The sequence below is a fragment of the Niabella yanshanensis genome (genome assembly GCF_034424215.1).
Taxonomy (GTDB): Bacteria; Bacteroidota; Bacteroidia; order Chitinophagales; family Chitinophagaceae; genus Niabella; species Niabella yanshanensis.
In genome coordinates, this window is record NZ_CP139960.1 from 4,498,373 (window position 1) to 4,556,043 (window position 57,671).

Below are 57,671 nucleotides of genomic sequence, written 5' to 3' on the forward strand. Positions count from 1 at the left end.
AGGAGGCCTATGCTTTGATAAAAACTGATGAGCAGAATGTAAAAAGCTACCTGGTAAGCAAGGGGGTGAAGCCTAATGAGATGATCTTCTCTTCGGTTAAAATTGATAAGCAGTTTGATACTAAATATAATGAGGAGGGGCGTATGACCGGCTCTGAGTTTACGGGTTATAATCTCACCCAAAATGTAAAAGTAGAGTCGAAGGATATACCTAAAGTAGAAGGCCTGGCCCGCGAAATTACCGGGCTGATTGAAACCGGTATTGAACTGAACTCGCCTGAACCATTATATTTTTATACCAAGCTGGCTGACCTGAAACTGGATCTCCTGGATAAGGCAGCAGAGGATGCAAGAAAACGAGCTGATATCATTGCTGAAAAAACAGGTGGTAAAATTGTCAGTGTGAGTAAGGCCAATATGGGTATTTTTCAGATTACCGGTCAGAATAGTAATGAGGACTACAGCTACGGTGGAGCATTTAACACTTCCTCTAAAAATAAAACGGCCAGTATCACTGTTAATCTCGAATGTACGGTTAAATAGGTGGCTTATTAACTATACCTGTGAAACTAATTAATGATCTTACTTCTTATAAAATGCAAAGCCGGCTCCAATCGGGCCGGCTTTTAGTATTGACATAGGATAAAAATCGTTGGTTATTTACGGGTCATGTCGTCTCTCAGGGATTTAATTTTTGATGTAGGTAAATAGATCTGGAAGCCAAGACCTAAATTAGGTTTAAACGCTACGCCATTGTTGCCTGCACCGGTTGTGATATTGCCTTTAGCTAATAATTCCAATGCAATGTTTTCATTTACAAAAAAAGCTAAACCTGGTCCGATACCTGCCTCAAAGCCATTAGTGGATCTGCCGCCTCCATTGGTACCACCAATACCAGCATTAGCCTCCGCAAAAAGACGGGTTTGTTTAGGCGTATTCACCTGTTGGTCTCCGAAATAATAACGGGCCATCGGGCCTACGAAATAATTGAATGCCGGTCCGCGCCCGCGCCCTGCATCAAGCCCCAGGCTTACCTGTCCGCCAATGGCTAGGTCATCCTGTATAAACCATGCCGCTTTTGGTTCTATTTGGAGGTTGAAACTTTTTTCGTTCGTATTACCTCCCATGCTGGCAATATTACCACCAATTAAATAATAACCTTTCTGTGTTTGTGCTTTTGAAACAATGCCGGTCAGGCAAAAAGCTGTTGCCAAGAAGAATATTTTTTTCATAATTACGGTTTTAACCTCACGGTTTGCAATAACTGTGCCGCAAATAAAAACCCGGTTCGTTAAAACCGGGTCTATACTTAAAAATGTCTCTTAAACACTACGCAAGCTGAGCAACTCTTTTTCTTTCTGTGGGTGCTGCTGCACTCCTTTCTTCAACACTACGCTCAAATCTTGTCGCCGTCCACACGTGATCTAACTCAACGCTGTCCATGCTGGCATACCCATCCTTGGTTAATTTATTCCAGCTTCGGTCACGATTAAGATCGGTAACGATCTTAGAAGTAGTTTTAGGGTACGCAATCCAAAACTTTGTGTTCTCTTTTAATGAAGGCATCACATCCGTTAAAATACCATTCAGTTGATTTTCATTTACGGCAAATACCAAAGCGAAGTCAAGTTTCCTTGATCTTAATAATGGTGTCATGTTTTTTGCGAATGAAAGCTTGCTGAACTGTTTTTCGATAGAAGATGGTAAGCCCTGAATTAAAAGATTCTTTTCGTCTGCGTACTGTAGTTTTTCAAAAACTGTTTGAATCATACAACTTGTGGGATTTATTAAAAAATACCAGGTCTTTTACAACCCGATTAAATATTTACAAAGCCTCGAAAAGGTTTTGCAAAGGTAACCCAAAAAGTTTGACTATCTTGTATATTTAACAAAAAACTCGCTAATATTTTACTATCAACGAGTTTTGTATATTTAAAAATAATAACTTGTTATTTGCCGATGGGCTTGTAGTACTTCAGGGCCTCCGGCATATATTTCTGAAGCTGTTCGATCCTTCTTTCTGGTCCGGGGTGGGTGCTTAAAAACTCAGGAGTGCCTCCGCTTCCCGCCTTTGCCTGCATTCGTTGCCAAAGACCAATAGCTTCCTGCGGATTGTAACCCGCCATAGCTGCCCATATCATTCCATAACGGTCAGCCTCTAATTCCTGCTTTCTTCCAAAAGCCATAATACCTACCTGTGAGCCTACACCTACAGCAGCTCCGAAGATATTACGCATTGCCGCTGAGCTTTTGTTGGCCATGAATGCATCCAGGATGCTTCCGCCGTATTGTGCGGCAATGGTTTGACTCATACGCTCATTAGTATGTCCAAATAAAGCGTGGGATACCTCGTGCCCCATCACATTAGCCAGGGCGGCTTCATTTTGGGTAATTGGCAATAAACCAGTGTACACTACAATTTTTCCACCGGGCATACACCAGGCATTAGCCTCATTGCTTTGCACGAGCTTGGTCTCCCACTGGTAGCCCTGCAGATCCTGGCTCATATTGTTTTGTTTAAAAAACTGGGTAACCGCCGCTACAATACGCTGGCCCACCCGGTTCACCATTTCTGCATCTCTGTTATTGGAGTTGGATGGCACTACTTTGGCCCCCGACAAAAATGACTGGTATTCGCCTACAGCCATTTGCTGTAACTGCGACTCAGGTAATAATTTAAACTGGCTTCTGCCGGTAACTGCATTCGTTGAGCAGGACACCGCTATAGCAGCCACGGCAAAAAGACTTAATACTTTCTTTATCATTGGTTTTGGATTTAAAATTAATCTTCATAGTATTATACGCAATCATTATACCAAATCAGTTTGGCAGAAGCGTATAATGGGGTATTGGTGGAATAGAAGTACTAAGAGTCCTGGTCCTTTCGACGTCTGCGATCCCTCTTTTTAAAAATAGGCACTTTGCTTTCGCCGCCTTTTATTATGCGTCCGATATTCTTTTGATGCGTAAGAATGACGAGCAGGGCTACTGTTACAGCAAACCCCCGATAAATATGATTATCTACATTAAAGATGACCAATATAAACACCGGGAAAGCAACACTAGCCAATATAGAGCTCAGCGAAACAAATCTGGTAAGATATAAAACAAGCAGGAATACACCTGAACAAGCCAGCGCAGTCCATGGAGAAATGCCAATCACCAGTCCGAATAAAGTAGCAACGCCTTTTCCCCCTTTAAAATCAGCCCATACCGGGAAAATATGACCAATTACTGCTGCAATGCCCAGAATCAGCTGCATGTTCAATAAAGCTATTTCAGAACTAAATTCGGGTAGTAAAGCCGCCAGCTTTACCGAAAAAAAGCCTTTTAGCACATCGCAGATCATAACAAATGAGCCCCAGCGTGGACCCAATATGCGAAATGTGTTGGTTGCTCCCGCATTTCCACTCCCGTAATCCCGGATGTCAATACCGAAAAAACCCTTACTCACCCAAACCGATGTCGGAATGCTGCCCAGGCAGTAAGCACATAAAACTAGTAAGATTTCCTGCATTTATTTAACCGTTATATGGAGCAATGAATCTCAAATATAGTGTATATATTAATTAAATCCCTGTTCTTATGATATCCAATAATTCACAGTAAGGAACGTTTTTTTCCTGCATTCTCTGTAAAACTGTGTTGCAAATATACACCACTTTGGCCAGAATCAGCGTTTGATAACAGGCCGCTATAGCGCCCGTTACCGTTCCCGGGTTTGCGATAGTGAGCTTTTAAATATTGACTATCATTTTTTTACATTTTATTCCTGCCGGTTGCTGTCTGACTTATTCCTGTAAATTCCGGATGTTTTAGCATATCGCTAACGATGCCGGAGCATTTACTGCTTTACAAAATGCAGGCAAAGCCAGTTGTTGCTTCCATTTTTGTCAACCAGGGACAGCTGGTTACTTTCGGCTGCTTCCTTAATGACCGCCAGGTCCTCCTCCAATATGCCACTCAGCAATAGCTGTCCGTTTGCATTGAGTTGTATGGAGAGATCTTTCATGTTCTCCAACAATACATTCCTGTTGATATTGGCCAGTATAATATCAAAACTTTCACCCATAATTGCTGAATCTGATTGCACCAGGCGGATGCCGGCAGTATTATTTCGTTCAAAATTTTCCCGGGCATTCAGAATACTCCACTCGTCGATGTCATTTGCATATATGCTTTTGGCACCCAGCTGATATGCCAGGATGGCCAGAACGCCGGTTCCGGTTCCAAAGTCAAAAACCGATTTTTCGGGGAAGGAGATCTTCCGCATTTGCTGCATCATGAGGTGGGTAGTAGCATGATGGCCGGTGCCAAAACTCATTTTTGGGGTGATCACAATCTCGTGCTGTACCTGCTGCAGCGGCTCGTGAAAAGAGGCCCGTATGCCTACAAAATCGTCCACAATTACCGGACTGAAATTAGACTCCCATAATGCATTCCAGTTTTGAGGGGCTATTTCTTCGATGTCGTATTGTAGCTGATAGGTTGACGCGAGCTCTGTGATCTCGTCTGTGCTATAACTTTCCTTCAGAAAAATCACTTTCAGCCCGTTATCTGTTTCTTCAAATCCCTCGGCAGTGTTTTGGAGTTCTGCGATGATGATGTCCGTGATGTCTGACGGTACATTCCTGAAATTAATTACGATATGCATTTTATGTTTTGATTATTAACTGTTTTCGATCAACCGGGTAATTGTGTAGATCAACAGGCCTACCAACCCGCCTACCAGTGTTCCGTTAATGCGGATGAATTGAAGATCTTTGCCTACTTCCAGCTCCAGTTTATTACTGAGCTCTTTGCCCTGCCAGTTGCCTACGGTATTGCTAATGAGATCACCCACTTTGCATGTGTTTTTCAGGATATATTTATAAGCGGTCTTTTGTACCCATTTGTTCATTTTTTGCTGAAAAGCCGGGTCATGCTTCAGGTTGGCTATCATTTCCCTGATCGTTTTCTGAAGGTAAAGCAGGATGGCAGATTCCCGTCCTTCCAGATCACTGATGATAGCAGTTTGCAGATGCTTCCAGACTGAAGCAGCATATTGATGGATTTTCTCTCCGCTCAACAGGCTGTTTTTAATGTCTTCCAGTTCCGCCTGCCAGGCAGGGCTGGTCCTGATATCCTCAATAAAACCGGCCAGCTGCTGATTAACCTCCTGTCTTACTTTGTGGTTAGGATCCTGGTCTATTTCCGACAGGTAATTGGCCAGTCCTTTGGTGATCTTGGTAGCAATCAGGTTGTCTACAAAGCCAGGTATGAGAAAATGACTTTCTTTTTTTACCCTTTCACGCACCATTGTTTCATTCTCTATTATATAGCCGCGCAGTTTGTTTACCAGGTAGCTTAAAATACGTGCCTGATCTCCCCGCTCCATAATGATCTCCAGCCCCGATGCCACGGCGTTATTGAGCCTGATCTCTTTGAGTAATTTTTGCGATTGATCGGATATGAATTGGGTCACCATCCGGTCATCGGCTTTCCTTACCACATTTTTTAAAATGCCGGAGATTTCTGTAACTAAAAGCGTAAGATTTTTGGGCTGATCCAGCCATTGTACCAGCAAATTGCTGACCTGCAGTTTTTCGATATAAGGCCTTATAGTAGGGGCGTTCAGGAAATTGGTAACCACAAATCCGCCCAGGTTGTCGCCAATATTCTTTTTTTTGTTTTCTATCAGGTTGGTGTGCGGGATGCGAATCCCCAATGGGTGGTGAAATAAAGCTGTCACTGCAAACCAATCGGCCAGGGCGCCTACCATGGCGGCTTCTGCAAAAGCTTTGATATAGCCCAGCCATATATCATCCCTGGTTTTCAATAGCCAGGTAGATAATACATATACCAGGGTCATCAGCACAAAAAGCCCTGTGGCAATGGCCTTATGTTTCCTGAGCTGTTGTGCTTTAATAATATCGTTGAGTGGTTCAGGCATGCTGTGCTTTCTGCCTGATATCCTTAAAGATCATCACGGCATGTTCCCTTGAGTTTTCAATAAACAGGCGGTGGGTATTCATGCCGCCACATATAACACCAGCAAGATAAATGCCGGGAATATTTGTTTCGTGTGTATCAGGATTGAGCACTGGGCAGCGTACCTCATCCTTGCTTAGCTCAATGCCCGTTTTTTCCAGGAAATCGAGGTTGGGTTGATAGCCAGTAGCGGCAATAACCCAGTCGTTTTTCAACGTTACCGGGCCTTCAGGCGTATCAATATCTACTTCATGTTCGCGAATGGCTTTCAATGATGCGTTAAAATAGGCCTTAATGGCGCCTTCTTTGATCCTGTTCTCAATATCCGGCTTCACCCAGTACTTTACTCTTGAGCCAATAGCGTCTCCTTTCACCACCATGGTTACCCGGGCGCCTTTGCGGAAGGTTTCCAGAGCGGCATCTACAGCCGAGTTCATAGCGCCTACCACCACTACGTCCTGGAAGGCATAAAAATGCGGATCGCTATAATAATGGGTTACTTTAGATAGCTCTTCTCCCGGTACCTGCAACAGGTAGGGGATATCGTAAAAACCTGTAGCAATAATTACATGGTCGCAGGTATAATTGGCCTTGCTGCTTTGAATATGAAAGTAACTTCTGCCATCTGTCACCTGTGCTATGTCGACTTGGATTACTTTCTCAAAAAGATGAATGTTTACATTGAAGTTCTGCGTTACCCTGCGGTAATACTCCAGGCTTTCGTTGCGGGTAGGCTTGGCATTATTTGACACAAACGGCACATTTCCAATCTCGAGACGATCGGAAGTGGAAAAAAAAGTCATGTTCACCGGGTAGTGATACAACGAATTAACCAGGCATCCCTTTTCAAGAACCAGGTAAGAAATATTGTTTTTTTGGGCTTCCAAAGCGCAGGCCAGTCCTATAGGCCCACCCCCAACGATGATCACCGAAAAATGAGATTGCATTTAACAAAGATAACGGCTGCGATTATCGAATATTTTATATTTTATATTGCTTATTCTAGCATTTTACGTTTAAATTTGCCGCACTTTAAAAGTATTAACAAAAATAATATGGCAAGAATTATTGCATTTAGAGAGGCTTTAAGAGAAGCTATGAATGAGGAGATGAGAAGGGATGACAGGGTGTTTCTAATGGGTGAAGAAGTTGCCGAATATAACGGCGCGTATAAAGTAAGCCAGGGTATGCTGGCAGAATTTGGTCCTAAAAGAATTTTAGATACACCTATCGCAGAGCTGGGTTTTACTGCAGTGGGTGTAGGTGCGGCACAGCGAGGGTTAAGGCCTATTGTTGAATTTATGACCTGGAACTTTGCCGTTCTGGCATTGGATCAGATTTTGAATACTGCCTCTAAAATGCTGGCAATGAGTGGTGGACAGATCTCTTGTCCCATCGTTTTCAGGGGAGGAAATGGTTCTGCCGGCCAATTGGGTGCGCAGCACAGTACTGCTTTTGAGTCGTTGTATGCAAATATTCCGGGAATCAAAGTGGTTTCTCCAAGCAACCCTTACGATGCGAAAGGTTTGTTGAAGCAAGCCATCCGTTACGAAGAAGACCCCGTAATTTACATGGAGAGCGAGCAGATGTACGGTGATAAAATGGAAGTGCCTGAAGAAGAATATTATATCGAACTGGGAAAAGCCGATGTGAAAAGAGAGGGAACTGATGTAACCATCGTTTCTTTTAATAAAATGATGAAAGTGGCTTTGGGTGCTGCGGCAGAGCTGGAAAAAGAAGGTATCAGCGCTGAAGTGATCGATTTGCGCACCATTCGTCCTTTGGATGTGCCTACTATTGTTAAAAGTATCCAGAAAACAAACCGCCTGGTAATTGTAGAAGAGCAGTGGCCATTTGCTTCTGTTTCTTCTGAAATTGCTTACAATGTTCAGAAAGATGCTTTTGATTACCTGGATGCGCCTATCCGCCGTATTACTGCGGCTGATGCGCCTTTACACTATGCGGCCAACCTGGTAGCTGCTGCTTTACCGGATGTGGCCCGTACGGTGAAACTGGTAAAAGAAGTGATGTACCAGAAAAAATAATTTCCATCATATTATCATTTTTAAAAGTCCATGAGCTATATTTATTCGCTCGTGGACTTTTAAGTTTACGATCTAAACAAAAAAATCTGTTATAAAGTGCCCCATAGAAATAAGACAAACGACAATGCACCTCTCATACTCGTAGTTGACGACGAGGTGTCTATCCGTAAAACTTTAATAGAAATACTATCATTTGAAGGCTATAAAACACATGAGGCTTCAGATGGCGAACAGGGAATTAAAATATTCTCCGAGCATAAATTTGATGCGGTTTTGTGCGATATTAAAATGCCCAAAATGGACGGGATGGAGTTCCTCAACAAGGCGTTGGAAATTGCACCCGATGTTCCGGTTATTATGATATCGGGTCATGGTACCATTGAAACAGCGGTAGAAGCGGTAAAAAAAGGCGCCTATGATTTTATTTCAAAGCCGCCGGATCTGAACCGGTTACTGATCACCATTAAAAATGCACTGGATAAGGGTACGCTTGTTACAGAAACCAAAGTGCTGCGTAAAAAAATATCCAGGGTGCAGGAAATTGTAGGAGACTCTGAACCTATTAAGCGTATTAAAGAAACAATTGATAAAGTAGCGCCTACCGAAGCCAGGGTGCTGGTAACCGGTGAAAATGGCGTGGGTAAAGAACTGGTGGCCCGCTGGCTGCATGAAAAAAGTACCCGTAATGCCAGCCCGTTGGTAGAAGTAAATTGTGCCGCTATTCCAACAGAATTGATCGAGTCTGAATTGTTCGGTCATGAAAAAGGATCTTTTACATCGGCCGTTAAACAAAGAATCGGAAAATTTGAGCAGGCAAACGGGGGAACCCTTTTCCTGGATGAGATAGGTGACATGAGCCTGAGCGCGCAGGCCAAAGTGCTTCGTGCCTTGCAGGAGGGGAAAATAACAAGGGTAGGGGCAGATAAGGATATTAGTGTTGATGTGCGTGTAATAGCGGCTACCAATAAAGATCTGCTGGAAGAAGTGGAGCAAAAAAATTTCAGGCTCGATTTATACCACCGCCTCAGTGTAATATTAATTCATGTGCCTTCTTTAAATGACCGCAGGGATGATATCCCTCAGTTAATTGACCGGTTTCTGGAAAGCATTTGTGCGGACTATGGTATCGCCAAGAAAGGCATTGACGACAGTGCCATTAAATTATTGCAACAGCATAACTGGACGGGAAATATAAGGGAACTGCGTAACGTAGTAGAACGGCTGGTTATTTTGAGCGGCAAAACAATTATTGCAGATGATGTAAAGAATTATGCAAATCCGTAAGTAAACACATCTTATTATTAAGCGTTTTTTGACTGCTGTGCGCATGTTTTGATCATGCACACAGCAGTTGTGATTTAAGGAACAATTAAGAGTCAACTATTTATTACCTCGAATGCACCACTTATCTTTATAGCATATGACTACAGCAACCCGCGCTTTACTGCTAATGGGCTCCATTTTACTTTTTGCCAATGCCTATGCCCAGGACCGGCTTTCGGGCGTTTTGAAGAACGAACTACAGCGTGAGTTTACGCAGCTAAAGGCGGCCGATAAAAATGTGTACTACATGAGCTACCGGGTGGACGATATTGTATCCTACCGGGTAACAGCCAGTTTCGGCGTTATCAATTCTATTGACTCTAACCGGGTAAGAATTTTTACACCAACCGTACGGGTAGGCAGTTATCAGTTCGATAATACGCATAATATGCAATCTGGAGGAGCTCCGGGAACTTTACCGATTGTAGAGAACGAGGATATACTAAAGTTATCTATCTGGAAAAGTACGGATATGGCTTATAAGAACGCAGCACAGATATATGAACAATTGCTGACTAACAAAAAAGTACGGGTAGCTGAAGAAGATACCGCCGCAGACTTTTCCAATGCCAGGCGGGAGGTTTATTTTGATGCCCCTTTAAATTATAAAGCGCTGAAACCCGACCTGGACAAGGTTGCTGCTGCGCTAAAAAAAATCACACAGGTATTTAAGCAAAATCCTGACCTGTTACAGGGAGGGGCCAATTTTGAATTTAAGATCACCCGTAAATATTTTGTCGATACCGACGGATCGGACATCGTTGAAAATGGAACCGAAACCTGGCAGAGTATTTTTGGCAATACCAAAGCAGCCGACGGAATGGAGCTGCCGCTTTACAAACTGTATTTTGCTTATATGCCGTCCGGTTTGCCGGCCGGCGATAGTGTCCTGGCCGATGTATCCGGTATGAGTGTCAAGTTGAGCGCACTGAAAAACTCACCATTGGCAGATCCTTTTGTGGGTCCTGCAATTCTTTCAGGCAGGGCTGCCGGTGTGTTCTTCCACGAAATTTTCGGGCACCGGCTTGAAGGCAAGCGAATGAAAAATGAATTTGACGGACAAACCTTTAAAAATAAAATAGGCACCGAAGTATTACCGGCTTTTTTAAGTATTGCGATGGATCCGACCACAAAAAATGTTTCGGGTTCCCAGGTGAACGGGTACTATAAATTCGATGATGAAGGAGTAGCCGCACAAAAGGTAGCGGTAGTAGAGGAGGGGATACTGCGCAATTTTTTAATGACGCGTACACCTATTAACGGCGTGAGCGGCAGTAACGGCCATGCACGTACTGCGCCTGGTGGTATTCCGGAGAGCAGGCAAAGTAACCTGGTAGTAACCGGCAAAAGCGAAAAAACATTCAGTGAATTAAGGGATATGCTGATTGCAGAATGCAAGAAACAAGGTAAACAGTACGGGTATCTCTTCCAGGATGTGCAGGGAGGGTTTACCAATGTAGGTCGTACTACACCAAACGCTTTTAATGTATTGCCTACAGAAGTGTATAAGATTTATACAGATGATAAGCCAGACGAATTGGTACGGGGAGTGGACTTGATTGGCACACCGCTTTCAATGTTCAAACATATTACAGCTTGCAGTAACACAACAGAAACCTTTAACGGTATGTGTGGCTCCGGCTCAGGCTGGGTGCCGGTTTCGGCTTCATCGCCTGCCATTTTTGTTGATGTAATTGAAACGCAGAAAAAAAGTAAATCGTCTGAGCGCTTGCCGGTATTGCCGAGGCCGGACCTGGACAAGCAGTAATAACTTATATCCATTTATTCAGCAGGTCGCCTAAATAAGCTATTAAAATGAGAATTAGAATTTTCTTCCTTGTATTAATCTTGGGTTTTACGGGCTTTGTAGTAAAAGCACAGGATCTGAAAGATAATTTTTATGTAAAAGTGCTGAATGATGAGTTGCAGCGAAATATTCAGCGCCTGCATTTACCCGACCTGGAAAAGCCATTTTACATAGCCTATAACCTGCAAAACGTAAACAGTTATCATTTAAGCAGCGAACGTGGTGAAATAACAACGGTAGTTAAAACGCCGGTTAACAATAAATCGGTATCCGTTAAGCTAAGGGTGGGAGACTATCATCGCAATTTCGATTATATGATGTATGACGGGTATTTTGCGAACCTCCCGGATGAAGCCAGTGCAGATGAATACCGCCGTCTTTTATGGCTGGAAACAGACCGGGCCTATAAAAATAATGCCCGCCAGTTCAGTGGCTTTATGTCGTCGTTAAAAAGAGTAAGTGTGGATGAAAAAGAGCTGGCCCTGGATGATCTCGCCCGTATCACGCCGGTGGTAAAGGATTTTGGCGCTATTCAGCCTATTCAATTAGATACAAAAAAATGGGAACAGCAGCTTAAAGTTTTATCGGCCCTGTTTATCGCGTATCCTAAAATTACCACTTCTTATTGTCGTTTGTTGGTCAACAGTTCCGAAAACTACATAGTGAGCAGCGAAGGCTCGGTGATACGCAAACCGGGCGGTGCCGTTACCTTTATGGCCTATGGCGCTACTTCTGATGAGGAAGGCAACAATTATAATAGTAACTATTCTATCACGGTAAAAAGTATGGAAGAGTTGCCTGCATGGGATCAGTTACATACCAAGGTAAAAGAACTCATTAGTAAAATACAACAAAAAGAACTGGCTAAAGCATTTGAAGGGTCTTATATGGGACCGGTATTATTTATGGGTAATGCTGTAACCGATATCGTCAATCAGTGTTTTTCCAATACCCTGCAAACCCGGCGTAAACCAATTATAGGATATAATTCAGGCGGAACCAGCTATGAAGAAAAGCTGGGACAAAAGCTGGTAGCCTCTGATCTTACAGTAACAGCAATACCTTCATTGAAAATGGTGAATGGTAAACATACTACCGGTCATTACGAAATAGATGACGAAGGCGTTGTGCCGGCTGATTCCCTGGTATTGATAGAAGCCGGTATTTTAAAGAGCTTGCTGAATGGGAGGACGCCTACCAGAAAATTCCTGAAGTCACAGGGATTTGCGCAATCTTTCATGGGTAGAAATTACAATGCGGGTGTTTTGAGACTCACTTCTTCCAAAATCGCCTCTGCCGATTCGATGCAGGTCCGGTTATTGCGTTTGGCGAAGGAAGAAGGACTCACTGCTGCCTACATGGTAAAAGATATGTCCTCCAATAGTCCGGAAATATACAAAATCGATGTGGCGACCGGGAAAACAGAAATGGTGAATGAATGCAGGATTACTCCATTGGCCATGAAATCTTTAAGACGATTTATACTAGCGTCCGATAAGCAACAGTTAGAGAACAGTTCAGACTATAGTATTATTTCACCTGAAAGTTTGATCGTTAACGAAATAGAAATAGAGCAAAGTGAAACAACAACGAAGCCTAAACCCATCATTGTTTCGAATCCGCTTTTAGATAAGTCCGCAGCCGGTACCCGGGGGAAAACAACAGGGAAAATAAAAAAGGCTGTTAAGAAATAACAGCCCAGAGGGTGTGTAAAAAATCATAGATGTGGGTGCCCAAAAAACGAAGCTCCCCTTAACGGCCTGGTTTGGCGGCTTTCACGGCTTGGCTCCGGGTTCTCCATTTAAAGTTTATCAGTACCCCTCGACTCTTTATCCATCCTCTGAATATCTTTTAAGCGGTCTGCTGAAATGGGATTTACATAGTCCCAGAATGCAGCTACACAAACTATTTTCCACTGCCCGTTCTCTTTTTCCATCACTCTTACTTCCTTACTGTGGTGGAAATTATCGCCTTCCTTATTACTGTTGAACTGGTCCCAGGTAAGGTAGCAGGCATCGGGGCCATAAAATTTATATTTGATGTTTTTGCGCTCAACAACCGGGTGGCTGCTTGACTGCGGCTCAGGATTATCGTTTATATATTTCCCTACGGTGTTATCAATCCCATTCCAGCCTACACTGGCGTCAAAAGTACCGTCCCGGTTGCTCCATGCCTGGAAAGCATAGTCCGTTTGGGCGTACGTTGACTTCCATGCATTGTAATCTCTCGCAAAAAAAGAAGCAGTCTCCTTTTCTATAGTAGCCAGAATAGCATCCTTTTCTGCCTGGAGCTTTTTCTCATCGGGTGTATTGGCACTGCTCTGCTTACATCCGGGTAAAACAAAAAAGGATAATCCCAATAGCAACGAGCATAGATGGCACCATTTTTTACCTGTTATTAATATTGTTGAAATCAGGGACAGGGTTGCCTGTGAAAGAAGTGTGTGGGCATTCTGGCAAGGAGATGCGGGGCGAAAAGCTAACTGGTTCATAATGTTAAGTTTTAATGGGTGAACAATAAACTTTCCATTCCTTCTCAGTATCGTTGTAATAAAAGAGATCGCCACGATTAGTGATCTGGTAACTACAGCTCTAATTTACTCATTTTTTAGCTATTTTCCAATTCAGATTTTTATAAGGTTGTTGTACAGGCATACCCAATGCTTTCGTTTACCGATATAGCTTACAGGTTTACCGAAAGGAATCAGCCTGCAATACCTAATTGTATTAAATTTGTTAGATAAACACTTAAAATCAAAAACTATGAAAGGAATAGCTTTAATTGTAATCATTTTATTAGTGGTGGTGGGCTTTATGGGTTGTAAAGGCTATAACGGACTGGTAAAAGAAGATGAAGTAGTAAAGAATGCCTGGGCGAATGTACAAAGCGACTACCAGCGACGTAATGATCTGGTAGGAAACCTGGTAAACACCGTTAAGGGTGCCGCTAAATTTGAGCAGGAAACATTAACTAAAGTTATTGAAGCAAGGTCTAAAGCTACTTCTGTCAATATTTCTGCCGATCAGCTGACGCCGGAAAATATGCAGCAGTTCCAGGCAGCGCAGGGGCAGGTTAGCAGCGCATTAAGCCGTTTATTGGCGGTTGTTGAAAGCTATCCTGAATTAAAAGCGAATCAGAACTTCCTGCAGTTACAGGGGCAGCTGGAAAGCATCGAAAACGAAATTCGTGCATCACGCAATACTTTTAACGGTGCCGTAAACAGCTATAATACAAAAGTGAGGTCTTTCCCTATGAATATTTTAGGTGGTATGTTTGGCTTCAAAGCTAAAGAACCGTTTAAAGCTGATCCGGGTGCAGAAACAGCTCCAAAAGTTGAATTTTAATTAAAGAGCATGCCGCAAAAGCGTTTTTCAGGATATCTTATTGGTGCGTTCATTATTTTATTGGGTCTCTATGTTATAGTGGCTTACAATTCTTTAGTGCGCAAGGAAGAAAAAATGGAACAAACCTGGGCAGATGTGCAAAACACTTATCAGCGAAGGCTTGATCTGACACCCAACCTGGTTAACACCGTAAAGGGTATGGCCAGCTTTGAGCAGGAAACCCTGGTTCAGGTAGCAGAAGCAAGGAGCAATGCGCTATCGGCTTCCGGTGCTGGCTTATCAGCCGATAGTTATAACCGGCAGACCGGACTTCAGGATACACTGGCTGCCGCTTCCAACCGTTTAATAGCCGTAATAGAGAAGTACCCGGTATTAAGAGGTACGGAGGCTTACAGAGGGCTGCAGGTGCAACTGGAGGGTAACGAGCGCCGAATAAAAGTGGCCAGGGCCGATTTTAACGCAGCTGTCAGGGATTATAATGAAGCGGCCCGCTCTTTTCCTAAAAGCCTGGTGGCAAAAATGTTTGGGTTTGAAGTAAAGGAAGGCTTTAAAGCAGTTGAAGGAGCACAAAATAATGTAGATATTAAATTTTAAGCCAGTGGGATTTTCATTATTTAAAAGCAAGTCGCCCGGGTTTCTGACACCAGCCGAAAAGGAGCAGGTAGTGGAAGCAATCAGGAATGCCGAAAGCCGCACCAGCGGGGAGATACGTATTTATATGGAAAGTCATTGTAAATATGTGGATCCGGTTGAACGCGCTTCTGAGATCTTTTTCCAGTTGAAGATGGAGCAGACTGTAGAGCGTAACGCAGTGCTGCTTTATATAGCGGTTAAAGACCACCAGCTGGCTATTTATGGTGATGAAGGAATCTATACCAAAACCGGGGTTCAATACTGGCGTGAACTGGTAAGCCATATTTTACAGGAGTTTAACCAGGAGCATTTTGTGGAGGGCATCTGCCAGTATGTATATGAAATAGGCGAGGGCTTACACAGTTATTTCCCTTACGACCGGGCCAGTGACCATAATGAATTACCAGACGATATTGTATTTGGCAAATAGTAAAAAAAGATGCTCATCCAAGCGAAGCAACAAATATCCATTTCTTTTTTGTCCTTAGCCGGCAGCTTACATCAGCGTATCCTGAAGGTGCTCTTCCTGGGGCTCTTCAGCATTCTTGTATTTACAGCACAGGGACAAATAGAGAATGATATTCCCCCTATACCCAATCCACCCAGGTTAGTGAACGACTTTTCGGGAAGCTTTTTGACCCCCGAGCAAAGAGAGGCGCTGGAGCGCAAGCTGGTAGCTTATGACGATAGTACTTCTAACCAGATCGCGGTGGTAGTAGTGGACGACCTGAAAGGGTATTCAAGAGATGAGTTTGCCATTGCGCTGGGTAGAAAATGGGGTGTTGGCGGACAAAAACAATTTAGTAATGGTATTGTCATATTAGTTAATACAGGAACCAAAGGTGGTCAGCGCGGGGTTTTCATTGCGCCTGGCTACGGCCTCGAAGGTTCGGTTACTGATTTGATCGCGGATCAGATCGTACAAAATGTTCTGATTCCTTACTTCCGTCAAGGGAGTAATTACAGAGGGCTCGATGAGGCTACCACAGATATAATGGATGCTGCGGCTGGTAAATACCAGGCGCCGGATGGTTATAATCAGCGGGGTAAAAGTGGCCGGGGTTCTGGTCTCTTAATGGCGGCCATTATTCTTCTTATCATTATTGTTATTATCAGCCGCAGGGGCGGCGGTGGCGGTGGCGGTTATGTATCGCGCCGTGGTTATCGTGATAACTGGGGTGGCCCGGTAATATTCCCCGGTGGCTGGTCAGGAGGAGGTAATAGTGGCGGTGGCGGCTGGTCGGGCGGAGGAGGTTTCGGTGGTTTCGGTGGCGGTGGTTTTGGCGGCGGCGGCGCGGGTGGCAGCTGGTAAGTGATGAAGTGAATACTTACGATTATGCTTAATAAATTAAAATTCATGCTGCTTGCCGGTTTGCTGCCCCTGCAGCTGTGGGCGCAGCAAACCGCAGAAAAACTGGTTCAGGAGACCCAATACCTGCTTTATTTACCAGAAAATTATAAAAACGATACTGCCCGCAAATGGCCATTGGTGATATTTCTACACGGATCGGGCGAAAGCGGCGATGATTTGAATAAGGTTAAATATCATGGTCCCCCCAAACTGGTAGAAGCCGGTCGCAAATTCCCTTTTATCCTGGTTTCGCCCCAGGCTCCGCCCCGTATGGGCTGGCAGGTAGACGTGTTGAAAGCCCTGCTAAATGATCTGAAGAAAAAATATAAAGTAGATGAAGACCGGGTATATATGACGGGGTTAAGCATGGGTGGTTTTGGTACCTGGAACTATGCGGAAAAATATCCCTCTGATCTGGCAGCTATTGCACCGGTGTGCGGTGGCGGAGATACCGAAAAAGCCTGGACGCTGCGCTACATGCCCATTTGGTGCTTTCACGGAGCTAAAGATGATGTAGTATTACCCGCAGCTTCCATCAGTATGATCGATGCGGTTCGTAAGTACAATAAGAAGGCTGAAGTGAAGTTTACACTATATCCGGATGCGAATCATAATAGTTGGGACGGGACTTATAATAACGACAGTCTGTACCAATGGCTGCTTTCCAAGAAACGGTTCCGTTTTAGCCCGGTTACAGTGCCCGATGCCACTTTGAAGTCTTATGTCGGCAAATATACTGATGCAAAAAAAGATACGGTGTCTGTGATCATGGAAGAAGGACGGCTCCTGGTGAAAGATGTCAACAACAAAATTTTACTAAAGGGTTCGTCCCTTACTAATTTCTACTGGCAGGATGATGCTGTAGATGAAATAGAGTTTACCAAAGGCTCTGATGGCGCCGTCCGGGGCTTTTCTTTATTAATGGGCGAGCGTAAATTTTTCCGGCGTATAGAAAAATGATATTTTAATGGAAATATTAAACAAAACCTAAAAGTTTTCAATTTGCCCGGGACAAACGTCAAACCGATTATTTCAGTTAAATTTGCCTGCAAGAAAAATTATTTTATTTAATGAACAGGCATTTTCTTTTCTCGGCTTTATTGATGCTCCTTTCTTTTGTCGGCTTCGGGCAGGGTTACCAGGTACAGTCAAAGTACTTCGTTTATCTTCAAACAGAACCCGCACAGCCGTTTTACATAAAGATCAACGGGCAGCAAATCAGCGCCAATGCCTCAGGATATTTAATTCTCCCCCAGTTAAAGGATGGTGATTATAAATTAACGGTCGGTTTCCCCGATAGCAAGACAGCCGAGCAACGTTTCGATTTCAAAATTGATTCAAAAGATAAAGGTTACCTGATAAAGGATTACGGAAATGACGGTTGGGGCTTATTTGACCTGCAAACCATGGCAGTTCAAAAAGCGTTGAAGGGAAATGAAGAAGTGGTAACAGCAAAGGCAACGCCTCCTGCACCCAGGGCTGAACCCAAAAAAGAAACTACCCCTTCGGAAAATGTATCAGATTTTACAAAAGTATTGTCGCAGGCAGCTAACGACCCGAGTTTGTTGGAAAAACCTAAACCTCAGCCAGTGGAGGAAAAACCGGTTGCAGTAGTAACACCACCACCAGGCGAAAACAAACAACCTGCTAGTGTGCAGGAGCGGCCGGTTGTCAGAGTGCCTGATAACAGCTCAGCAGCAGAGCCTGTTCAAACAAAAACATCAAAAGGTGTTACGGTGGTTTACGACGACAGGAACGAATCAGGGCAGGTAGATCCTATCACTATTTTTATTCCGGAACCCCAAAACAGCGGACCTAAAGAGCCTGTATCCACTCCCGCTCCACCTGCAGTAACAGAGAAAAAAGAAACAGTGGCGGCAAATGAAGGCGGACAGTCAGGTGGTTTTAAGGTAGAAGAGAAAGCTGCTATTTCCCAGCCGGCAGCTTCGGAAAATACAGTGGCAAAAACAACGAATGCAGCTTGTAAAGCTATAGCGGCGGAAGATGACTTTTTAAAATTGCGCCGTGCAATGGCGTCAGAAAGTAATGATGATAGCATGATCGCGCAGGCTTCAAAAGCATTTAAAGCTAAATGCTATACAACGGCTCATATCAAATACCTGAGCAGTATGTTTCTTTCAAATGCGGGGAAGTATAATTTTTATGCTGCAGCATATCCTTTTATAGCGGATAGGGAGAACTTTGCATCGCTCGCATCTGAAATTAAAGATGGCGCTTACCGCGATAAATTTAATGCACTGGTTCAATAAGCTCAGGTCATTTTCCATCATTTTAAAATTGTAAACAGTATTGCGTTATTTCCTGGAAGTAGCTTATAAAGGTACCCGGTACAAAGGATTTCAGATCCAGAAAAATGCATTGACCATCCAGGGCGAGATTGAAAAGGCTTTTGAAGTGCTTTTCAAACAACCCGTTGAACTTACAGGGTCTTCCAGGACGGATGCCGGCGTTCATGCCCGGCAAAACTTTTTCCATTTCGACTGGCCGGAAACCTTTGAGCAGAAATGGATCTACAATTTGAATGCGATTCTTCCCGGGGACATATCCATCAATAGTATTAATGAAAAAAATAGTGATGCGCATTGCCGTTTTGATGCATTAAGCAGAACTTACCATTATCACGTCTATCAGTATAAAAATCCCTTTATAGCAGACCGCGCTTATTTTTATCCCTACTCGGTAAACATAGCATTACTGAACAGCGCTGCTGCCCTGTTAAAAGAGTATACCGACTTTACATCCTTCTCAAAAAAAAATACACAGGTAAAAACGTTCAACTGTACGATACTGCAGAGTGAATGGGTCCTGAAAGATGATCAATTGATTTATATTGTATCGGCCAACCGCTTTTTGCGTGGTATGGTTCGGGCGCTTACGGCCACTATGCTCAAGGTAGGAAGGGGTACTGTGTCCCTGGATACATTTAGAAACATTATTGAATCTAAAGATTGCAGCAACACTTATTTTGATACCCCTGCGCATGGGTTGACACTGATGCAGGTGAGTTATGAGTAAGCAACCATAACCCGATTCCAGACCGAGAAACCCTATCGATATCACCACTACCTCTCTTAAATAATTTTGGCCGGAATAATTGTTAAAGTAAATTTAATACGACACTGCTATTTAAAAAGTCACCTTTGCACAAATTCCGATGCTAATGGAGCTTCAAACCCTGCAGAAACTTAAGGACGGAAATCATCGTGTATTTACTGATTTGTACGAGCGCTTTTATCAAAAAGTGTTTGGTTATTTTATGCAAAAAGCACGGCTCGAAGATGTGGCGCAAGACCTTACCCAACAAACTTTCATCAAGTTATGGCAGTACCGGTCTTCAATAGATCTTGATCTTTCGATAGATCAGCAGCTGTTTCAAAAAGCAAGGCAAGTGCATATCGACTGGTTGAGGAAAGAAGCCGTTTACCGGAAGCATATTGTTGAAACGCACACCGAAACGGAACGTGAGTATCGGCTCAACTCATCGATCGAACCTGTTGTAGGATTAAAGCAAAGCTTAACTGTTGCCATCAATAGTCTTCCCGAAAAACGTAAAGAAGCTTTTGAACTCAAACATGTCTATGGCTTGTCGTACAAGGAAATCGCAGCCATAATGGATGTTTCCGTAAAGACAGTTGATAATCACTTGTTAAAGGCAACCTCTCAACTGCGTAAGTATTTCGGACTGCTCATATGGTTTATTGCTAGCGAGATTTAATAAACACAATTTTCATTTTATTTTTATTCAGGATAGGGGAAACTCTAAACTAACACGTACTACTTATTAGTTAAGGAACTCAATGCACCGAAAACAGCTTATAAAAAAATTTTTGAGGAACGAGTGTTCTGCGGAAGAAGCTGAGCTGGTGATGCGGTATCTGCAAGAGGAGCCCTCCTTACTGGATGAAATGGCGGGACAGCATGAGTGGGATAAAGTGCCTGAACACCGGTTGATAAATCCTGATGTAGACAATGCCATGCGTCGTAAGGTGAAGGCAGAAACATCAGTCACGCCGGTTCGTCGAATAATGGCCATAGTTGCAGCAGCCTGTTTGGCCGGAATTATTTTATTAGGCTACTTCATGAGATTGAACAATCATGAAAAGCGGCCGGTTGCAGTTGCCGGGGATAAACTGGAAGAGCTGGTAAATACAACATCCGCCATTCAAAAGTATTTGCTTTCCGATGGGTCAGTGGTTGATTTGTATCCGGGGGCGGCTATCAATTTCGAAAAAGAATTTAAGAGCAATCGGCATATCTATCTGAAAGGCAAAGCCGGTTTTGATGTGATGAAAAATAAGCAAAAGCCTTTTGTGGTGTATGCTTCTGATATTACCACTACGGCCTTAGGTACTTATTTTACAGTATCTGAATTGGATAACAGAACTGTTGAAGTGCAATTGTTCGAAGGGAAAGTTGCCGTCAAATCCGTATCACCTGATATTAAAATGGATGATGTGTATCTGACGCCGGGAAATCAATGCCGCATCAACCTTCAAACATCAGTTGTATCAGTGACACTCATTCCGGTCCTGAAATCCACTCAGCCCACTTTACCTATAACACCCACCTTAAAGCCGGAGATTACAGTAAAGGAAAAAGCTGTACCGACAATGGATTTTGTGAAAGCCCCGGTGAGTGAGGTTTTCAGCCAACTGGAGCAAATATATGGGGTTGCAATTGACTATAACGATACCGGGATAGAGGGGGCTTATTTTACAGGCCTATTCAAGCCAGGCAGTTCAATAAATACTGTGTTGGATATTGTATGCGCCATGAACGGCCTTAGCTGGCAAAGAATAAATGATACCATACGGGTTGAGAAAAGTAAAGCGGGAGAAACTGTAGAAGTAGATGCAAAGCGGCAATTGACCAGAAGTACTTTAACCCAGATCGCAAAGAATGATAATAGTATATTGCTACCACAGGCCAGGGACATTGAGGTAACTGCAATGGCTCCGGAAATAATAAAGCCGACAACCTATTACGTACAGGAAGATGGAACAATCCTGTTTAATAAGACACGGTTGGCAGATGCATTAGAAATACTACAGAAAATAAAGTCTTCTAAAATATATTTCTTCAACAACGAAATTGAGCATGTCTACATTACAGGTTCGGTAGATCATAATAGCTCTTTAGAACAAGCCTTAACTGCAATATGCGCTATGAATGGCCTTCGTTTGGATATCGAGAAAGAGCAGTTTATAATTCGCAGGAACTAATTCCACCGATTAAAAATAAAATAGAATGAGTCAACGAAAACGTATTTGCCGTTTAGGCATAGCTGTTTTATCTTTTCTTTTCTCGCTAAAGGCTGTTGCGCAGGAGCCGGTAATAGTAACCGGTACTGTTTATGACGAACAGTCGAAGCCAGTAGAACTTGCTACGGTAATTGCTATCAATAAGGTTGATACAACTGTCCGTTATATCACATCCACTAATGAAGCAGGCATCTTTCGCTTCAATCAACTGATGCCAAACAGTACCTATCATTTCAGGGTGTCGCATGTAGGGTTTCAACAGCATGCTATTAATGATTTTGAAATCAAAGCAGGCGAGAGCAACTCGCTTTTTATCAAACTTGTATCTTCTGTAAATGCACCACTGGACGAAGTAATTGTAGTGGGTTATGGTACGCAAAAAAAGGTAACGCTCACAGGTGCTGTAACCCAGGTAAACGGAGATGATTTCAGGGACAGGCCCGCTACCAATATCTCTTCCATGTTGCAAGGAGCAATTCCCAACTTAAATATCAGGTTTGGTGGTGGCGCGCCAGGTACCATGGGCACCCTTAATGTTCGGGGAGCCACATCTTTCAGTGGCAATAATCCAACGAACGGAGGACCTTTGGTTTTGATTGATGGAACACCAGGAACCCTTGATCGCTTATCGCCTGAAGAAGTACAAAGCATTACAGTGTTAAAGGATGCTGCCTCTGCGGCGGTATATGGCGCCCGGGGAGGCTTTGGAGTGATCCTGGTTACAACTAAATCAGGTGCCTCGGGTAAGTTTTCTATGCGCTACAATAATATTTTCGGGAACGCTACCCCTACTGTAAGAACCGATTTTATGACCAGTGGCTACGAGTGGATGAAGTTGAATGATGCAGCTTTGGCCCATGTGGGCGGGTACTCAGGTTACACCGAGCAGGATTATGCGGAATTGTATGCCAGAAGAAACGATGTAACCGAAGATCCGTCACGCCCCTGGGTAACGGTTCAAAACCGTAACGGGAAAGATCAGTATGTGTACTATGGTAATTACGATTGGTGGGATGCTATGTTCACCAAATGGCAACCCTACCAGAACCATAATCTCAACATCACCGGGGGCTCAGATAAAGTGACTTTCATGATCAACGGTAATGCCAAATTTATGGACGGCATCATGCGCCTCAATACTGACAAGTATAATACCTATGGACTGAGAACAAAAGTAGCTGCCAAACTGAATGACTGGATCAAAATATCGCAGAATACCAATTTCTATCACATGAAGTATGATTATTACGGAAGGAACGGCGGCGCCAATGCCAATTTCGTACATATTAATGTGCATGCCTCCCCGGCTTATGCGCCCTGGAATCCTGATGGAACCGCAACTTACAGAACCGGTTTAAATAATTATGATATCGCCGATGGATTGTATAGCATTTTAATTAATGGTAAGTCCCGTGGCGTAGACCGTAAGTATGAATTAACCAGCATATCGGAGGCGGTTATCACACCTTTCAAAGGGATGACAATTACCGGTAATTTTTCATACAATTTATACACCGATCCAAGCTTTTACAGAGAAGCGCCCTCTACTTATTCGTTGTACCCCGGGGTGGAAGAGCCGGTACCACGTTTTATTACGGACAGGTTATCAGAAAGCCAGCAATTCAACCAGGTATTGGTGACCAATGTATTTGCGGAATACAACAAGTCTTTTGCGCGTACCCATAATTTTAAAGTAATGGCCGGCTACAACCAGGAGCATCATAGATCGAAGAGGATTGGTGCTGCCCGTTTTAACCTGACATCACAGGAGTTAAACGATCTTGATCTTGCAACAGGTGATATGACTACCTCCGGCGGTTCCAGTGCTTTTGCTTTAAAAGGTGCTTTTTACAGGGTTAACTACGATTACAAAGGAAAATATCTTTTGGAAACGAGCGGACGCTACGATGGTTCATCCAGGTTTCCGAAAAATGATCGCTGGGGCTTCTTCCCGTCTGCTTCAGCAGGATGGCGGGTAAGCGAAGAAGGTTTCTGGACTGGCTTAAAGCAGGCTGTGAGTGACTTTAAGATCAGGGCCTCTGTTGGCCAACTGGGCAACCAGGCGGTAAGCAGCCCATATCCCTATGTGTCTACTCTAAACCCTTTTGTGCCTGGTAGCAATGGCTATGTTAATTACATTTTAGATGGTGAACGTATGGTGTATTATAAAGCGCCGCAACCAGTATCTGCAAGTCTTACCTGGGAGCGCATTACCACCTATAACGGAGGGATTGATCTCGGTTTTTTGCGGAACAGGTTGTTAGTTACTTATGATCAGTATGTGAGATATACTTCCGGAATACTGGCTGCAGGCATAAAAATTCCTAACGTGTATGGTGCTACGCAACCTTTAGAGAATGTAGCGGATATCCGTACGCAGGGCTTTGAGCTATCGTTAGCCTGGAAGGATCAGTTTGCTGTGGGTGGTAAACCTCTGATGTATACTCTGGGCGCTATGTTAAGTGACAATTATGCCACGGTTACAAAAGTCAATAATCCTACACGCCAGACTTTTACCATGTATGAGGGGAAACGCATGGGGGAAATATGGGGATACGTTACGGATGGCTATTTCAGAACGGATGCGGAGGCAAGAACTTACCCTGTTGATCAGCGATGGTTGAATGGGGTGCGTAATGATAATAATATTCCACTTCGTGCAGGAGATCTCAGGTGGGTTGACCTGAATGGTGATGGTATTATAAACGCAGGAGCCAACACAGTAGACGACCCGGGCGACCAGCGCAGACTAGGTAACTCAACGCCCCGCTATTCTTATGCATTCAATGGCGGTATCAACTGGAACGGTTTTGACGTTGCAGCTTTTTTTCAAGGCATAGGCAAACTGGATTGGTATCCGGGTAACAATGCAGATCGGTTCTGGGGGCCTTACTCGCGTCCTTACTTCAGCTTTATTCCCAAAGATTTTGCGAATGATGTCTATAGCGCCGAAAACCCCAATGCTTATTTTCCCAATCTGCTGGCTTATGTAGCTTTGAACGCGAACAATGAATTGCGGGCCACCAATAATAAATACCTGCAGGATCTGGCTTACCTGCGCTTAAGGAATCTGACCATCGGGTACCGTATTCCTGAAACCTTTACTAAAAGATACAAGATCCAGTCATTCCGTGTTTTTGCGAGCGGCGAGAACCTGGTTACCTGGACCAAGCTCCGTACAAAGTATATAGACCCCGAACAGGCAATGGCGAATATCGACGGACGGGTATATCCTTTCACCAAAATTTATTCCTTTGGTATTGATATCACTTTTTAATCTATCTGATGATGCAAACAAATACCATGTTCAAAGAACATTTTAAAATTGGAACAATGAGATTTATAAATACTTTAATTGTTGCAGTCGCAATGCTATTAATCGCATCTTGCAATAAAGACATCCTGGAGCAATATCCTACAGATTCTGTTTCGCCACAAACCTTCTTTAAAACAGAAAATGACTTAAAAGCCTATACCAATTCTTTTTATACCTATATGCCGGGCGCGGATTATATCTATGGAGAGGACTGCGACAATATCGTGAAATCATCGGTAGGCAGGGAGATCAGTGGCACACGTCTCGTTCCAACCACCGATACCAGGTGGGGTTGGGAGCCTTTGAGAAATTTTAATTTTTTCCTTAACAATCAAAATGTGATCAATTTTCCCGATCAGGTGATCAGGGATAAGTATGTTGGTCTGGCAAGATTTGCAAGAGCTTCTTTTTACTTTGATAAAGTGAAGTCTTACGGCGATGTTCCCTGGTATAGCATGGTCATTGAAAATACCGATATTAACAGTCTTCAAAAAGCAAGGGATCCAAGGGCTTTGGTAATGGACTCTGTACTGGCTGATATCGATTTTGCTATTGCTCATTTAGACCAAACGAAGAGTGTAGAGCGCATTACCAAGTGGACAGCATTGGCCTTAAAATCACGCATCTGCCTGTATGAAGGAACCTGGAGGAAATACCATACGGAGTTTAATATTGCAGGTGCCGATAAATTCCTTAATGAATGCGTAAGTGCTTCACAGGAACTAATGAGCTCTGGCATTTACACCCTTTATACCAAAACAGATGGTCCATCAGGGAAAGCCTACCAGGATTTGTTCGCGCACTTAAAGTTGGACCCAGTGTCTGACGAGGTGATTATGGGGCGCCGCTTCGATAACACCCTGGGTATTCGTCATAACCTACAGTTTTATATCACAGCCAGAACGCAGGGTAAACCCGGTTTGGAAAAGCGATTAGTAAATAGCTACCTGATGGCTGATGGTTCAAGGTTTACTGACAAGGCCGGCTACGATACCATGCAGTATTTTACCGAGGTACAGGACCGTGATCCCCGGTTGGCCCAAACGATACGCACTACCGGGTATCGAAGGGTGGGGGCTACCGCCAATAGCTCTGTAGATTTCAATGCTACCATGACCGGCTACCAACCTATCAAATGGATGAATATTGCGGCTATGGATGGGAGTGGTCAATCTTACCAGGATCTTTTATTATACCGCTTCGGCGAAGTGTTACTGAATTATGCGGAGGCGAAAGCCGAATTAAATATCCTCACCCAGGCCGATATAGATATGTCCATCGGGAGATTGAGAGAGCGTGTGGGCATGCCCGACATGGATATGGCAGCAGCAAATGCGAATCCGGATCCTTACCAGGCCGCTTTATATAAGAATGTAAGCGGAGCTAACAGGGGAGTGATACTGGAAATACGAAGAGAGCGTCGGATTGAACTGGTCATGGAAAATAATAACCGGTGGGATGATCTCATGCGTTGGAAAGAAGGACATTTACTGGCTACACCTTTTAAAGGTATGTATTTCCCCGGAGCGGGCAGGTATGACCTGGATAGGAACGGAACTGCAGAACTGGAGATTTATACAGGATCCAGACCTCCTGAAACCGGGCCTTACCAGTTAGCGGTAAGCGAATTGGATAATGCTTCCAGGGGTAATATTATTACGAATGTGAACATAACAAAAACCTTCAACGAGAGTAGAGATTATTTATGGCCACTACCTGTTGAAGACCTGACACTGAACACTAATTTGAAACAAAACCCGGGATGGGAATAGCAAGCTTTAAAATAAATGATATGCGTACAAACAGATGGACAATTTCCGGCGGCATCCTGCTATTGTTAAGTACTTTGCTGATTTTGGTAATGGGATGTAATAAAGATCCCTATATGCCTGATGGCGAAGCCACTTATTATGGACAGGGTGACGGCAGGTTTGGTGGTAATAACGAGGAGCAGCCCTTGCTGGGCTCCATAAAGATAATGACCTATAATATTCATGCGGGTTCGCCTCCTGCTTATCCGGATTCGGTAGATATGCCTGCTATTGCGAAAGCGATTGCCACGGCAAACCCTGATGTGGTTTTCCTCCAGGAAGTAGATAGAGGCACCAACCGTAACGGGTATACGGGTGATCAGGCCAAAGTGCTGGCTGATTCACTGAAGATGAATTTTATTTACTATTCAGCAAGGGAATACCTGCGCGGCTTCTACGGCGTTGCTATTCTGAGCAAGTATCCGCTCTACACGGTTCGAAAATACTTACTTAAGCTGGAGAATGAATCTACTGAACAAAGAGTATTGGGTACCGCTTACATTGATTTGCCTGGCCGGGATTCTGTAATGGCTGCAGTTACCCATTTGCAGCACAATAGCGCTACTAATCGCCTGCAACAGGCCAATGATATAGCGGGTATTCTTGCTCTAAGCGATGCAAAAGTAGTTTTTGGCGCGGATCTGAATGAGCAGGAGAGTGCAACCGGATTCTTTAATGTATTTGACCAGATGCTTACACGTACCTGCATTGGCGGTAACTGTCCGCGAACATTTAATGCGCAGAATCCTACCTCGGTAATCGATTACCTGGCTTATAGGCCGGCTACTGCCTTTAGCGTTATTACACATAGTGTGGTGGCAGAGCATTATGCTTCTGATCATCTTCCTGTAATAGCTGAATTGAAATTTCACCGATAAAAAAATATTGACATGAACTATTTACACCTGATCAGATATGCTCTTTTCTTTTGCACAATATTGGGCTTTGCAACAGGCTGCGGTAAGAAAGAGTGGGTAGAAAAAACGGGCAATGGTCCCGATATAAAAATTGATGCACAATACGCGAATATAGCCCGTGTCAATGTGGGCGATGTGGTTACGATACCAATTACCGTATCTTCTACAGTGGGCGTTAAACGTTTGTCTTATTACTTTATTAATCAAACCGCTAATGGAACTACTTCTGAGGCACCGGTTCATGCCGATAATACGGATTATCCGTCTACCTTAACAAAAGAGATACAGTTCACCATACGACCAGCAATGGTTGAACTGGTGGTGGTTTCTTTTGATAAAAACAATAATAGCTCAGAAGTGCATATTAGAATGTCTGAAATACGCGCGTTACCGGTAATGACATTCAAGGACGGTATTAAATTCCAGGAGACGGTTTTTGAGAAAAAGAGGCTGAACGTACAGGGACAAATAACATCCACACATGATCTTTCAAAGATTTCTTACCGGACCATCATTAACGGAGTGCTTTCTGCCGAGACCGCTATACCATTTACGGATAAGAAATCAACGGCATTTGTCGCAGCACTCGTAGTGCCTAAAGGACTTACTGATGTAATTATTACTGCTGCCAATATCTATGACGGAAATGTGGTGGATACTTTTAAAGTAGGCCGTGTTGCCGATGACGCGGTAAGCATTGCTCTGGCGGGTATTTCAGGAACTATTCCTTATCTCTATGCAGATAGTTTGAATGTATTTAGTGGGCAGGTAAGCTCCGGATCTGATTTAAGCAGTCTTAGTTATGCAATTAAGACCGGTGGGGTATATGGTGCTGAACAGTCTATCAACTTGGGAACACCTCCGGATGAGTTCAGTTTCACTGTTCCTGTTCAGGGGGCTGTGGGGATGGAAGCCATTCGTATTAGCGGGCGTAACGCAGGGGGCAAAGAGCAGGTATTGGAATACCCAATAGGGAAGGTCAACCGACGTTTATTGCGGTTTACCAATATCGTGTTGACGACGGAAATAGGTCCGGGAAAGAATAACTGGTTCTCAGCTTATAAAGCGCCACATGTATTTGATGTGACCAATGCAGCGGCGGCCCAGGAGATGATTGATTTCGGTACCATTATATATAACAATGCGTTTAGGTTTGTGCCACCTTTTATATACACTGCCGGTGCAGCTTATCAAACAGCGGCTGCTCCTTATATGGAAGGTTTTACGAAAGCTACTTATACATTGGTTACTGCCAATCGAAGGAGTGTAACGCCTGCGGCTATGGACAGCCTGCTTTGGGATTCTAACCTGGACAACTTTATTAATGTAAATATTAAAGGTCCAGGCCCGGTAGGAGAAAACTATAATGTAAGTACTACCAACAGGCGTGTGAGTGCAGATCCGGTAACCAATACGGGTGTGATCATTGGTTGGGGCTCCTGGAACCTGGCCACCGGTGCCGTAAATAACCAGGCATTTGGTGTGGTGCTGGTAAAAAGCTATACTACAACCGGGTCGGGCAGGGGTGCGGTTACTATCGATGTTGTAGTGCCGGCAGAAAACCAGCGGGCAAGGTTTAACCTGGTTTCTATGCTCGGGTATCCAAGTCCGTAAGGGCTACTTATATATAGTATACTCAGGGCTGCACTATAGTGCAGCCCTTTTTGTATGTAGCTGGTTGGTATTTGACAGCCAGTGTCTAATATCCAGCATCCAATATACAGGCATCCAGTATCTGGTATTCGAATTTTAATATTCTAATTAGTTGATAATTAGATAGTAACGGTATATTATCGTATTTTTCGAATATTTTTTTAAATAAATTTGGTAAAAAGTTTTGTGTTGTGATAAAGAGTTCTATATTTGCACCCCGTTAGTGAGTAACGCAGTTCTTAAAGTGTTTGTAGGAGTTTGGTAATGAGTAGGTTGGGAAGATTTATTAAAAATAAATTTGGTGAATTAAAATAAAGCTTTTACATTTGCATCCCGTTTTTGAGTAGAGTAACGGGAAATAGTTCTTAGAAAAGCCCTTAGGGTATTGAATAACAAATTAATAATGAATGTCTTAAGTTTTAAGCATTCCGCTTATTTCCCACCTTGCAGTTGAGTCTGCGTCTTGAAAAAAAAGATTGAAAAAAGTTGGTTAAGTTTCGAAAAGATTTCCTTATCTTTGCCGTCCGAAAATACTGAATCGGTTAGTTCTTAGAGAGGTTTTGAGTGATGTTTTTTGAGTGTAGTTCTTCAAAAATAAATTCAAAAAAGTTTCGAAAAAATTTGGCAGATTGAAATAAAGATACTAGCTTTGCAATCCCAATTAAAAACAACGGTTACGGAAGTTGTTTAGCTCTTCAGAAAGTTTATAGTAATTTGAGTGATTGGCCCGCGGATGATGAGAGATCGGGATGGTATTTTACGCTCATTAAGTTTAGAAATTAGTTCTTTAGATATTTGATAATGACATTAGGTCTGGTGGTTCATAACCATAATTATCGCTTCAATCATTGGCATATTGGCATATTAGCTGGTTAGCAAATTGATTAAAGTTCTTTGAAAGTTTGGAAACAATAGCACAATCAATTTACTCTATTAAATAGAGTGACACGAAAGGTAAGTCAAAAAGCAAATAACATTCGATTTTTGACACGTTAATTTTTCTTCTTGAGAATTTTTAATAGTCAGCAATCAAACTCATTTACAACGGAGAGTTTGATCCTGGCTCAGGATGAACGCTAGCGGCAGGCTTAATACATGCAAGTCGAGGGGCAGCGGGGACTTCGGTCCGCCGGCGACCGGCAAACGGGTGCGGAACACGTACACAACCTTCCTTTTAGTGGGGGATAGCCCAGAGAAATTTGGATTAATACCCCGTAACATGTTGGTGAGGCATCTCACTGATATTATAGTGGCAACACGCTAGAAGACGGGTGTGCGTATGATTAGGTAGTTGGCGGGGTAATGGCCCACCAAGCCTTCGATCATTAACTGGTGTGAGAGCACGACCAGTCACACGGGCACTGAGACACGGGCCCGACTCCTACGGGAGGCAGCAGTAAGGAATATTGGTCAATGGAGGAAACTCTGAACCAGCCATGCCGCGTGGAGGATGAAGGTCCTCTGGATTGTAAACTTCTTTTATATGGGACGAAAAAGGGACTTTCTAGTTCAACTGACGGTACCATATGAATAAGCACCGGCTAACTCCGTGCCAGCAGCCGCGGTAATACGGAGGGTGCAAGCGTTATCCGGATTCACTGGGTTTAAAGGGAGCGTAGGTGGGTTGGTAAGTCAGAGGTGAAATCTCCGAGCTTAACTCGGAAACTGCCTTTGATACTATCAGTCTTGAATATTGTGGAGGTTAGCGGAATATGTCATGTAGCGGTGAAATGCTTAGATATGACATAGAACACCAATTGCGAAGGCAGCTGGCTACACATATATTGACACTGAGGCTCGAAAGCGTGGGGATCAAACAGGATTAGATACCCTGGTAGTCCACGCCCTAAACTATGGATACTCGACATACGCGATAAACAGTGTGTGTCTGAGCGAAAGCATTAAGTATCCCACCTGGGAAGTACGACCGCAAGGTTGAAACTCAAAGGAATTGGCGGGGGTCCGCACAAGCGGTGGAGCATGTGGTTTAATTCGATGATACGCGAGGAACCTTACCTGGGCTAGAATGCGAGTGCCGTACCGTGAAAGCGGTATTTCTAGCAATAGACACAAAGCAAGGTGCTGCATGGCTGTCGTCAGCTCGTGCCGTGAGGTGTTGGGTTAAGTCCCGCAACGAGCGCAACCCCCATCACTAGTTGCCATCAGGTAACGCTGGGAACTCTAGTGAAACTGCCGTCGTAAGACGCGAGGAAGGAGGGGATGATGTCAAGTCATCATGGCCTTTATGCCCAGGGCTACACACGTGCTACAATGGGTAGGACAAAGAGTTGCAACACGGTGACGTGAAGCTAATCTCAAAAACCTACTCTCAGTTCAGATCGTAGTCTGCAACTCGACTACGTGAAGCTGGAATCGCTAGTAATCGTATATCAGCAATGATACGGTGAATACGTTCCCGGACCTTGCACACACCGCCCGTCAAGCCATGAAAGCCGGGTGTACCTAAAGTCGGTAACCGTAAGGAGCTGCCTAGGGTAAAACTGGTAATTGGGGCTAAGTCGTAACAAGGTAGCCGTATCGGAAGGTGCGGCTGGAATACCTCCTTTTTAGAGCAAGCACTTACCGTGCTGTTGTTTCCTCTTCTTTCAAATATATCCCCCACCCCTAAAGGGGAGTATATTAAAGTAATTAAAAGTCCCTTTAGGGATTTAGGGTAAGTTCTTTACATAAGACCTGATGGCCAAATTTGAGTACGGCAATCTAAAGCCAGCTGATAATTATCATTTATCATTAGCATATTAGCTAATTATCAAATTGGCACATTAGTAAACAGATCCGTAGCTCAGCCTGGTTAGAGCACTACACTGATAATGTAGGGGTCACCAGTTCAAATCTGGTCGGGTCTACCAAAAAACTCTGGGGGGTTAGCTCAGTTGGCTAGAGCATCTGCCTTGCACGCAGAGGGTCATCGGTTCGACTCCGATATCCTCCACAAAGTAGAAGGTAAGGCGTTAAGCCTCACAGAATAGTTCTTTACATAAGATGATAATGACTTAAAGATATTTTAAGGTCTGATGGTTCGTAACCATATTATCAACTATGCTTTGATACCCCTTTAGGGGTTAGGGGCAAAAGTTCTTTGACATATTGGAAAAAATATTGTTAGGAGAGTACCTAACATAGTTTATCGATCATAATTGTAAAAATATCACCAAATATTTTGGTTGGTCTGAAGCAATGTGGTCGGGTAACAACTACAACAAACTAAATAAAAAGTCCAGATGAGAATCTGGCCTCATATTAATTAAGTTTTATAAACTTTTTTAAAGCAATTAAGGGCGTATGGTGGATGCCTTGGGTCTGAGAGGCGATGAAGGACGTGGTAAGCTGCGATAAGCCAGGGGGAACTGCACACGAGTATTATATCCCTGGATTTCCGAATGGGACAACCTGTTACGTTGAAGACGTATCACTCGAAAGAGAGCCAACCCGGAGAACTGAAACATCTAAGTACCCGGAGGAAAAGAAAATAAGTCAATGATTCCCTAAGTAGTGGCGAGCGAACAGGGAAGAGCCTAAACCGGCTTCGCGTGCGGAGCCGGGGTTGTAGGACCACATTTAGAAAGCATCATCAAGCTGAATTTTTTGGAAAATTAAGCCATAGAGCGTGAGAGCCGCGTAAGCAGAAATTGATGTGGACGAGTGGTATCCTGAGTAGGGCGGGACCGGAGGAATCCTGCTTGAATCTGCCAGCACCATCTGGTAAGGCTAAATACTCCTCAGACACCGATAGTGAACCAGTACCGTAAGGGAAAGGTGAAAAGCACCCTAAATAAGGGAGTGAAATAGTACCTGAAACCGTACGCCTACAAGCGGTCGGAGCATCTTTATGGTGTGACGGCGTGCCTTTTGCATAATGAGCCTACGAGTTAGTCCTCACTGGCGAGGTTAAGTTTTAAACAACGGAGCCGTAGCGAAAGCGAGTCCCAATAGGGCGCTTAGTCAGTGGGGCTAGACGCGAAACTTTGTGATCTATCCATGGGCAGGTTGAAGGTGTGGTAACACACACTGGAGGACCGAACCCGTTGACGTTGAAAAGTCTTGGGATGACCTGTGGATAGGGGTGAAAGGCCAATCAAACTGAGAGATAGCTCGTTCTCCCCGAAATGTTTTTAGGAACAGCCTCGGTTTATAAAGTCTGTTAGAGGTAGAGCTACTGATTGGGCTAGGGGGCTTCACCGCCTACCAAACCCTGACAAACTCCGAATGCTAACAGATGTTTACCGGGAGTGAGGCTGCGGGCGCTAAGGTCCGTGGCCGAGAGGGAAATAACCCAGAATAGCAGCTAAGGTCCCCAATGCATAGTTAAGTTAATCAAACGATGTAGAGCTTCTATAACAGCCAGGATGTTTGCTTGGAAGCAGCAATTCATTTAAAGAGTGCGTAACAGCTCACTGGTCGAGAGGCTCTGCGCGGAAAATAATCGGGTATTAAACTATGAACCGAAGCTCTATGATTGCCACCAGGTGGTATATCGGTAGGGGAGCATTCTGACTGCATCGAAGGTGTACGGCGACGTATGCTGGAGCGGTTAGAAAAGAAAATGTAGGCATAAGTAACGATAAATAAGGTGAAAAACCTTATCGCCGAAAGTCTAAGGGTTCCTGATCAACGTTAATCGGATCAGGGTTAGCCCGGTCCTTAGTCAAACCCGAAAGGGGTAGACGATGGAAAGCAGGTTAATATTCCTGCGCCCACTATGCATTAAAAGTGACGGAGAATGCTAGCACTACAGGCTGACGGATTAGCTGAGTGGATCCTTCGGGTGAAGCGTAAGTGTGAAAGTTCTTCCAAGAAAAGCGAGCATAGCGGCCGGTACCGCAAACCGACACAGGTAGACGGGATGAGTATTCTAAGGCGCTCGGGTGAGCCGTGGAGAAGGAACTAGGCAAATTGATGCTGTAACTTCGGGATAAAGCATACCTACTTCGGTAGGTCTCAGTAAAATGGTTCAACCAACTGTTTAACAAAAACATAGGGCCCTGCAAAATCGAAAGATGACGTATAGAGCCTGATACCTGCCCGGTGCTGGAAGGTTAAGGAAGGATGTTCGGAGTAATCCAAAGCTTCTGACTGAAGCCCCAGTAAACGGCGGCCGTAACTATAACGGTCCTAAGGTAGCGAAATTCCTTGTCGGGTAAGTTCCGACCTGCACGAATGGTCTAATGAGTTGAACGCTGTCTCCTCCACGAGCCCGGTGAAATTGTAGTATCGGTGAAGATGCCGGTTACCCGCCACGGGACGGAAAGACCCCGTGAACCTTCACTACAACTTTGCATTGATTTTGAATTACGGATGTGTAGCATAGTTGGGACGCTATGAAGCGGTGGCGCCAGCCATTGTGGAGCGGTCGTTGAAATACCAACCTTCTTTGATTTAGAATCTAATCCCTAGCGGGAAACAGTGCATGGTGGGTAGTTTGACTGGGGTGGTCGCCTCCTAAAGAGTAACGGAGGCTTGCAAAGGTTCCCTCAGTACGGTTGGTAATCGTACGCAGAGCGCATTAGTATAAGGGAGCTTGACTGTGAGGCAAACAGGCCGAGCAGGGACGAAAGTCGGCTAAAGTGATCCGGCGGTTCTGTATGGAAGGGCCGTCGCTCAAAGGATAAAAGGTACTCCGGGGATAACAGGCTGATCTCCCCCAAGAGCTCATATCGACGGGGAGGTTTGGCACCTCGATGTCGGTTCGTCACATCCTGGGGCTGGAGAAGGTCCCAAGGGTTCGGCTGTTCGCCGATTAAAGTGGCACGTGAACTGGGTTCAGAACGTCGCAAGACAGTTCGGTCCCTATCTGTGGTGGGCGTTAGTAAATTGAGAGAACATGACCTTAGTACGAGAGGACCGGGTCGTACGTACCGCTGGTGTATCAGTTGTGCCGCCAGGTGCAATGCTGAGTAGCTAAGTACGGACAGGATAAACGCTGAAAGCATCTAAGCGTGAAACCTATCTCAAGATGAGTTTACTTTTAAGGGCCGTAAGAGACTATTACGTTGATAGGCTACAGGTGTAAAGGTGGTAACATCAAAGCCGAGTAGTACTAATTGCCCGTACGCTTTAATTTTATTTGTTAGGTACTCTTCTAATTTTTTTGATTTTCCAATATGTTATTTTATTGTTGGTTGACAAGTTTAAATGTTGACATGTTGAAAAGGATCGTTCCTTGTAAACATATCAACTAGTTCAACTAATTACCTTTTTATGGTGGTTATACCAAGGGTGTTCACCTCTTCCCATACCGAACAGAGAAGTTAAGCCCCTTAAGGCCGATGGTACTGCACCACAATGCGGGAGAGTAGGTAGCTGCCATTCTTTTTGAAAGAGCCTCACATTTTTTGTGAGGCTTTTTTTATGCACCTGCCCTAACGCAACAAGAGTGCCCAGGCAGCGCTCTGCTCACCTGAAGGATCTTTGCCCTGTAAACCGAGCAACCAGGCAACTAATTAGTCAACTGATCCTTTATCGCTGCCCCGTCTGTGCAGCCGGCAGGCGTTTATACACAACATACGGCATGACACTGCCGATATCCCTACCTGCTGCGACACCACATTCAATATAGAACGGACAAGAGGTGCTCTGGCCGTTTTGAAACGGGATCACCTGAATTAATGATACCAGCAATTTTGGATTACATCTATCTTTATGATCTATTGTAGAATAAGGAATATGCAGTAGCTTATGAGGCCACGGACTTGGGCCCCAAGACAGTAATGATTGAGTAAGCTATTTTCTGTTTGGCCTGTCAAGATCCAATTAACAACTATGGTAATTTTATATACCATTATGCTTCTACTGGGGCCGCTGCCACTTCGGAGAACGCTCCGCTTAGTGCTCCTCGAAGAAAAAATAAGGAAATCGGGATTGCCGCTTCCGGTCTTGTGATAAATATTCACCCTGTCGGGCACTATAAAGGTCCCACAACAGACAGGGTGCATGTGAGATACAACAGCATCATACCGGGCCGGTGTCATGAAACGAACTTTTTAACCACCTACGGCAGGTACCGGATCGGACAAACCGTTCCTGTGAAATATATTCCGGAGCAGCCGGATAAAATTGTGGTAGCTTTAACAAGAGGTTGCTGGCTGCTGCTCAATTTCACCACCCTGCTGTTTTTATTTGTTTTGTTTGCTATATATAAAATTGATGAAATGGTAAAGGGTAATAGTTATTAGAGTGGTGTTGTTTACATAAAAGGAACCGGTAGATGGAAGTGAAGCAGAATACCGGATCAAAACTAAACCGTTTTTTCCCAAAAAATTATGATTATGCGGTATCTATTTTTTCTTTTCTTTATTTTGACACTAACCGTTATTGGTTGCGGAGAAAACAATTACAGGCAGCGGGTTTTTGATGTACACCTGCATGGCAGCCCGGCGCCCGGAAAACAGCTTGCAGATCTTTTCGGGAGTGGTGTGCGCACAGTTGCTGTCAGTACATCCTGGAGGGAGCAGCAGACTTACCAAAGCAGTTCGCAATTAAAAGTATTGCATGGCTTGATGGTACCCTGCCCGAACGGCAAAGTGCCCTACAGCGGACAGAACTGCTTTGAAGATGGAAAGGAATGGCCGGAGCCCGGCTGGGTGGAGGAGCAGGTAAAAGAAGGAAAGATCGATTTTATAGGAGAAGTGCTGACTCAATACCAGGGGATTTCACTATCCGACACATTGATGTATCCTTATTACGCCATAGCGGAAAAATATAGCCTGCCGGTAGGTGTTCATACGGGTAGCGCAGGGCCAGATCATGGCTGCCCGGGTTTCAAAGAAGAAATGGGGAATCCTGTTTTACTGGTAAAAGTCTTGCAGCGGTTTCCGAAGCTCCATGTATGGCTGATGCATGGAGGCGGCCCATTCGTAGCAGAATGTATCAACATGATGAAAGCTTACCCCCGGCTTTATGCAGATATTTCTGTATTAAACAATCCGGATATTACCCCGGCTACAGATTTTGGAAATATTATGAAATCTTTTATAGCCGCGGGACTGGAAGACCGTTTATTGTTTGGTTCAGATAATGCAGCTATCCCCACGGTGATAGCATCGGTACACAAACTGGCGTTTCTTTCAGAAAATCAAAAGAGAAAAATTTTTTTTGAAAATGCCTCCGTTCTCTTTAGAAATAAATAATGCGATCTAATTGGTTGATGGCATTAAAAAATATATACCTGTGAAAATAGCAGGTTGCCGATCTATATAATCCATGATTATGACCGGCCGTAATAGAAATACCTTGAGACTATGTAAACAACGGCTAAAGCCGGTATCTTTGCAGCTCAAGTTTAATCCGCTGCAAGTGAAATTTACAGAATTTGGTTTTGACGACCGTTTAATGGAAGGCATTGAGGCCTCCAATTATCAACAAGCTACTCCCATACAGGAACAGGCCATTCCCCATATACTTAATGGTAAAAACATACTGGCTTTTGCGCAAACCGGCACCGGTAAAACCGCTGCCTTTTTATTGCCGCTCATCAACAGGTTACTTACAGAAGAAACCAGCAGTAACGGCATCAGTGCAATGATCATTGTACCCACCCGTGAACTGGCCATTCAAATATCCCAACACCTGGAGGGATTATCCTATTTTACCAACCTGAGCTCTATTGCAGTATACGGTGGTGGTAATGGCAATGATTTTATACAGGAAAAGAAGGCAATGACCATGGGCGCTGATATAGTGGTATGTACGCCCGGAAAAATGATGGCTCATATCAAAATGGGCTATGTTAAGTTACAGTCTTTGCGCTACCTGGTGTTAGATGAAGCAGACCGTATGCTGGATATGGGTTTTTATGAAGACATCATGTTCATTATCGGCAAACTACCCCAGGAACGGCAAACCATGCTGTTTTCAGCAACCATGCCTCCCAAAATAAAAACATTAGCAAGGAATATATTGAAAGATCCTGTAGAGATCAGCATTGCCATGAGCAAGCCGCCCGAAAAAATATTGCAGCAGGCTTATATGGTATATGATGAGCAAAAAATTCCTTTGATACAGTACCTGCTTAAAGAAAAGCAGTATAAAGGCGTACTTATTTTTTGCGGTAGTAAAGTAAAAGTAAAAGAGCTGGCAAGAGACCTGCGAAGAGTAGGTATTAAGGCGGGTGAGATACATAGCGACCTGGAACAGGATAGCAGGGAGGATGTGCTGATGCAATATCGAAGCGGAAGACTACCTGTGCTGGTGGCAACTGATATCCTCGGGCGTGGAATTGACATAGATCATATTGATCTTATCATCAACTTTGATGTTCCCGGCGATGGCGAAGATTATGTACATCGCATTGGACGTACCGCGAGGGCTGAAGCAACAGGTAGCGCTTTTACCTTCGTGAATCCAAAAGAGCAACGTAAGTTTCAGGCAATTGAAAAATTGATCGCAAAGGAAGTGGATAAAATGACGATACCTGAGCACCTGGGGCAACAGCCCGCTTATAACCCCACGCCTCAAAATCCTCCCAGGAGAAAAAAGGGATATTACCGGCATTCCGGTAACAGGCATAAATAAAGCAAGACTCCCGATTATATAAAGTTGAGCTGGGATGCTTTTCGCACCAGCGAAGCTACATTCCGGCTGTCAAATTTACTGAGCAGATTTTTGCGGTGCGTATCAACGGTAGTTATACTTATATAAAGCTGCTCCGCAATTTCATTATTGGTAAGTCCATTGGCAATGAGCTCCAGAACTTCTTTTTCACGGCGGGTGAGAATAATATTGATATCGGGACTTTGCTGCAAAGCAAGCGCTGCTTCATTGCTGAAAAATAATTTCCCTTTTATAACGGTGTGAATGGCTTCCACAAGTTCCGGCCGGGTGGCATTCTTTAATATGTAACCCGATGCGCCGTTATCCATCATCTTACTGATAAAACTATGCTGGTTAAAAGTGCTGAGCCCAATGATGAAAATGGAGTGATAAAGTGATTTTACTTCTTTACACAGATCGATCCCTGTTTTATCGGGCAGGTTAATGTCCATTAGAATAACATCGGGTTGGTTATTTTTGAGGAAAGCCAGGCAGGATGCAGCACTGGTGGCATGTCCCATCCAGCTGATGTCTTTTTCCTGCACCAGTAAAGATTGGATGCCTTCTATGATCATATAGTGATCATCAACTATAAAGAGATTGATTTGCATTTTTTCTATTTGCGGGTGCTACACTATTGTCAGGTTAAAGGTAACTCAATCAAAACAGACGTGCCTTTGTTATTAGCAGACTGAATATCCAGTTTGCCGTTTAAAAAAAGGATCCTGTTTTCAATATTGCTCCATCCGATGCCTGTACTTTGTTTGAGTGAAGCGGTATCCAATCCTTTCCCATCATCTTCTACTGTTACCGATAAGGTGTTGCCGGTAACACTTAGTTGTACAATTGCAGTTTTTGCTGCTGCGTGTTTAATGGTATTGTTGATCAGCTCCTGAACAATACGATAGATCGTAACAGCCACTGTTTGCTCTAATTGAACATCATTAAGCCCTATGGACTGGTAAGACACCTTAAGCGCACCACTCTGTGAAATATGCAGGCAGAAATCCTGTAGTGCGGTATCCAAACCAAATTTAACCAATGCCTCGGGCATCATATTATGGGCCACACGGCGCATTTCCTGTATAGAACTGTCCAGCATGTCTACACTGCGCTCAAAAGCCTGTGCATTTTCAGGTGTCATTATAAGATTTCCCTTCATGGTATTTAAAGAATATTTTATGCCACTTAGCATGCCCCCCAAACCATCATGCAGATCTTTGGCGAGGCGCGTACGTTCCTGCGATTCCCCTTTTAATATGGCTTCAGTAGCAGTTAATTGTTGTTGGGTTTCGAGCTCTGTAATGCGCTGCTGTTGCAGCTTTTGCCGGTTTTGATAGTTTCGGTATGATAATATAATAATAGATAATAAGGCAGCAGCACTACCAATTAAAATGTAATTAAGTATACTCTTTTGGCGAATGCTTGCCTTCTGTAATTCGAGCTGTGCTTCCTTTTTTTCTGTTTCGTATTTTTTTGCAGCTTCTATTTCATAACCGGCGAGATCATCTTTCAATAGTACTCCTTCAATGGAGTCGGACTTTTCCTCATACCACTCTGCTTTTTTGAAATCATACTTAGTGTAGCTTATTTTAATCAATAGGTTGTATAATTGCAACAATAGTTGATCATCATTTTTCGCATTTTTCAAGCCTTCGAGGGCTTCCTGTTCTGCTGCTTCATACCTGTTATAAAATAAGTGATTGTATCCGTTAAAAAGAGGAACGTATTTTAAATCAGATGGAGCAATAGGAGCTTTTGGGTTGCTGGCTATAAATTCATTGAGTTCCTTGGTGTATTGGTTTAACTGTTTACTATCGCCTTCATCTATGGCAACAAATGACAGATTGATGAGTGCTTTAACCACTGATCGGGGGATATTGTTTCGATAAGCCAAAGCCAGCTGTTCTTTATAGAGCTTTTCTCCTTCTTTAGCTCTTCCTAGTTCTACATTCGAGGCAGCAGTATTATTTAGGCTGACAAGCAACCCTTTTAAGCTGTTATATTTCTTGCCGGCATCAATACCTTTTAAACCGTACTCAATAGCTTTTTCGTATTGCCCAAGCTCATAGTACAAACGTGAAAGATTACCAAAAGTAATAGGTAAGTTAATTGTGTCTTTTAGCTTTTCTGTTAGTTTTAAGGCCTGGTGTGCTACTTGTATTGCGAGACTGTCTTTTTTTAAATTAATATACACAGTGAACAGTGCCCTCAAGGCATCGGCCTTATTGCTGAGATTTTTGTATTTCTCAGCTGATTCTAGTGCTTTTAAATTGTAGTCCAAAGCCTTTTCGAAATCCTGTGTAGCGTGATATAGTTTAATGCCCGCATAATAATAATCAAAAAATAATTGATTGGCGTCTAACTTGGTTAGCAGTATTTTACTCTCATCAAGAAAGTAGGCTGCCGAATCCGTATCATTTTGTACATATTCACTAACAAGGGCAAGGAGCAGTTTTATTTTGTTGGTATCTTCCCTGGCAGAGGGTAGTGATTTTAGCAGGCTATCCGTGCTTTTTTGCTGTGCCAATATTCCTTGTATTGAAAGAAATAACGCAAATATTATTATGCATCTTCTCATAGTTTGTTATTGGGTTACAAAGTAGTACACAGGCTCATTCGAATTTCTCCCTGTTTTCCATGATTTTTCTAAAAAGCCAAACTCAATTTTGGGCAGAGGTTTTTCCAGGCTAAAAATAATCAAAAGAATTTGCCTGCTCATCCCCTGATCTAGTGATGGTTTTTTTATCAATATCCTGTTTTTCGGGGATAATAAAAAGCTTATGGCGGCCGCATTTTTACCGAACAAAAAGTATAAAGATGAAAACATTTTTAATAGTATTCTTGATGGTATCTGCTTTTATAGCAGATATAAATGCCCAGGCTCCGGCAATTGAATGGCAGAAGGCGTTGGGAGGAACGAGGGAAGACGGTGCGTACGCCGTTCAGTCAACTATCGACGGAGGATATATTATTGCCGGCAGCACTAATTCAACTAACGGGGATCTTTCCGGTGTGCCTTCGCAGTTGAACGATGATTGCTGGATCATAAAAGTAAACTCAGCCGGAGCTATAGAATGGCAAAAGAAGTATGGTAGTGGCGGTCTTGATATAGTAAATGATATTAAGCAAACTTCGGAGGGGGGCTATATATTTATTGGAAGGAATAACGCTGTTACAACACCCGACGGAGATGTTACAAGCGGGCAGGGCAGTTGGTTGGTGAAATTGTCAGGAACCGGGAATATTGAGTGGCAGGCCAGCCTGGGTATAACGGGTCAGTCGGTTGAGCAAACTGTTGATGGAGGGTATGTAGTGGGAGGTAGCAGTTTTGTTGCCAGGTACTCTGCGGCAGGTGCCCGTCAATGGATTACTAATTTTCCATACGCTATAGTAGCAATAGATGCGACAACTGATGGCGGTGTGGTAGCCACCGGAGAGGCCACTACCAGCAATCGCTCTGATATAAAAGTAGTGAAGTTAAACGGCGCGGGTGTAATTGTTTTGGATAAAGAGTTTGGGACACTGGGTTATGAAGGAAGCAATGATATTTTGCAAACTACAGATGGAGGATATATCGTTGTGGGTTATGCTTCAGGTGTGGGTGAGGATCATGTGCATCATTATAAGGGTAGCGCGGATGCCTGGCTGGTGAAGTTGAACAGCAACATGGATACAGTTTGGACTAATGCCATTGGCGGTAGTAATTATGATATTGCCCGTAAGGTAATACAGGTGAATGGCGGCTATATAATAGCCGGTGAAACCGGATCCACAGATGGGGATGTAAGCGGCTATAAGGGTGGCGCCAAAGATGCCTGGGTGTTTAGATTGGATGATAACGGGAATTTGATTTGGCAGAAATGTTTTGGCGGTAGTGCTAATGATATTTTCTATGATGTATGCCAGGGATCGAACGGAGGATATCTGGCTGCCGGTCATACTTATTCCAATGATGGCGACATTTCAGGGGCACATGGCTCGGCAGATCTATGGATTGTAAAGCTGGATGAAGACCAGGTTTTGCCTGTAAGGTTTGGCGTAGTAAATGCAACCCTTAAAGAAAGCATGTTAAGTGTTAACTGGACGACATTATCAGAAACAAACTGTAGTCATTATATAGTAGAGGCTTCTGCAAATGGCTCATCCTTCAAAACGATCAGCGATAAAATTTTTACCAGGGCCTCGGAAGGCAACTCATATACCCCCTTACAGTACCGGTTTACGCGGAGCTATACCATATTCCAGGCCATGACATTATTGTTGCTGGGGCTGTCAGTATTTAGCAAACGTAAATTCTCACCGGCAGCATGCCTCATCATTATAAGCGGCATCCTGATCATCTCCTCCTGTAAAAAGAGCGGCAGCGATATCGCATATAATAAAGATCATGAATTATACATCAGGGTGGTACAGGTTGATGAGGACGGTACGAAAAGCTATTCGGAAATTATAAAGGTGGTGCAGCAATAGAAGCTGGTACAGGTTGTCAATTTTTTATAAAAAGAAAGAGTATGAGATATATAAAAAGAAGGTATTGCTTGTTGTATCTTTTATTATTTCCTGTGATGCTTCCAGCACAGAGTGGTTCACAAACCTTCGACAGGTCGGGCACATTTACGGTACCCGCAGGCATCACCAGGTTGTATGTGGAAGCCTGGGGCGGAGGTGGTGGCGGTACCGGCTCAACTATAGGAGCCGCTAACTACCGGTATTCGGGAAGCGGCGGTGGCGGTGGTGGCTTTTCCAAAGGATATATTACGGTTACTCCGGGAAGCAGTATCAATGTAACCGTGGGTGCTGGCGGAGGACCAACATTGGCGGGCGGTAATTCTTCGGTGGAAGGAATTGTTGCCGGCGGTGGTCAACCGGCATGGTTTGAGAGAATTGGAAGCGCTGCTGTAAACACTTTTGGAGGAGCCGGTGGTACCGGTACATTTCGCGGCGGTAACGGAGGCTCCGGCGTAAGGTCAGATCCTGGACAATCCTTTGGCAATGGAGGAGGTGGCGGCGGCTCAGCAACCAGAACAGCGAATGGTATGGCTGGAAATGGACCTAATGGTGGTAGTGGCGAGGGTAACGGGGGAAGCGGCACTGTCGAGTATATTGTTTATACGCAACCCTCAACCGATGGTGCAGCGCCGGGCGGAGGTGGCGGTAACTACCGGAGTGGTGCCAACGGCCGGGTCATTATAAACTGGACTGCACCGGTAACCGCTGAAATAAGTAAAACAGATATCACCTGTTTCCAGGGCTCTGGTGCTGCCCGTGTTACAGCATCGGGAGGCGATGGCACTTATACTTACTTATGGACGCCAGGCAATATCCGGACGGCCGATATCAATAATCTATCACCCGGAGAATATACCTGCACTATCTCAAGCGGATATGAGCAAACAACGGCATCCATTATTATTCCTGAGGGACCGCAAATGCCTGGCCTCCTTCCTTCGGGAAGCAGTAGCGCTACTGTTAATCAAACTGCCGATGGTAATTACAACTATTACTTATCCGGATGTAATACCGCTATCGCTATGATCTACACCACCAACAGTTCTAACCCTTTAAGCGGCTCTACTACTGCAAGAGTTTGGGTGGACGAAACGCAGAGCCGCAGGTATGTAAGACGGCACTATGAGATTCTTCCTCAGCATAATGCGTCAACGGCCACGGCCAGGGTTACCCTGTATTTTAGCCAGGAGGATTTTGATAGCTATAATGCTACAAAACCCAAACTTTTATTGCCCCTGGATGCCGGCGACAGCAGGAATTATAAAGGCAATATTTATATCGAAAAAAGAAGTGGCAATGGTGACGGAGTAATCGATCATTATACAGGCGAGCCGGTAACCATATATCCACAGGAGGTAGTATGGGACAACGCAGCCAATCGCTGGGAGGTTGTTTTTCAAACAACGGGGTTTAGCGGATTCTGGTTAAAGGCAGGAGATGAGCCTATAGTGCTGCCGGTAATCTTTGGATCAATAGCTGCATTTATAAAAGACAGGATACTGACCGTAAACTGGGTATCGCAAAGTGAAACCAATAATGCGGGGTTCCTGGTAGAAGCTTCCACAGATGGAACTCATTTTACAGCTATTAGCAATATAATACCCAGCCAGGCAAAAGAAGGTAATTCAGATACGCCCCTCCAATACAGCTTTGCAAGTACCGGAATTGCATGGGGGTCAATGCTGCTTGTGTTATCATTAGTGAGCGGTTGCAACCGAAGGCAACGGAAACTGCTGCAACTGATGATCCTGTTGACCCTATTTTCGGCTATTGCCTGCAATAAGTCTTCTAATGTTCTTTTGGATCACAACCGCCATGACCTTTTTGTAAGGATACTGCAAACCGATAAAGACGGCGTGAAGACCTACTCCAAAACCATCAAAGTAGTAAAACAATAACCCTCAAAAGGCAAATTATGAAAAAAACTATTATTCAGCTAGCCATGGTGGCAGTGCTATTCTCCTGTACAAAAACAGATCAGGTACCTGAAGAAAATGCATTGAAATTGCAACCAATAGGAAATGAAAAACTGGTGATCCAAGATGGTAAAACCAGGGAAGTGGATGGCACACTGCTTAAGCAGCTCCCGGTGAACACCCATATCAATGAAGAAATTGAAAAGCATCTCAGTGAAATACTGGAACCCGTTCGTAACCTGTTACAAAAAGCAATTGAAAGTGACGGAACCGGTAATTTTAAGAGATATGAAGAAGCTGTAGCATATGCAAAGAGTCTAAAGGATCCCGGCCAGCAGATCCGGGCGGTAGAGCGATTGAAAAAAGAATATTATCCCTTCATAAAAGATCTTTGGGAAAAAGCTGCTATAGATGAAAGAAATTATCAGCAGGCTATACTAAATGTTTTTCCAGAGAACCTGCGAAAGGGTGTCGTGTTTCAGGAGTTCCTGAATTTTACGATTGGACCTTCGGAAAAACCAGAACCACCTATTCCACCGGCCCCACCCGCACCCGAAAATATATGTATTGATGTACATGACTTTATGCAGGGCGCTTTTTGGCGAGACGGCCTGTTGGTGGGTGGCGTAAGAAATTCAATCAGACCAACGGATGGTAACTGCGCTGCGTTTGCTACAGTAACTACTACCGCTATTAGCGCAGGTGCTTACACGGGCTGCTCCTGGCTACTTAATCGCATCGCGCTTCCGGGTACATTCCCTATTGATGCAAGACCAATACGGTATAAGAAGGCTATTAACTGGACCGCCAATGCAACAGCTGTTGCTGTTTTGGGAGGCGCCTGGTCTACGATTGCTTATACCATCAATGCAAACACTGATAAATTTACAGATCCCGGTGGAGAGATCTATACCGCTGTAGCCCCGGTAATTTTCGTTTGTGTACTACCCAAGTCTGCTTCTGTTAGCGATGAACAATTGCATAGTAAAGTACAGTTGAATACATTGAATTTCGGTGGAGTGGCTTACGCCCAGTCTAAGAGTATATTGATATTGTCTCCTGCTTTCTCTACGGCCACATCCACTATTAGCATAGCGCCGGGGAAGTGGACCGCCTGTGAAGAGGAAGGCAAATGACTCATTACCAATTTTAAATTATAATGAAAACAAGTTTTAAAAGGATCTCTTCCTGTACAATAGTTTCAATGATGTTCTTGTTGGTATCCTGTACAAAATCGGAGGATACTGCAACGACCAGGAAAGCTGTAAAGGAGTATAAACTTTCTGAGGTGATTCGCATATCAGCTTCGGGCACTGATACCACAAAGATTACATATAATGGTAACGAAGTAATACAAACTACCCGTTATTCCAATAATACCTCTGTATATACGACAACATATACCAAAGGCAATGGTTTTTACAATAGTTCAGTTACCGTTAATAATCAACCTTCTTTTTCAAGTTATATGCGGGTACGTGCCAATGGTTTCGTAGACTCGGTGCATAGTCGGAGAGCAGATAAAACAATCAATAATATCAGCAGCTATTATTATGATAATGCAGGCTATTGTACCCGAATGATCAGTAACTATATTACTTATGAGAATGACTATAACATGTACTATGAAAACGGGAATTATAAATACTGGATCAATCATTTCAGAAATTTTACTACGCCTTCGCAAAACAGGCAGGATTCCATCGTATTTGAATTTACTGCTATCCCCGACGAAGTATCTTATAAAACCGGTATGGCTGACCGCTTTGGAAAAGCCCCTAAAAACCTGGTGCAGAAAAGAGGTTACTATAATCGCTTAACCAGGCTGCTTTATCAAACCTGGGAATACCAATATAAGATAAATAAAGCAGGATTGGTATCTGAAGAAATATGGAACATTTATGATCAGCCGGCAGCCAGGCTTATTCGTACAGACACGTCAAGAATGAAATACATTGATTGAACTGCGATTTGGACATATTGTATCAATTAAAATAAAAATTATGAAACCGATTGGCTCTGCATTGTTAGTGATACTTGCACTGAGTACAGTGGCTTTTATTGCTATCAGGGATGTTATTAAAGACCTGGGTATAAAGCATAGCAATGCTCAAAGTTATATTTTAAAAAACCTGGTAGGGAATTTTGATGCCACACCTATTGGGAGTGATCCTGTAGAAGACGTGGGGGGAAGTTCTTTAGATGCGCAATTGAAATCATTTAAAGTGCCGTATATACGCAACCTCAGAAGCATGGTAGCAGGTGACAAGGCTACTGTAGCCAAAGATGTTTGCCAATATGTAAAAGAATATATCAATAGTGACGAGTTTGCTGAATCATATGCAGCGCTACGGGCTAAAACGAAGCCGGTTTCAGAACCCCCAAGGCTATCTGCCGTTGAAGTTCAAAATATTGAAAAGAGTTTGATACAGGGCGAGAAGGCCCTGGCGCAGGCAGCCGGATATATGACCAAACAGCAGCTGGCCGAAGCTAAAAAAGCTATTGCAGAACAAAAGCTGCAGATACAGCAGCAAAAAGATCCCACGCCTAATAAAACACAATGGGAAAAAATGTACCCGGCTGATCCGTCGATAATGGTGAAGAAGCGTTTGCAGGAATACCTGGTATTAGCAGCAACCGTTGACTTTAAAGCGGAAACAACTGGCTCCGGCAGCAGCCGCACGTTTACTAACCCGGCTTATGAGGCCAAGCCGGTAAAATGGAAAGTGATTTACAGGGCTGGAAAGGAAGTGAACGATGTGGTTACCGGCTTTGTAAAACAATGGCTGGCGGGAGAAATAATTGCAAGGGAGAAAACGTCGATGGCCCAATACAAAGACGTTGATGTGTCATCGGCCAAGGGCAATGGTAGTGCTGGTGGCAATAAGCAACAGGAGCGGGACGACGATTCCGGCGATAACGAAAGTATTGTAGCCGGAAAGGCTAAAGAGGTAAAAACCCTTTTCAAAAAAGTAAAGCAGAAAATTGTAGAGTAGCCGGTGGAATCTACCATTTAACCAGCCATAACCCGCAACTATCTTAACGCATTTTTCTTCTTAAGTATTTCCGGATCGGCATGTCCAACCCTATCATAACAATGTAGGAAAATGCGATAAGCAGTAAAGTGCCAACAGGAATCACTACCCACATTTGGTTTGTTGAAAGCGGGTGTTTTTCCAGGTAGCTTAAGAATAACCAAAGTATGGGGTAGTGTACCATATATAGTGGATAGGAAACAGCACCCGAAAATTCGCAGATCTTTTTTGTTCTTCCCTTCAACGAAATACCGGCGCCCAGGGCTACTACTAAAGGAAAATAAAGAATAACGGTTAAAGCATCCGCAAAAGGAGCGGTTGTTTTTGTATAAGGCACCAGGAAAGAAGCCAATAGTAAAATGCTCATGAAAGCAAATCCCAGGCGGTTAGGTATGATCCATTTAAACCGGTATACACACATTCCTGCAAGAAACGAATAAAGTACCCTTATACCACCACCCCAGAAATTATCGCCGCTCCAGCCTACACCGATATATCCAGACTGGTAAGACTCGTAGCCAAGAAGAAATGCTGCAGCGATGGTTAATAGTAGCAGGCCGTATCTCTTCAACCTGTACAACAATAAAGCATAAAAGATATTGGCGATATATTCCCAGAACAATGACCAGGTAGGTGGATTCAAATGGAACAGATTAAAGTAGCGTTCCTGCACCAGCGGATAAGGGATCAATGTGCTACCGGAAAGAAACATCAGTATAGCATTCTTTAAACCATACTGTTGATAGAGGTTACTATAGGGGTCGAATACAAAGGCGATCAGGCCGATAACCGCACCTATAACCACCAAAGGATGGAGGCGAATCAGGCGAAGTTTAAGAAAGCGCCCCAACCCCATTCCCCTGATCTTTTGATCGTAGGCGTATGCTATTACGAAGCCCGAAAGACAAAAGAAAAAATCTACCGCCAGGTAGCCATGCCCGATAAAACTATCTTCATATTTAGGCGCCGCAAACTCCATAAAATGAAATACCACTACAGCGATAGCAGCTATACCCCTGAGTCCGTCAAGGGTTTCAAAATGTTTTTTTGTATTCAAAAGCTCTGTGCCGGTTAAAGACATGTTTCATTTTTTCTGCCTGCAGGAGGTCTGCCTATGGCGGTTAAAAACAATCAGTTTGCAAAAGAAGTTATTCGAATGCAAACACACACTTTTTTTTGTACCAATTTTTCGCTTTTTTGTATTAATCTCTACAGCCTTTCCTGCAGGCAGATTGTATATCTTCGCTACTGAATCATATATTCCATCATGCGGACATGTAGTTTACTTATTTTATGGACCATTTGTAGTGTGGGGAATCTTTGTGCCCAGTCAGCTGGTCAATTGATACAAAAGGCAAATACTTTATATGAGCAGAACAAAAAGAAGGAAGCGAAGGTTTTATATGAGAAAGCGGCACGGTTGAGTAACACAGATGCTCATTTTTATTTGGCTTACCGTTATGCGTTGCCGGCCGATGATCGTCTTTTTCATTATAAGCAGGCAGCATTGGCCGGGCATGGAGCGGCAATGGGTTATTTTTTAGAGTATGCTTTTTTAAGAGCGGAAAGTATTTACAAAGCTGATCCTTTTCTGGCCCTGGATGTTTATGAAAAAGGAAAAAAAGCCAACCCGGGAATGCAGCTTTATGATGAGGCCGGAACTGTTAAAATAATAAAGTATGCTGTAGAAGCCGGGCCTTTTGATGCAAATGCTTTCGTGGAAAAATATAGGATTGATACGGGGAAATTGAATCAGTTTTATGCCGTTTGGGAAATTGCTGAAGAAGCTTCGAGGAGAAAGGGGCGCTTTGCCGACGTGGACAATAAGCTTCTTTTACAGTTGGTTAGCCGTGGGGGTGCTGTACCTGCTGAATTGAAGATTGCTATAGATACAACCTATAAGGCATGGAAGGAAAAACAAAAGTTCGAATTTAATATATGCAATTATGTTACCAGTGGCTATGGCATGGGCTACTGTGCCAGGAGGAGTGAGGCTGACAGTGAGGAGCAAATCAATAAAAGGATGGCTCAATTAAATGCCGGTCTTAAAAATGGAAGCGGCCAATACCTGGAGCCGGCGTACAAAGCTGCAGCTAACTTTTTGGAAACAAAAGTATGGAATGAAGAACTGCATGGAGGCAGCGGCTATGCAGCCTGGGCAACAGCGTCTTTAGTAAAGCAAAAAAGGGAATATGTACGGTTGATAGAGAATCTGAATAACGGGAAAGTGCCTGAAGTAGCGGAGATCAAGGACAATGATGCCCGGTTGAATACAATTTATAATGGTGTATTAGTAAAGTTACGAAAAAAGCCGTTAACGGACTTTAATGCAGAAGTAAATGCCGATGGTGTGAGAAAAACCCAGAGACTCTGGATTCCTTACCGCGATGCAACCGTTGCATTGTTACATGCAATGAGGCCAACAATTAGCCAACAACGATGGACTAATTGGATCACCGAACAGCGCATCAAAGAACTGACGATTATCCTTAATTATCAGCAATAGCCTTTCAATAAAAAAGCAGCGTCACTTTCGTTCCGCTGCTATTGAAACCCAACATAAAAAAATCTGACTACGATCCAACGGCACCGCCACCCAGCGCTTTATATAGTTGTATCAATATATTCACGTGATTACGCTCTGTCTTGATCAAATCCATTTCTGCATTGATCTTACTTTTTTGTGCTGCAATGATTTCAAGGTAAGTAGCATAGGCGTTCACATACAGATCCTGCGATACATGCAGCCCTTTATCGAGCGCGGATACCTCTTTTCTTTTCTCAGTTAATATTTTTTGATTATTGGCGATATAGCTGAGTAAGGTTTTTACTTCCTGGAATGCCCCGTTTACCGTTTTCTGATAGTTCAGAAACGCAATTTCCTGTTCGGCTGTTGCAACTTTAAAACCTGCTTTCAATTGCCGTTTCTGGAATACCGGAGCCGTAAGGCCGCCTATCAGCTGATAAGCGATAGAAGTGGGGTTGAACAGCTTTTCCGCATTGAATGAGTTGAACCCCGCAAAAGCGCCAATGGTGAGGCTGGGGAAGAAGGCCGCCCGTGCTGCTTTAGCGTCGGCATGTGATGCAGCCAGCTCGTGGTAAGACATCCTGATATCGGGTCGGTATTCCATCAACTGGTTGGGATTGCCATGCCGGGCCAGGTAATGGATGGACCTGGTATCGATGGAGGAACCTCTTTTAATGACTCCATTGTAGCTACCGGTAAGTTCCAGCAATTTGTTTTCCGCCGCTACAATCTCCTGTTTGATGCTGTATAACGAAGCTTTTGTATTGGAAAGCTGGGCATCAAACTGCTGGACGGCCAGTTCAGTAGCCCGCCCTACTTCTTTATGGATCTTTACTACTTCCAACGCTTTTTCCTGTAGTTTGATATTCTGATCCAGGATAGCCACCTCTTTGTCCAGCATCACTAATTCATAATATAAGGTTGCCGTATGCGTTACCAGCGCCGCATTCAGCAAATCCTTTCCCTGCTGTGTGGCCAGGAATCTTTCCATGGCGGCGCCTTTTAAGCTCTTCAGCTTTCCCCACAGGTCAATTTCCCAGGAGGCGCTCAGCCCCAGCCAATAGTCCGGAGTGATAAAAGTAGGTATCTGCTGGCTGTTATCAATATTAGGAGAGAGGTTGGTATCGAAGTTGCCCACCCCCTCCATAGTATGTTTACCATAGTGTGTGCCTGAAGCCCTCAGGCCCGCAGTAACAGAGGGTAGCAGGGCCCCCTGCCTGGCTTCCAGGTAAGCTGTAGCTATTTTAATCCGCTCCGAAGCGATCTTATTGTCCAGGTTATTAGTGAGCACCTGATTGATCAGGGCGATCAGGTCCTGATCCTGGAAGAAGTCTTCAAAATGAAGCCTGGCTACATTATTGGAATCGATCGGCATTTTTTCTTCATATGCATCCGGTAAAGGCTTTATTTCTTTTACCGAGCTCAACTTTGGTGCACTGCAGCCAAGGGCCAGTAAGGAGATGCTAACCGGTATTATTAGTTTATTTCTTTTCATTATCTGCATTTTGAGATTGAGGTAATGGAACTGCGACCACATTTTTCTTTTTCCTTTCTGATAACCGGGCAAAAAGTACATACAGCCCGGGTATAATCAACAAGCCGAATACGGTGCCGATCAGCATACCTCCGGCAGCTGCAACGCCTATTGACCGGTTACCATTAGCGCCCGCGCCAGACGCAACACAAAGCGGGATCAAGCCCGCGATGAAGGCGAAAGAAGTCATCAGGATGGGTCTTAGCCTTTGAGTGGCGCCTTCTATCGCAGCTTCTAAAATAGGCTTACCCTCTTTCCGGCTCTGTATTGCAAACTCAACAATCAGGATGGCATTTTTACCCAGCAGGCCAATCAGCATGACCAAAGCAACCTGGGCATAAATATTATTATCCAGCCCGGCCAATTTCAGGAAAATAAAAGAACCGAATATGCCGGCGGGTAAACTAAGTATTACCGGTAAGGGAAGCAGGAAGCTTTCATATTGCGCTGCCAATAGCAGGTACACAAACAAAAGACACAAGGCAAAAATGTATACCGCCTGGTTTCCCGAAAGTATTTCTTCCCGCGTCATACCGCTCCAGTCAAAGTCATAGCCGCGCGGCAGTTTTTCAGCAGCTACTTTTTCAACGGCCTTAATAGCATCGCTGCTGCTGTATCCCGGAGCCGCTTCGCCATTAATCATGGCAGAGGTAAACATGTTATAACGGGTGAGCTGCTCCGGACCATATAGCCGTTCGAGCCTGATAAAAGAAGAGAAAGGTACCATCTCTCCATGGCTGTTCTTTACGTATTGATTTAATACGTCCTGAGGCTCGGCCCTGAATTGTGGACCAGCCTGTACCATCACTTTATACATCTGGTTGAACCGGATGAAGTTGGTGGCGTAGTAACTACCCAGCAATGTTTGGAGGGTGCTCATGGCGTTATCAACCGTAACATTCTTTTTGGCTGCCATGTCATAGTCTACATGTATCAGGTATTGCGGGAAAGACGCATCAAAACTGGTAAAAGTATTGGTTACCTCTTCGGTATTATTGATGGCCTGAACAAATTCTTTGGTAATATCCGAAGTTTCACCAATATCTCCGGCTCCCTTATTGAGCAGGCGCAATTCAAAGCCGCTGGTATTACCAAAGCCAGGTACGGTGGGCGGAGCAAATACTTCCACCTTGGCATCGGTTAATTGGGAAACACGTTGTTCAATTTCCTTAATAACTTCTGCCGCGCTTCGCTCCCTGTCATTCCATGACTTAAGATTGATCATGCCCATACCATAGGACGCCCCGGCGATTTCGTTGGTAAGGCTATAGCCTGCCAGCGTGGTAACGCTTTCTATTTCTTCAATGTCTTTGGTAGCGTTGTTCAATTCATCCAGAATTTTTTCGGTACGCTCAACAGTAGCTCCCTGGGGTGTGGTCACGTTTACGTATACCATTCCCTGGTCTTCCGTTGGAATAAAACCACCCGGCAATACGGCCCCTGCTCCCCATGTGAGAATAAAGAATGCGACAAGCATACCCAGTGTAACGATGTTCTTACCGGCAATACGCTTTAAAACGGATTGATATTTGGAAGTGGTTTTATCGAAGCCACGGTTGAAGGAATTGAAGAAACGACCCAGCCAGCTTTTCTTGTTAGGCGAAGTATGCTTTAGCATAATAGCGCAGAGCGCGGGGGTGAGCGTTAATGCATTAATACCGGAAATAACAATGGAAAAAGCTAAGGTTAATGAGAACTGACGGTAGAATACACCAACGGGCCCGCTCAGAAAGGCTACAGGTACAAATACCGCAGACATTACAAGGGTGATGGCGATGATGGCGCCGGTGATCTCTTTCATTGCCGCAATGGTAGCTTCCATCGGAGGTAGATGCTCTTCCACCATTTTTACGTGCACAGCCTCTACCACTACGATGGCGTTATCCACGACAATACCGATGGCCAGAACCAGCGCGAAAAGTGTAAGCAGGTTGATAGAAAAACCCAGCATGGACATACAGGCCAATGTGCCTACAAGCGCCACCGGCACGGCTAATACAGGGATAAGCGTAGAACGCCAGTCCTGGAGAAAGATGAATACCACTACTCCCACCAGGAGAAAAGCTTCTATTAACGTTTTTAATACAGCGCTTATCGAAGCGTCTAAAAAGCGCGACACATCATAAGCATAGCTATACTCCATGCCGGGAGGGAAAGACGAGCCTTTTAATTCTTCCATCTTGGCTTTGATATTATCGATCACTTCACTGGCATTAGATCCGGGACGTTGCTTGATCATGATAGAGGCCGCGGGTTTTCCGTCGCTTTTGGATACCATGCTATAACTCATGGCGCCAAATTCAACATCAGCCACATCCTTCAGTTTTAATATAGAACCATCGCTGTTAGAACGTATCGCAATATTCTCATACTGCTTTGGCTCAGAGAATTTACCCGTATAGCGAAGCACGTATTGGAGATCACTCCTGGTTTTGCCAGAGCTTTCACCCGTTTTACCCGGCGCTGCCGACACGTTCTGCCGACGTAATGCTGTGATTACCTCATCTGTTGAAACGTTGTAGGCGCGCATCTTTTCGGGGTTCAGCCATACCCGCATCGCATAATCCTTGGCGCCCATAATCTCTGCACGTCCCACACCGTCGATACGTTTTAATTCTTTAAGTATATTAATATCGGTGAAGTTGAAGATGAAATCTTCATCAGCATTTTGATCAGTGCTGGTGATGTTCAGGTACATCAGCATGCTGTTTACTTCTTTTTCTGTAGTAACTCCCGCCTTGATCACCTCTTCGGGAAGCTCGTCCAAGACTGTGGTAACCCGGTTTTGAACGTTCACGGCTGCTACATCGGGGTCAGTGCCTACCTGGAAATAAACGGTGATCATGGTCACTCCATCATTACCGGTTACTGTAGACATATAGGTCATGCCCGGAACGCCATTAATAGCACGTTCAAGCGGCAGGGCCACCGCATCTACGGATACCTCGGCATTGGCGCCGGTATAACGGGCCGTTACGGCCACAGACGGAGGTACGATATCAGGAAACTGGGTAATAGGCAATTGAAAAAGTGCCAGTACACCAATTAATGTAATAATTATTGAGATGACCAGTGACAGTACCGGTCGTCGTATAAAAGTTTCAACCATGTTATAGCTTTCAGGTAAATAAAATGATAATGCCGGGCTCCATTATTGTTAATTGAGCCGGTTGCCTATACTGTGTAAATGGAAGTATTAAGCCGAGCGGGGCGTGATTTTGTCTCCCTCTTTTACGGTTTGTATACCTTCGTACAGGATCTTGTCCTTCGGTTGTAGTCCGTCCGTAACTACATAGTAATCGGCCAGTCGTTGGGAGATCTGTATACTTTTCATCCGTACGATGTTATCTTTATCTACCACAAAAACGTAGTTCTTGTCCTGTATTTCAAAAACGGTTTTCTGGGGCAATAAAATAACGTCCTGTAAGGGACGGGTGATCAGGAGTTTGCCCGATGCACCATGTCTCAACCGGCCTGCGGGGTTGGTAAATTTTGCTTTATAGGCTATATTACCGGTGTTTTCATCAATCTCGCTTTCGGCCGATTGCAGTTCACCCTCTTGTGGATAATGAGAACCATCGGGTAATACAAGATTAATAGCCACGATATCTTTATCATTGTTGACTCCGTTCTGTATCTGGAAAAATTCGTTCTCGGATATATTGAAGTAGGCATAAACTGTACTGATATCGGAAAGCGTAGTTAAGAATGAGCTGGTAGTAATAAGGCTGCCTTCTTTTAACGGGATACGGTCAACAATCCCATCAAAGGGTGCTGTAACACTGGTGTAGTGTATGCGCTGATTGACGGCATTTTTATCGGCCAGCGCCACATCTGCTTTAGCGAGCAGTGCTTTGTATTTTGCCGTCACCAGGTCCAATTCTGTTTTGGCAATAATACCCTTTTCCACCAATGTTTGCACACGTTCTACCTCTACCTGTGCTACCCGGGCATCGGCCACAGCGCTTTTATAAGCCGCCGTAGCTTTATTAAGCTCTATTCTTAATTCGCTGTCGTTGATTTTAAATAATAGCTGTCCTTTTTTTACATGCTGTCCTTCTTTGATATAGATCTTATTAAGTATACCGTCAATGCGGGAGTGAATTTCAACATTTTTACCCGCCTGTATATCGGCAACATAGGGGATGCTCAGTGTGGTGTCGCGCTTGGCAATGGTGATGACCGGGTAAGCTTTGTCCTGGTCTTTATTGGCTTTTTCCTGCGACATGCTTTTACACGCGGCCACTAAAAATAATATAACAATATATAAGAAAAACGTTCTTTGCTGATTCATGATTTATTTTTAAGAATAGAAGATCCTGCCGGAGTGTAAACTCTGGCTAAAAAACAGGTAAAAGGAGCCCTTCCTGTCAAAAGGTTCAATGCTAAAACATTGCGCTACTCAAAAAGTAAACCCAATCAGTAAATATAATAGAGATGAAGGTGGCCAAAGCCCCGTAGCTGCCTGGATTGGTTCGAAACCACACCATAGATAGATGATTGATAGATGGCAGCTGTGGTATCAACGAAGTTATAATAAAAAGCAGCGCTTCTTTTGGCAGCGACTTCTTTTAAATTGAGATTACGATACTTTAAAATGATGAGATCGTCGATAGCTACATCCTGGTGGTCTCCCTTATTAGATTGATGTTTATTGTCACCACACTTGAGCGGCCCTTTGTACGTAACCATGTCGATGGTTTCGAAAGAGCTGCCAAAAAGAAGTAAAAGAAATAACAGTATGTGCGTTATACGATTCATGAAGTCTTTTACGACAACGGTTATTGGCTGATGCTTAAATTCTGAATTTGCGCAAATCTAAAAGATAAGGGGCAGAAATTCAAGTGAAATTTGAATTTTTTAAAGCATAGCATCTATAGCCGCACCGATAACAGACAAACAATGCAGATATCAAAAGGTTCGCGAATGGTATTTTTATTTTATAAAAAAAGCCTGAAGGTCGTTCAGGCTTCTATTGGATCGGGTTAATTTAAAATTTTTGCCACCATAGTTTAGTGCCTTTGGTATCGCCGCCAATGGCCTGGGCAGCGGCTTCTTTGTTAGCCGCATTGGTATTGGTTTCCACTACAGGGTAGGTTAGCCTGGCAGGCACCAATGCTACACTGGGGTCGAGTGAGCCTGCTTGC

At 43.9% G+C, this 57,671-nt stretch carries 43 protein-coding genes, 2 tRNA genes and 3 rRNA genes (2 of these 48 running past the window's edge); 32 read left to right on the top strand and 16 right to left on the bottom strand.

Annotated features, from left to right (window positions below; translation table 11 throughout):
- Positions 1-542 carry the 3' portion of an SIMPL domain-containing protein gene (locus U0035_RS18765; RefSeq protein WP_114791505.1) on the top strand. It extends 223 nt beyond the left edge of the window, so only the last 542 of its 765 coding nucleotides appear in the window; its start codon lies off the left edge, out of view; its stop codon occupies positions 540-542.
- Positions 543-655: 113 nt separating this feature from the next.
- Here the strand turns inward: U0035_RS18765 and U0035_RS18770 are convergent, their stop codons facing one another.
- From U0035_RS18770 to U0035_RS18800, 7 genes are all read right to left on the bottom strand, one after another.
- Positions 656-1,231 carry a hypothetical protein gene (locus tag U0035_RS18770; RefSeq protein ID WP_114791504.1) on the bottom strand — a complete coding sequence of 192 codons (576 nt, stop codon included), beginning with the start codon at positions 1,229-1,231 and terminating at the stop codon, positions 656-658.
- Positions 1,232-1,328: 97 nt separating this feature from the next.
- Positions 1,329-1,769, bottom strand: coding sequence for a hypothetical protein (locus U0035_RS18775; RefSeq protein ID WP_114791503.1), 441 nt, complete (start codon positions 1,767-1,769; stop codon positions 1,329-1,331).
- Between the two features lie 179 nt (positions 1,770-1,948).
- Entirely contained in the window at positions 1,949-2,764 is an 816-nt protein-coding gene (locus U0035_RS18780; RefSeq protein ID WP_114791502.1) for a M48 family metallopeptidase, read from the bottom strand.
- Positions 2,765-2,865: 101 nt separating this feature from the next.
- Positions 2,866-3,516, bottom strand: coding sequence for a glycerol-3-phosphate 1-O-acyltransferase PlsY (gene plsY, locus U0035_RS18785; protein ID WP_114791501.1), 651 nt, complete (start codon positions 3,514-3,516; stop codon positions 2,866-2,868).
- Between the two features lie 327 nt (positions 3,517-3,843).
- The gene (gene prmA, locus U0035_RS18790; RefSeq protein ID WP_114791500.1) at positions 3,844-4,653 is read right to left on the bottom strand and encodes a 50S ribosomal protein L11 methyltransferase; all 810 of its coding nucleotides are present in this window, start codon (positions 4,651-4,653) and stop codon (positions 3,844-3,846) included.
- A 15-nt stretch (positions 4,654-4,668) separates the two neighbouring features.
- Positions 4,669-5,931 carry a DUF445 domain-containing protein gene (locus U0035_RS18795; protein ID WP_114791499.1) on the bottom strand — a complete coding sequence of 421 codons (1,263 nt, stop codon included), beginning with the start codon at positions 5,929-5,931 and terminating at the stop codon, positions 4,669-4,671.
- Positions 5,924-6,916: a YpdA family putative bacillithiol disulfide reductase gene (locus U0035_RS18800; RefSeq protein WP_114791498.1), complete on the bottom strand. Its 993-nt coding sequence runs from the start codon at positions 6,914-6,916 to the stop codon at positions 5,924-5,926. The genes U0035_RS18795 and U0035_RS18800 overlap by 8 nt, the downstream gene beginning before the upstream one ends.
- 108 nt (positions 6,917-7,024) lie before the next feature.
- On the opposite strand from U0035_RS18800, the gene U0035_RS18805 reads away from it, so the two are divergent.
- From U0035_RS18805 to U0035_RS18820, 4 genes are all read left to right on the top strand, one after another.
- Complete coding sequence (locus tag U0035_RS18805) at positions 7,025-8,014, top strand: pyruvate dehydrogenase complex E1 component subunit beta (protein ID WP_114791756.1); 990 nt, start codon at positions 7,025-7,027, stop codon at positions 8,012-8,014.
- A gap of 96 nt (positions 8,015-8,110) precedes the next feature.
- Positions 8,111-9,298, top strand: coding sequence for a sigma-54-dependent transcriptional regulator (locus U0035_RS18810; RefSeq protein ID WP_114791497.1), 1,188 nt, complete (start codon positions 8,111-8,113; stop codon positions 9,296-9,298).
- A 136-nt stretch (positions 9,299-9,434) separates the two neighbouring features.
- Positions 9,435-11,105 carry a metallopeptidase TldD-related protein gene (locus U0035_RS18815; RefSeq protein WP_114791496.1) on the top strand — a complete coding sequence of 557 codons (1,671 nt, stop codon included), beginning with the start codon at positions 9,435-9,437 and terminating at the stop codon, positions 11,103-11,105.
- Positions 11,106-11,152: 47 nt separating this feature from the next.
- The gene (locus tag U0035_RS18820; protein ID WP_114791495.1) at positions 11,153-12,838 is read left to right on the top strand and encodes a metallopeptidase TldD-related protein; all 1,686 of its coding nucleotides are present in this window, start codon (positions 11,153-11,155) and stop codon (positions 12,836-12,838) included.
- Between the two features lie 107 nt (positions 12,839-12,945).
- On the opposite strand, the gene U0035_RS18825 is transcribed toward U0035_RS18820, so the two are convergent.
- On the bottom strand, positions 12,946-13,635 hold the full coding sequence (locus tag U0035_RS18825; protein WP_211316463.1) for a hypothetical protein: 690 nt from the start codon (positions 13,633-13,635) through the stop codon (positions 12,946-12,948).
- 271 nt (positions 13,636-13,906) lie between these two features.
- Between U0035_RS18825 and U0035_RS18830 the strand changes: the two genes are divergently transcribed.
- The 21 genes from U0035_RS18830 (at position 13,907) to U0035_RS18930 (ending at position 38,982) form a co-directional block, all read left to right on the top strand.
- Positions 13,907-14,488 carry a LemA family protein gene (locus U0035_RS18830; protein WP_114791494.1) on the top strand — a complete coding sequence of 194 codons (582 nt, stop codon included), beginning with the start codon at positions 13,907-13,909 and terminating at the stop codon, positions 14,486-14,488.
- A gap of 9 nt (positions 14,489-14,497) precedes the next feature.
- Entirely contained in the window at positions 14,498-15,082 is a 585-nt protein-coding gene (locus U0035_RS18835) for a LemA family protein (RefSeq protein WP_114791493.1), read from the top strand.
- A gap of 4 nt (positions 15,083-15,086) precedes the next feature.
- Positions 15,087-15,551, top strand: a complete 465-nt coding sequence (locus tag U0035_RS18840) for a TPM domain-containing protein (protein WP_114791492.1) — start codon at positions 15,087-15,089, stop codon at positions 15,549-15,551.
- A 9-nt stretch (positions 15,552-15,560) separates the two neighbouring features.
- Entirely contained in the window at positions 15,561-16,433 is an 873-nt protein-coding gene (locus U0035_RS18845) for a TPM domain-containing protein (RefSeq protein WP_114791491.1), read from the top strand.
- Positions 16,434-16,457: 24 nt separating this feature from the next.
- On the top strand, positions 16,458-17,432 hold the full coding sequence (locus U0035_RS18850; protein WP_211316462.1) for a prolyl oligopeptidase family serine peptidase: 975 nt from the start codon (positions 16,458-16,460) through the stop codon (positions 17,430-17,432).
- A 110-nt stretch (positions 17,433-17,542) separates the two neighbouring features.
- A complete protein-coding gene (locus U0035_RS18855; RefSeq protein WP_114791489.1) occupies positions 17,543-18,742 on the top strand; it encodes a DUF4476 domain-containing protein in 1,200 nt (399 codons plus the stop codon).
- A 40-nt stretch (positions 18,743-18,782) separates the two neighbouring features.
- A complete protein-coding gene (gene truA / locus U0035_RS18860; protein ID WP_114791488.1) occupies positions 18,783-19,508 on the top strand; it encodes a tRNA pseudouridine(38-40) synthase TruA in 726 nt (241 codons plus the stop codon).
- 145 nt (positions 19,509-19,653) lie between these two features.
- Positions 19,654-20,208 (top strand): RNA polymerase sigma factor, encoded by a 555-nt coding sequence (locus U0035_RS18865; RefSeq protein WP_162817911.1) that lies wholly within the window; start codon positions 19,654-19,656, stop codon positions 20,206-20,208.
- Between the two features lie 112 nt (positions 20,209-20,320).
- Complete coding sequence (locus tag U0035_RS18870) at positions 20,321-21,715, top strand: FecR family protein (RefSeq protein WP_162817910.1); 1,395 nt, start codon at positions 20,321-20,323, stop codon at positions 21,713-21,715.
- Between the two features lie 25 nt (positions 21,716-21,740).
- Entirely contained in the window at positions 21,741-25,031 is a 3,291-nt protein-coding gene (locus U0035_RS18875) for a SusC/RagA family TonB-linked outer membrane protein (RefSeq protein WP_114791485.1), read from the top strand.
- Positions 25,032-25,087: 56 nt separating this feature from the next.
- On the top strand, positions 25,088-26,842 hold the full coding sequence (locus tag U0035_RS18880) for a RagB/SusD family nutrient uptake outer membrane protein (protein WP_114791755.1): 1,755 nt from the start codon (positions 25,088-25,090) through the stop codon (positions 26,840-26,842).
- Positions 26,843-26,862: 20 nt separating this feature from the next.
- Entirely contained in the window at positions 26,863-27,759 is an 897-nt protein-coding gene (locus U0035_RS18885; RefSeq protein ID WP_162817909.1) for an endonuclease/exonuclease/phosphatase family protein, read from the top strand.
- Between the two features lie 12 nt (positions 27,760-27,771).
- Positions 27,772-29,412, top strand: coding sequence for a hypothetical protein (locus U0035_RS18890; protein ID WP_114791483.1), 1,641 nt, complete (start codon positions 27,772-27,774; stop codon positions 29,410-29,412).
- Between the two features lie 1,080 nt (positions 29,413-30,492).
- A 16S ribosomal RNA gene (locus U0035_RS18895) occupies positions 30,493-32,018 on the top strand.
- A gap of 225 nt (positions 32,019-32,243) precedes the next feature.
- Positions 32,244-32,321 (top strand) — tRNA-Ile (locus U0035_RS18900).
- Between the two features lie 9 nt (positions 32,322-32,330).
- Positions 32,331-32,404: transfer RNA gene (locus U0035_RS18905), tRNA-Ala, on the top strand.
- 330 nt (positions 32,405-32,734) lie between these two features.
- Positions 32,735-35,533: ribosomal RNA gene (locus U0035_RS18910) — 23S ribosomal RNA — on the top strand.
- Positions 35,534-35,669: 136 nt separating this feature from the next.
- Positions 35,670-35,781 (top strand): 5S ribosomal RNA (rrf, locus tag U0035_RS18915).
- Together the 16S, 23S and 5S rRNA genes with 2 tRNA genes alongside form the textbook arrangement of a ribosomal RNA operon.
- 422 nt (positions 35,782-36,203) lie before the next feature.
- Positions 36,204-36,644: a hypothetical protein gene (locus U0035_RS18920; RefSeq protein ID WP_114790515.1), complete on the top strand. Its 441-nt coding sequence runs from the start codon at positions 36,204-36,206 to the stop codon at positions 36,642-36,644.
- 93 nt (positions 36,645-36,737) lie between these two features.
- Complete coding sequence (locus tag U0035_RS18925) at positions 36,738-37,598, top strand: amidohydrolase family protein (RefSeq protein WP_114790953.1); 861 nt, start codon at positions 36,738-36,740, stop codon at positions 37,596-37,598.
- 166 nt (positions 37,599-37,764) lie between these two features.
- On the top strand, positions 37,765-38,982 hold the full coding sequence (locus U0035_RS18930) for a DEAD/DEAH box helicase (RefSeq protein ID WP_114790954.1): 1,218 nt from the start codon (positions 37,765-37,767) through the stop codon (positions 38,980-38,982).
- A 14-nt stretch (positions 38,983-38,996) separates the two neighbouring features.
- Here the strand turns inward: U0035_RS18930 and U0035_RS18935 are convergent, their stop codons facing one another.
- Both U0035_RS18935 and U0035_RS18940 read right to left on the bottom strand, forming a co-directional pair.
- Positions 38,997-39,611: a response regulator gene (locus U0035_RS18935; RefSeq protein WP_114790516.1), complete on the bottom strand. Its 615-nt coding sequence runs from the start codon at positions 39,609-39,611 to the stop codon at positions 38,997-38,999.
- A gap of 29 nt (positions 39,612-39,640) precedes the next feature.
- Entirely contained in the window at positions 39,641-41,530 is a 1,890-nt protein-coding gene (locus U0035_RS18940) for a tetratricopeptide repeat-containing sensor histidine kinase (protein ID WP_327138705.1), read from the bottom strand.
- Positions 41,531-41,820: 290 nt separating this feature from the next.
- Here U0035_RS18940 and U0035_RS18945 point away from each other — a divergent pair, with 290 nt between their 5' ends.
- From U0035_RS18945 to U0035_RS18965, 5 genes are read left to right on the top strand one after another with little or no spacing between them, the layout of a single operon-like run.
- On the top strand, positions 41,821-43,473 hold the full coding sequence (locus U0035_RS18945; RefSeq protein WP_162817825.1) for a hypothetical protein: 1,653 nt from the start codon (positions 41,821-41,823) through the stop codon (positions 43,471-43,473).
- Positions 43,474-43,514: 41 nt separating this feature from the next.
- The gene (locus tag U0035_RS18950) at positions 43,515-45,410 is read left to right on the top strand and encodes a SprB repeat-containing protein (RefSeq protein WP_114790520.1); all 1,896 of its coding nucleotides are present in this window, start codon (positions 43,515-43,517) and stop codon (positions 45,408-45,410) included.
- Between the two features lie 17 nt (positions 45,411-45,427).
- The gene (locus U0035_RS18955; protein ID WP_114790521.1) at positions 45,428-46,564 is read left to right on the top strand and encodes a BAR domain-containing protein; all 1,137 of its coding nucleotides are present in this window, start codon (positions 45,428-45,430) and stop codon (positions 46,562-46,564) included.
- A gap of 23 nt (positions 46,565-46,587) precedes the next feature.
- Complete coding sequence (locus tag U0035_RS18960; protein WP_162817826.1) at positions 46,588-47,391, top strand: hypothetical protein; 804 nt, start codon at positions 46,588-46,590, stop codon at positions 47,389-47,391.
- A 40-nt stretch (positions 47,392-47,431) separates the two neighbouring features.
- The gene (locus U0035_RS18965) at positions 47,432-48,424 is read left to right on the top strand and encodes a hypothetical protein (protein WP_114790523.1); all 993 of its coding nucleotides are present in this window, start codon (positions 47,432-47,434) and stop codon (positions 48,422-48,424) included.
- Between the two features lie 43 nt (positions 48,425-48,467).
- On the opposite strand, the gene U0035_RS18970 is transcribed toward U0035_RS18965, so the two are convergent.
- Positions 48,468-49,544 carry an acyltransferase family protein gene (locus U0035_RS18970; protein WP_114790524.1) on the bottom strand — a complete coding sequence of 359 codons (1,077 nt, stop codon included), beginning with the start codon at positions 49,542-49,544 and terminating at the stop codon, positions 48,468-48,470.
- A gap of 186 nt (positions 49,545-49,730) precedes the next feature.
- On the opposite strand from U0035_RS18970, the gene U0035_RS18975 reads away from it, so the two are divergent.
- Positions 49,731-50,969, top strand: coding sequence for a lysozyme inhibitor LprI family protein (locus U0035_RS18975; protein ID WP_114790525.1), 1,239 nt, complete (start codon positions 49,731-49,733; stop codon positions 50,967-50,969).
- Between the two features lie 67 nt (positions 50,970-51,036).
- On the opposite strand, the gene U0035_RS18980 is transcribed toward U0035_RS18975, so the two are convergent.
- The 5 genes from U0035_RS18980 to U0035_RS19000 all read right to left on the bottom strand — a co-directional run.
- Entirely contained in the window at positions 51,037-52,485 is a 1,449-nt protein-coding gene (locus U0035_RS18980; RefSeq protein WP_162817827.1) for a TolC family protein, read from the bottom strand.
- Positions 52,472-55,633, bottom strand: coding sequence for an efflux RND transporter permease subunit (locus U0035_RS18985; RefSeq protein WP_114790527.1), 3,162 nt, complete (start codon positions 55,631-55,633; stop codon positions 52,472-52,474). Before U0035_RS18985 ends, U0035_RS18980 begins: the two co-directional genes overlap by 14 nt.
- Before the next feature lie 87 nt (positions 55,634-55,720).
- A complete protein-coding gene (locus U0035_RS18990; protein ID WP_114790528.1) occupies positions 55,721-56,818 on the bottom strand; it encodes an efflux RND transporter periplasmic adaptor subunit in 1,098 nt (365 codons plus the stop codon).
- A 125-nt stretch (positions 56,819-56,943) separates the two neighbouring features.
- Positions 56,944-57,285 (bottom strand): hypothetical protein, encoded by a 342-nt coding sequence (locus tag U0035_RS18995; RefSeq protein ID WP_114790529.1) that lies wholly within the window; start codon positions 57,283-57,285, stop codon positions 56,944-56,946.
- A gap of 229 nt (positions 57,286-57,514) precedes the next feature.
- A protein-coding gene (locus tag U0035_RS19000) for a SusD/RagB family nutrient-binding outer membrane lipoprotein (RefSeq protein WP_114790530.1) crosses the window boundary here: on the bottom strand, positions 57,515-57,671 show its 3' portion. 1,295 nt of this gene lie beyond the right edge of the window; the window shows 157 of its 1,452 coding nt (coding positions 1,296-1,452); its start codon lies off the right edge, out of view; the stop codon is at positions 57,515-57,517.

What these genes read in the sequence shown, in the direction of transcription:
- U0035_RS18965 (WP_114790523.1), top strand. Translation starts at nt 47,432, where the DNA reads ATGAAACCGATTGGCTCTGCATTGTTAGTGATACTTGCACTGAGTACA.
- U0035_RS18815 (WP_114791496.1), top strand. Translation starts at nt 9,435, where the DNA reads ATGACTACAGCAACCCGCGCTTTACTGCTAATGGGCTCCATTTTACTT.
- U0035_RS18775 (WP_114791503.1), bottom strand. Translation starts at nt 1,769, where the DNA reads ATGATTCAAACAGTTTTTGAAAAACTACAGTACGCAGACGAAAAGAAT.
- U0035_RS18875 (WP_114791485.1), top strand. Translation starts at nt 21,741, where the DNA reads ATGAGTCAACGAAAACGTATTTGCCGTTTAGGCATAGCTGTTTTATCT.
- U0035_RS18795 (WP_114791499.1), bottom strand. Translation starts at nt 5,931, where the DNA reads ATGCCTGAACCACTCAACGATATTATTAAAGCACAACAGCTCAGGAAA.
- U0035_RS18780 (WP_114791502.1), bottom strand. Translation starts at nt 2,764, where the DNA reads ATGATAAAGAAAGTATTAAGTCTTTTTGCCGTGGCTGCTATAGCGGTG.
- U0035_RS18845 (WP_114791491.1), top strand. Translation starts at nt 15,561, where the DNA reads ATGCTCATCCAAGCGAAGCAACAAATATCCATTTCTTTTTTGTCCTTA.
- U0035_RS18985 (WP_114790527.1), bottom strand. Translation starts at nt 55,633, where the DNA reads ATGGTTGAAACTTTTATACGACGACCGGTACTGTCACTGGTCATCTCA.
- U0035_RS18835 (WP_114791493.1), top strand. Translation starts at nt 14,498, where the DNA reads ATGCCGCAAAAGCGTTTTTCAGGATATCTTATTGGTGCGTTCATTATT.
- prmA (WP_114791500.1), bottom strand. Translation starts at nt 4,653, where the DNA reads ATGCATATCGTAATTAATTTCAGGAATGTACCGTCAGACATCACGGAC.
- U0035_RS18975 (WP_114790525.1), top strand. Translation starts at nt 49,731, where the DNA reads ATGCGGACATGTAGTTTACTTATTTTATGGACCATTTGTAGTGTGGGG.
- U0035_RS18770 (WP_114791504.1), bottom strand. Translation starts at nt 1,231, where the DNA reads ATGAAAAAAATATTCTTCTTGGCAACAGCTTTTTGCCTGACCGGCATT.
- plsY (WP_114791501.1), bottom strand. Translation starts at nt 3,516, where the DNA reads ATGCAGGAAATCTTACTAGTTTTATGTGCTTACTGCCTGGGCAGCATT.
- U0035_RS18820 (WP_114791495.1), top strand. Translation starts at nt 11,153, where the DNA reads ATGAGAATTAGAATTTTCTTCCTTGTATTAATCTTGGGTTTTACGGGC.
- U0035_RS18865 (WP_162817911.1), top strand. Translation starts at nt 19,654, where the DNA reads ATGGAGCTTCAAACCCTGCAGAAACTTAAGGACGGAAATCATCGTGTA.
- U0035_RS18800 (WP_114791498.1), bottom strand. Translation starts at nt 6,916, where the DNA reads ATGCAATCTCATTTTTCGGTGATCATCGTTGGGGGTGGGCCTATAGGA.
- U0035_RS18960 (WP_162817826.1), top strand. Translation starts at nt 46,588, where the DNA reads ATGAAAACAAGTTTTAAAAGGATCTCTTCCTGTACAATAGTTTCAATG.
- U0035_RS18955 (WP_114790521.1), top strand. Translation starts at nt 45,428, where the DNA reads ATGAAAAAAACTATTATTCAGCTAGCCATGGTGGCAGTGCTATTCTCC.
- U0035_RS18855 (WP_114791489.1), top strand. Translation starts at nt 17,543, where the DNA reads ATGAACAGGCATTTTCTTTTCTCGGCTTTATTGATGCTCCTTTCTTTT.
- U0035_RS18950 (WP_114790520.1), top strand. Translation starts at nt 43,515, where the DNA reads ATGAGATATATAAAAAGAAGGTATTGCTTGTTGTATCTTTTATTATTT.
- U0035_RS18825 (WP_211316463.1), bottom strand. Translation starts at nt 13,635, where the DNA reads ATGAACCAGTTAGCTTTTCGCCCCGCATCTCCTTGCCAGAATGCCCAC.
- U0035_RS18990 (WP_114790528.1), bottom strand. Translation starts at nt 56,818, where the DNA reads ATGAATCAGCAAAGAACGTTTTTCTTATATATTGTTATATTATTTTTA.
- U0035_RS18935 (WP_114790516.1), bottom strand. Translation starts at nt 39,611, where the DNA reads ATGCAAATCAATCTCTTTATAGTTGATGATCACTATATGATCATAGAA.
- U0035_RS18980 (WP_162817827.1), bottom strand. Translation starts at nt 52,485, where the DNA reads ATGAAAAGAAATAAACTAATAATACCGGTTAGCATCTCCTTACTGGCC.
- U0035_RS18945 (WP_162817825.1), top strand. Translation starts at nt 41,821, where the DNA reads ATGAAAACATTTTTAATAGTATTCTTGATGGTATCTGCTTTTATAGCA.
- U0035_RS18830 (WP_114791494.1), top strand. Translation starts at nt 13,907, where the DNA reads ATGAAAGGAATAGCTTTAATTGTAATCATTTTATTAGTGGTGGTGGGC.
- U0035_RS18970 (WP_114790524.1), bottom strand. Translation starts at nt 49,544, where the DNA reads ATGTCTTTAACCGGCACAGAGCTTTTGAATACAAAAAAACATTTTGAA.
- U0035_RS18995 (WP_114790529.1), bottom strand. Translation starts at nt 57,285, where the DNA reads ATGAATCGTATAACGCACATACTGTTATTTCTTTTACTTCTTTTTGGC.
- U0035_RS18925 (WP_114790953.1), top strand. Translation starts at nt 36,738, where the DNA reads ATGCGGTATCTATTTTTTCTTTTCTTTATTTTGACACTAACCGTTATT.
- U0035_RS18805 (WP_114791756.1), top strand. Translation starts at nt 7,025, where the DNA reads ATGGCAAGAATTATTGCATTTAGAGAGGCTTTAAGAGAAGCTATGAAT.
- U0035_RS18880 (WP_114791755.1), top strand. Translation starts at nt 25,088, where the DNA reads ATGAGATTTATAAATACTTTAATTGTTGCAGTCGCAATGCTATTAATC.
- U0035_RS18885 (WP_162817909.1), top strand. Translation starts at nt 26,863, where the DNA reads ATGCGTACAAACAGATGGACAATTTCCGGCGGCATCCTGCTATTGTTA.
- U0035_RS18890 (WP_114791483.1), top strand. Translation starts at nt 27,772, where the DNA reads ATGAACTATTTACACCTGATCAGATATGCTCTTTTCTTTTGCACAATA.
- U0035_RS18850 (WP_211316462.1), top strand. Translation starts at nt 16,458, where the DNA reads ATGCTTAATAAATTAAAATTCATGCTGCTTGCCGGTTTGCTGCCCCTG.